The sequence below is a fragment of the Streptomyces sp. NPDC059866 genome (genome assembly GCF_042731325.1).
In the GTDB taxonomy this organism is placed as follows: Bacteria; Actinomycetota; Actinomycetes; order Streptomycetales; family Streptomycetaceae; genus Streptomyces; species Streptomyces flavusporus.
In genome coordinates this window covers 1-44917 of sequence record NZ_JBHWJT010000048.1, presented here as the reverse complement: position 1 = coordinate 44917, position 44917 = coordinate 1, and the positions used below count along the sequence as shown (strand labels likewise).

Here is a 44917-nt window from a genome sequence, read left to right as displayed (position 1 = left end):
GTACGTGCCACGGGACGTAATCCGGAAACGGTGCGCGTTGTATATGAAGCGCGGGAAACCGGCGTTTCGCGGGGCGCTGATACACGATCAGGACTTCTCGATCGTAGCGAAGTACCAAGCGGAATACCGGGGACTCGTCCAGTACTACCTTCTGGCCCAAGACGTGGGACGTCTGGGCATACTGCACTGGGTCATGGAGACCTCCATGCTCAGGACTCTGGCCAGAAAGCATCAGTCCACCTTCTCCCGGATGGCTCGCCGCCACAGGGCAACCATCCAAACGCCCGACGGGCCACGGACGTGCATGCAAGTCATAGTCCAACGCAGTGACGGAAGGAAGCCGCTGGTCGCTCGCTTCGGCGGAATTCCCCTGAAGCGGCAACGCTTTGCTGACCTGGTCGACAAGGCGCCGTCAACGAGATACACCGGAAGCAACGAGCTGATCCACCGGCTCTTGGCGGAGCAGTGCGAGATCTGCGGATCGCGGAATGGTCTGCAAGTCCACCACATCCGCAAAATGGCGGATCTCAACCGGCCAGGTCGGCCCGAACCCTCTCCCTGGATAAGGCTCATGGCACAGCGGAGGCGTAAGACCCTCGTGGTCTGTCACGACTGCCATTGGGACATTCACCGAGGGCGGGCCACGGTCTCAACCCGGAGATGACGTCACTGGAGAGCGGTATGCGTTGAAAGGCGCCCGTACCGTTCGGGAAGGGGCCGTCGGAAAAGGACTCCAGCCAGGGGCACCTCGTCGGCGGCCTACTTCACCGGTGAACGCCTCGTCGGAGGCGATGGCGACGCTGTTCTTCTCCTCGCATTCGGTCAGCACCTGAAAGAGCATCTCGGCGCCGCGGCGGTCGAGTTCCATGTAGCCGAGCTCGTCGGCGAGCGCCCGGCGGCGGGCAGTGACGAAGTCGCGCACCGTGGTGTACGGAGGCGTGACCCCGAACTCCTCCTCCGGCCGCGTGCCGATCCGCTTCGCGGTGTGCCGCTGCTTGCGCGGCGCCTCCAAGCTCGTCGGAGCCGCCGTCCCGGCGAGCGAGGAGCGGACGAGCGCGCTCCAGGGCACGCGGACAGGCATTGAGATCGCCCGCGAGTGCGTGCCCTTGCGCTTCGCGCTGTGCGGCTGGCCCGCGGATCCGTGGTGGCAGCGTGCTGCTCTGCGCGCGGCGGGCCAGGGCGATGGTCTGCTCGGCGTCGTCCCGGTACAACGTGACCAGAGCCCTGCGGACCAGTGCGTAGCCGGCCAGTGCCTGGTCACCGCCGGCTGCTGCCGGCTCGACCGCGCGCTGCGTCCACCGCAGTGCCGCACGTTCGTCGCCGGTCTCCTGCACCAGCCAGCCGACATATTCGGCGTACCGGGAGCCGAGGGCCGGCAACTGCCGACGGGCCGTGCGGGCCATGTGGAGCAGAACCGACGCTATTGGGACGACGAGGCGGCTGCGTGGCACGAGTCGCTCGCCCGCGATCACTGGGCACAGGCGGAACCGCGTTGGGGATTGTGGGCCACCCCTGAGTCAGAGGGCTCCGTACTTCCCGACGGCATAGGCGGGATGCGCACCATTGAGCTGGGCTGCGGTACTGCCTACGTTTCCGCTTGGCCGGCCAGAGCAGGGGCCCACCCGGTCGGGATCGACCTGTCGGAGAAGCAGCTCGCCACTGCTCGCGCGATGCAGGCGGAGTTCGGCATCGACTTCCCCCTCGTCCTGGGCAAGGCTGAGAAGGTGCCCTACGACGACAGCGCGTTCGATTTGGTGATCAGCGAGTATGGCGCCTCGTTCCTCCGGCTTCGTCGTTGACGACCTGATCGAGGTCCAGGCACCCCGGCCCGCACACCGGGACTACGCAGAAGTTCCCGCTGACTGGGCCCAGCAATGGCCCAGCGAGGAGATGTGGAAAGCTCGGCCGGCAGGCTGACGGGCCGTCGAGGTCACCGCGCCGGACAGGTCCGGCGTTCGGCTTCCGCCGCCCGACAGCGGAAAGGCTCAGTGCTGTTGGCGCTCGTGGTCAGTCCGCGAGGAGGACCTGACGATGCAGGAGGTCGAAGTCAGCCCGGATGATTACGGCGAGAGCCGCGGGCAATCGGCTTTCCGGTAGGTCGTGCGGCTCCGGACCAGAGGATCTTCGACTTCCGCCCCGCCTTGCAGAAGCCGGCGCGACACCGTGAGACCCGAGTGAAGGGGTCGTGGTCCACCCTGGCCATGCGCTGGGCACAGGGGTCCGCAACCGGGATGATGAGCGAGCTGGCTGTGCCGATCTCCCAAGGAGAGTGACAGCGGATGAGGGCGTGTGTTGTCGGGGCCGGCCCCGGGGGAATCGTCACCGCCAAGGTGCTGTTGGAGAACGGCTTCGACGTCACGGTCTTCGACAAGTACCAGCAGGTCGGCGGAATTTGGTCATCAGGAGGCTGCTACGACGGGCTGGCCAACCAGTCCGCGCTCCGCATCTTCGAGTTCGCGGACCTGCCCAACCGCTTGCACTTCGCCGGCGCGGCGGACACGCAACGCTACCTGGAGAACTACGCCGAGACCTTCGGCGTGCTGGAGCGCGTCCGATCCGGCACCGAGGTGATCTCCATCCGGCCGGTGGACGGTCCCGGGCGGGTGGGCGCCTCCGGCTGGTCGATCGACTCCCGGCCCGCCGGGGACGAGGCGGCGGAGGTTCAACGCGAAACATTCGACTACGTCGTTGTCGCCACCGGGGCTCATCATCATGCCCACCTGCCCGAGCTGCCCGGGCGTGAGTCGTTCCGCGGGACCGTGCTGCACTCCAACGAGGTGCGGGCCGGGACGTTCGCCGGCCGGCGCGTGGTCGTCGTGGGCGGCGGCAAGTCCGCGTTGGACCTGGTCACCCGCGCCGCAGGCGAGGCGGCCTCGGCCACCCTCGTGCAGCGCAAGGTGAACTGGATGGTCCCCGAGCGGTTCCTGCTCGGTCTGGTCGGCTACAAGTGGATCCTGTTCACCCGGCTCGGCGAGGCGCTCCTGCCCCGCTACCACGATCCGGCCTGCGTCCGTCCGATCGACCGTATCGACGAGCGGGTCAAGCGAGCACTGTGGTGGCTCATCACCCGCGACACGCTGTTGTCCACCGGGCTGTACCGGCTGCCGAAGCAGCTTCGGCCCGATCGAGCGCTTCCCTTCCACCTGGCCCACGCGGGCGTGATGCCACGCGGCTACGTGCGGGCCGTCCGCCGCGGCCTGATCGCCGCCAAGGTCTGTGCTGTCGAGGCGTACACCGACAAAGGGCTGCGACTGGCGACCGGCGAGGAAGCGGCCGCGGACGTCATCGTGTTCGCCACGGGGCACCACAAAGTCTTCCCGTTCCTGGATTCAAGCGTGCGCGTGCACGATTCCGCCGGGCGCCTGCGGCTCTACCGAGGCATCGTGCCGGCCGACGCCGACCGGCTGGGGTTCGTCGGATTCCGGCAGGTCTTCAACAACATCATGGGCATGGAACTCACCGCCCACTGGCTGACCCGCCATTTCCGGGCGACGCTGCGCACCACCCCGTGCGAGCGGGAGATGCGGGAGGCCATCGACGCTCGCCTGGCCTGGCAGGAGCAGGTGCTGCCGGGCTCGGGCGGCTACGACTTCGGCCCCTACGACATCCACTGCGCGGACGAGCTCCTGCACGACATGGGGTTGCCGTCCCGCCGCGCAGGCAACCTGCTGGCTGAGTACCTGCTTCCCGGCGGACTCGCACACCGCTATGCGGGCCTGACTCGATCGAGTTCGGCGAAATGAACGCGGGGCATGAGCGGCCCCGCTGGCGTGCGGCATGTGACGTGATTCCGATGACGCATCACGTGGAGATTCCGCCTTGGAGTGCGACGGCTGTCGCGCGTGAACGCTGCCACGTCTCCGTCTGAGCGCCGGCGGGAGGATGTTCTCGCCGCTGCCAGGGCGGTCGGCGGCCACATCATCGGCTGGGCCGATGACTGGAAGACTCAATCGACTGAAGCGAGGGAACAGGGTTTACCGCCCCAAGTCGAGGGTCAGGCACGAGTAGTGCTTCCAGGAGACTCCGCCACCTGTCAAAAAGGTGACGGAGTGTCTGGCGGCCATCCCATGGCATCGGCCTCGAGGATGGCGTCGGTGAACGCCTTGGGTTGCTCCTGGGGGAGGTTGTGGCCGGCGTTCGGGACGACGTGGTGTTCCAGGGGCCGGAGAAATGCACTGCGTAGGAGCTTCCGTCGGTCGGCGGGACGACGCCGTCGGTCTGTCCGTCCGGCGTGACGGTGGGCACGGTGATCTTCGGCTGGTCCAGCAGTTGCCGCAGCGCTCCGGCCACAGGGCCGCGGCGGCGTCGCCGGCCCGCCCCCCCCAGTCGTATCCGGCGAACAGGGCCCGGGGGGCGCGCAGTGCGTCCATGAAGGCGACCAGGTCCGCGCCGAGCGCCGCCTGCTGACCGGACCGGAAGGTGTCCGCGTGGAGGAAGCGAGTGGCGGCCGCCCTCGCATCGGGGGAAGGTGCGAGGACGGCCGCCCGTTCCTGCGGCAGGCCCAGCCGGAGACACCTGACCGCAGGGGCTCTTCTCCAGGACAAGGGAGCCAGAACCGCGGCGGGTTCACGGACGGGACGAGAAATTCGCACGGGAAACCACGCCGGACACACTCCGCTTGCCGCGTCGCCGCGGTCGCGAAACGACTGTTGACTGGTCCGGCGTCCTTGATCCCTTGAAGACCGGAGCGCCGGATGACGAACGACCCGACAGCGGCTCGCAGGCGGGGACCACTCGCCGATGCCGCGCTCCTGCGGCGGCACGTGGAGTACCTCGCCGCCGAGCCACGCAGCCGGCGCCGGGCACCCCGGGCGATGGAGCGTGCCGAGGCGTACGTCCGTGACGAACTGGTGGCCGCGGGCTGGCTGGTGGAACGGCGGCCGTTCCACGCGCGCTGGCAGATCGGCTCGACGGACCGGCACGGTCACCGGACGCTCGCTCTCAAACCGCGGCTTCACCGGCGCCTGTCCGGGGCGAATCTCCTCGCTTCACTGGCGGGTTCCGGTCACGGGCCGGTCGTGGTGGTCGGTGCTCACCTGGACAGCGTCAGCGGCAGTCCGGGCGCGGACGACAACGCCTCAGGCGTGGCGGTGGTGCTGGAAACGGCACGTCTGCTGGCTGCGATGCCCACCGCCCCGCGCGTTGTCCTCGCCGTATTCGACATGGAGGAACTCGGACTCATCGGCGCGCGCCAGGCCGCCCGTGAACTGGGCCGGGACGGCGGGGTACGCGGGATGATCTGCCTGGAATCGGTCGGCTACTTCGCCGACGAGCCGGGCACGCAGCGGCTCCCCGTCGGCTTCGAACGGGTCTTCCCCGAGGCATCGGCCGTGACCCGCGCCGACGGGTATCGGGGTGACTTCACCCTCGTGGTGCACCGCCGCTCCTCGGCCGCCGCGGCCGAGGTGTGGAAGCGGGCTGCCGCGGCGGCATCCCCGGCCGTCCCGGGTCTGCTGCTGCGGGACCCGCGGCCCGACGGGCTGCTCGGGCTGCTCATCGGACTGGCCGTGCCGCCCGCCAACCACCTGGGGCGCAGCGATCACGCACCGTTCTGGAACCGTGGGATCCCGGCGCTCATGCTCACGGACACCGCGAACTTCCGCAATCCGCACTACCACCGGTCGACGGACCTGCCGGGAACGCTGGACTACGAGCGGCTGGCCGCTGTGACCGAGGCGACCGCGACAACCGCCGTCTCATGGCCTGATGCCGGACAGCGGGGGTGAAGCTCCGGGCCGGCCGTGCTCGCCCGGGCCGCGTCGAACGGATGGCGAACGTCCCGCGCGGTCAGTCGGACCGTGTTCCGTGAGCGGGGAGCAGGTCCGCGGTGGCGGCGTCCCAGTCGACCCCGGCCAGCTCACTGCCCGCGGGGACGAGCTCATAGGTGTACTCCAGCCACTCCGCCGGCGGTGACACGGGCAGCTCGAACAGAGCCGCCATGTCACCCGAGGCCAGCTGCAGCCACGCGGTCGCCCGCTCCTGCGGGTTCGACGGCCACATCCGAACGTCACCGAGGCCGCTCGTCGAGTACAGCCCCTGCTTCAGGACGTCCCGCCCGATACGCCACCGGACACGCGGGCCGCCTTCGACGGCGAACTCCACGCACACGACGAAGGGGGAATCCGGGGCGGCCCAGGACCAGCCAGCTCCAGGGGTTGGACTCGTACGTGTGCGGAGTGTGCAGCCCCACATTGAACTGGTAGACCCCGTACTCGTAGTGCCAAAGGCTGCGCAGCGGGGCGGGAATCCACGGCCAGGTGCCCCCGGCGGCCGTCGGCCCAGTGGCGTCCGTAGCCGCCGTCGGACAGGAACCAGCCGGTCCATGCCGCCAGATACGTCGCCCCGGCGACCGGCACCAGGGACAGCACCGACCAGCCGAAGTCCTTGCGCAGCACGGCCCGGTACGGGCGGCGAGCACCGGCGACACGGCGGGCGCCGACGTCCCACAGCACTGTCAGGGTCACGAAGAAGGCCAGGACATACAGGCCGTTCCACTTGGTGGAAGCCGCCAGTCCCAGGAGGAGGCCGGCTGCGATCCGCCAGGGACGCACGCCCGTCCCGGCACGGTCACCGGTGCGCGCGTCCGGGCGCACATGGCCGTCCGCTCCGGCCGGCAGGGCCGCCGCGAGCCGGGCTCGGGCGTGGTCCCGGTCGATCAGCAGGCATCCGAACGCCGCCAGGACGAAGAACATGACGACGAGGTCCGGCAGCGCGGTACGGCTCATCACGACGTGCAGACCGTCCACCGCCATCAGCGCTCCGGCCAGGCAGCCCAGCAGTGTCGAGCGGAACAGGCGGCGCCCTGTGCGGCACAGCATGAGCACCGACAGGGTGCCCAGGGCCGCCGTCATGAAGCGCCAGCCGAACGGGGTCAGGCCGAACATCCACTCACCGACGGCGATGACCCACTTGCCCGTCGGCGGATGCGCGACGAAGGCCCCGGTGTCGGAGAGCGGGATCACCTGCGGGTCGGCGAGGATCTGCGGGTCGGCGGTCTTGCGGTCCGGTCAGCTGCCCTCGTAGCCGAGCCGCAGCAGGGACCAGGCGTCCTTGGCGTAGTCTCGTCGAAGACGAGGTTCCGCGGCCGGCCGAGGTGCCGGAAGCGGATCGCCCCGGCCAATGCGGCGACGAGTACCGGGCCCAGCCAGTCCATCGCCTTCGCGACGCGGTACGCCCGTGCCGGATCGATACGTGTGAGTGCCCGCAGACGCGCCGTCGGCTTCGGAAAGGGCGGAACAAGACGCTGGCGGACGTCCGTCACCGGGCGGGCAACGTGTCCGAACCGCCGAAGTCGTTCCTGCCAGTCCTTGGGCGACGTTGCCGGACGGGTGTCGTCGAGGACAGGGGAACGGGTGGTGTTGGTACTCGTGTTGGTACTCGTCACTGGATGACCTTAGAACGACGTTTCCGTCGGTGGGTCGTCGGTGGCTGAAAGACGGCCACCCACCGCTGGGTGTGCGGGAGCCGAGCCGTCGTCCTCCGGTGCGGAGGCGGGCCGGTCCGGAACTCACCTCCCTGGCCGGGGCGTTGCGGCCGTCAGTCCTCGTCCTGTCGGCGCAGTGCGTCCCGCAGCGCCACCCGGGACGCGATGCCGAGCTTCGGATAGATCTGGTAGAGGTGGGCGCCGACGGTGCGGTGCGAGATGAACAGCCGCTCGGCGATCTGCTTGTTGGTCAATCCGGTCGCGGCGAGTTCCGCGATCTCGCGTTCCTGCGCGGTGAGCGACGCCCCGGTCCGGCCCTCGGCGTGCGGTACGACCCGGCCGGCCGCCCGAAGCTCCTTGCGCGCCCGTTCGGCCCAGGCCGAGGATTCCAGCTGCTGGAAGGCGATCAGGGCGGCCGTCAGCGGAGCCTTGGATTCGGACAGCGCCCGGGACCGGCGCAGCCGCTCTCCCTGGGCCAGACGCACGCGTGCCAGGGTGAACGGCCACCGGTCCGCGTCCGGGGTGGCCAGCGCCCCTCGGAACAGGCGGGCGGCCTCGGCGTCGTCCTCGGTGACGAGTGCCTCGGCGGCGTCGGCCAACAGGGCGAGCCGGGGCGAGAGCCCGGGGACGTTCGTCTCGCGCAGGGCGCGCACGTGTGCGGAAGCCTGCGCGCGCCGGTCGGTGCGTACCGCGGCCTCCACCAGTTCGAAGAACACCCACGACGCGTGCGCGACATACGGAGGGAAACTGCCGGCCGGGCTGATGGCGGTCACGCGGCCGAACGCCGCGTCGAAGTCGCCGTCGGCGATGTCCGCGAGGGCGTGCACGTGCTGGGCGCAGTGCACGGCTTCCCGGATACCGCGCGGCGCAGCCCAGTTCGTCATGGCGTCGGCGAGCGCGTGCGCCGTGTCGGTATCACCCCGGGACGCGGTCACCAGGCCCTTGGTGTACTGGAAGAACCAGGTGCAGACGGTGTACCCGGACTCCGCGCACTGCGTCAGCCCCTCCTCGGACAACTCCAGGACCGTGTTCCACTCTCCGCGGTGGTAGTCCTCCAGGCACAGATGCAGCAGGGCGCCGATGTGCCGGCGCACCGCGCCGCCGTCGCGTCCCTGCCGGACCAGCCGCCATGCCGCCTCGCGCACCGCCGCCAGCCGGTCCGGGTACACCGCGGCGGTCCCCACCCGGACGACCCGGGCGGGGTCGGTCTCCTTGGTCGTGCCGTCGATGATCTCGTCGAGCGCACGCAGCGTCGCCGCGTCGGCATGTGCCGGGTCGCCCCAGGTGCGGGCGGCCACCAGCAGCAGCGGCGGGGGAGCGGGACGCAGCCGGGAGACGGCCGCGTAGTAGGGCTCCCACAGCTCCTCGCGCGCCCCGTAGTTGCACAGCAGCAGCAGGAAGTGCAGCGCGTCGATGAGTGCCGGGTCCTCGGCGTCGAAGCCGTGGTCGCCCTCCTCGATGGCGCCGACCAGCAGGCGATGGGCCGTCGCCAGGTCTCCGTCGCTGTTCAGCACGAGCTGGACCGCGGCGGTCGCCGAACGCAGCGACGCACCGTGCTGGGGATCCGCCCGCCAGGCGTCCTCCAGCAGCGCCGACGCACTGCTCAGCGCGCCGATCGCCTCGGCGCCCACATAGGCGGCCTCCGACAGCCGGCGCGCGCGGTCGGTGTCCAGCGGGCTGAGGTCCGCGGCCCGGGTGAGCGCGGCGATCGCGGCCACGGCGTCCCCGCGGTCCTGGATGTGCCGCGCCGTTCGCTCCAGAAGGAGGGCCACTTCCTCGTCGGGCTGGAGCGTGGCCTCTCCCAGGTGCCAGGCCCGTCGCTCCGGCTTGTCGGCCAGCACCTGCGCCAGGGCACGGTGCGCCACGCGCCTGGCGCTGCTGGTGGCCTCCTCGACGACGGCCGACTTGATCAGCGGGTGCCGGAAGACCAGGCGGCGCGGGGACTCCTCGATGCGCACCAGCCCGTCCCGTTCGGCGGCATCCAGGTCGCGCAGGTCCGCGTCCCCGTCCGTCGCCCGCGCGGCGGCCGACAGCACGCCGAGGTCGCCGGTGTCGTCCAGGGTGGCGAGCAGGAGCAGCGTGCGGGTCGCGGCTGGCAGGGACCGGATGCGGGTGACGAACAGGGACTGCAGACGCTCGCCCAGCGGCAGGACCGCCGGCAGGGCCTCCCGCGCCCGCCGCTGGCCCGCGCGCAGGGCGTCGGGGAGTTCGAGCAGGGCCAGCGGATTTCCCTGCGCGGCCTCCAGCAGGCGCCGCCGCACCGGACGCGCCAGGTCGGGGAAGCGCAGGTCGACGAGGCGGGCGGCGGATTCCGTGTCCAGGGCGGGCAGCTCGTACGACGGCAGTCCGCTGCCGTCGAAGAAGCTGCCCACACCCGTGCGGGAGGCGGCGAGGAACCGGATCGGGTCACCGGACAGCCGTCGGGCGATGAAGCCGAAGACGGCGGCGCTCGCCCGGTCCACCCAGGGCAGGTCGTCCACGACGAGCAGAACGGGGCCGTCCTCGGAGGCCGACCGGAGCAGGGCCAGCGCGGCGTTGCAGACGACCAGTCGCTTCGGCGCGGGTCCGGCGCCGAAGCCCAGGGCGACGTTCAGGGCCTCCCTGCCGGGGGCGTCGAGCCGGTCGAGGATGCCGTGCAGCGGGAGCAGGACCTGGTTCAGCGCCGAATAGCTGACGTCCGCCTCGAACTGGGCACCGGCCGCGCGCAGCACGCGGGTGCCGTCCTGAGCGGCAGCTCCGGCCAGCGCGTCCAGCACCGCGGACTTTCCGACGCCGGGCTCCCCGGACAGCAGCAGGGTGCCGCCCGCACTGCGCTCGAACAATCCGAGGATGCGGTCCAGGTCGCGCTCGCGTCCCACCAGGAGATCGGTGGCGCCGGCCCGCACCGGATCAGTGAACACCACGGGCCACCACTCTCCCCGGCCCCGGCCCGGCTGCGGTCGATGGGCGCGACTCGGGGGGCGCGGCAGCGGATGCCGCAGATCCGCGCGGGGTGCTGAGCGGCACCTGGGCGGATCCGTACCGCGACGCGAGCGTCGTCCGCCTCCTGCAACCACGTGCCATCTGCGTTCCTCCACCGGTGACCAGCCATTGTAGGAGCGCACGGGTCCGCGCCGGACAACGTCTCCTCCGGAGGCACGGCGCGGTTGCGGGCAGTGACCGACCCGTTCGCCGTGCGCGGCGGCACCCCCTGGACCGGCGGTGCGTCACAGTGACCTCCCTGCTGTCCGGCTCCGTTCGCCTTCCCCGGCCGCCCGGCACCTCTCCTTCGGCCACGGCATCCACCACTGACATCGAGACCGGGTGCACCCGAACGCGCCGGACATCGACAACAACAAGGCGGGAGAACGGCCTTCGGGACTGTGTCACGGCATGCGCCGGGCCCCCGCGACGATCGCCTCGCGGATGCGGTTGTAAGTACCGCAGCGGCAGATGTTGCGGATCTCGTCCAGGTCGGCGTCGTCGATCTCCCGTCCCTCCTCCCGCGCCCGGCGCACCTGCGCGACCGCCGTCATGATCTGACCGGGCTGGCAGTAGCCGCACTGGGCGACGTCGAGGTCGAGCCAGGCATCCTGCAGGGGGTGCAGGTCCCTGCCGACGGTGGCGGGGAGGCCTTCGATGGTGGTGATCTCGTCGGTGGGCGCGATGTCCTTGACCGGGACGATGCAGGGGGTGAACGTCCTGCCGTTGATGTGGCTGGTGCAGGCCCGGCAGACGCCGACCCCGCAGCCGTACTTCGGCCCGGTGACATCGAGGACGTCCCGGAGCACCCACAGCAGCCGGACGTCGTCCTCGACCTCAGCCGTGACGGCCCTGCCGTTGAGGATGAAGGTGTGCTGCGGCACAGGGACTCCTGTCTGGAAGGCGCGGTCGAGACCGTCGGTCGGCGAGGCGGGGACCGGCGGGGTGGTGGGCGGCGGCTCGAAGCCGAGCGGTTCGGCGTGGTTGACGGGGAAGGTCGTCGGCATGGTGCCGGTGGCGCGTCCGTAGGCGCAGGCGACGGCGGCCATCGCGCCCGCGACAGCCAGCTCCCCCGCGCCACCCGGTCGGCCGGTGGTCGTCGGCATGACGACGACCTCCAGCTCGGGCGGGGTGTTCCACTGCCGGGTGTAGAAGTAGTTGTCCCAGCTCCCCTCCAGGAAGTGCCCGTCGCGCAGGTGGAGGCCGGAGGTGAGGGTGAGAGCGATGCCGTCGATGATCCCGCCCATCATCTGGGCTTCCAGGCCGAGTGGGTTGACGGCCAGTCCGACGTCGACGGCGCAGACGACCTTGGCGACCCGGGGGCCGGTGTACGCGTCGGGAATCTTCCGCCCGGTGGTCTCGGGCCGGCAGTCGATCTCGGCGAGCACGGCGACGAAGGAGTGGTACTCGGGGTGGACCGCGATGCCCTGGGCGGTGCCGGCGGGCATGGCCCGGCCCCAGCTGCCGAGCTCCGCGACCTTGTCGAGGACTGCCCTGGCCCGCTCGTCCTTGAGGAACCGGCGGCGGAAGGCATACGGGTCCTGGTCGCCCATCCGCCTCGCGAGCTCGTCGACGACCAGTTCCTGTGCGCAGCGCACGTTGGGCGAGTAGATGTTCCGCATCGCGCCCGTGTTGAAGCCCTTGTCGGTCTCGTTGAGCAGCATGGTGGTGGCGCCGAAGTGGTACGGGCTCTGCTGCGTGAGCTGGAAGAGCGTCTGGGAGAAGGTGAGATCGGCGACCGGCAGTCGGGCGGCCTCGGCGGTGATGACCTCGCCGAATCCGTGCCCGTAGTCGGTGGCGACCGAGGTGTGGCGCTGCGCGTAGGTGAGGACCTCGCCGGGCGTGTAGGTGGCCCGGACCCGCGAGGTCGACATGGGGTGCGTGCGCCCCTGACGGAAGTCGTCGGCGCGGTGCCACATCAGCTTCACGGGCTTGCTCATGGCCTTCGAGATCTCGGCGGCCTCGCTGGCGGCGTCGTAGAACAACTTGCGTCCGAACGAGCCGCCGCCTTCGGTGACATGGACCCTGACGGCGCCGACCGGCAGACCGAGCCGGCGGGCGATCTGCTCCTGGGCGGCGATCGGCGACTTGAGGCCGGCCCAGATCTCGGCCGAGTCGGCGCGTACGTCGGCGATGGCGCAGTTGGTCTCCAGGGCGCTGTTGCTGGCGAAGTGGAAGGTGAAGCGGGCGTCGACGGCCTTGGTGAGGAGCGGCAACGGTGGTACGACGAGAGGCGGTTCGGCGGCCTTCAGCTTGCGCAGGACGGTCTCGTCGGATGCGCCGTCGGCAGTGCCGGGTCCCCAGGTGACCTTCAGGGCGCGGACGGCGTCGATGCACTGGCCGAAGGTGCGGCCGCGGACGGCGACGCCGGTGGAGATCCGTACGACGTCGGTGATCCCGGGCATGGTGCGCACCGCGTCGAGGTTCGCGACCGAACGGACGGTGCCGTTGATGGTCGGGGGCCGGCACACCATGGTGGGCAGCGCGTCGGGCACCTGTACGTCCACGGCGAACTTCTTGCGGCCGGTGACCGCCTCCAGGGCGTCGATCCGCCGCTGCGGGGTTCCGATGACGGTGAACCGGGACCGGTCCTTGAGGGTCACCTCGACCGCGGTGTCGCTGAGGGCGGCCGCCTTCGCGGCCAGCTCGCCGTAGGTGAGGCTGCGCCCGGTCGGGGAGACGACGGCTCCGGCGCGGGCGGTGAGCGAGCCGACCACCTCGCCGAGTTCGAGGGCGGCGGCGCGCAGCAGCCGGCCCCGGGCGACGGCGGCGGCGACGCGGATCGGGGTGAAGGTGGAGATGGCGGTGTTGGAGCCGCCGGTGAGCTGATTGAAGAGCAGCTCGGGCCGGGCGTCGGCGAGTGTGACCCGTACCTTGTCGAGCGGCAGGTCGAGTTCCTCGGCGATCAGCATCGCGCTGGAGGTGGTGATGCCCTGTCCCACCTCGGCCCGGGGCAGAGCGAAGGCGGCCGTGCCGTCGGCGTCGATCCGGATGGTGATGAGGTTCGCCGTGGGCAGCGTGGCATGCGTGAGCATGACGTTGAGGTCGTAGATCTCGGACGGGCCGGGCAGGGAGGGGACCACGGACGCGGCCTGTGCCGCGGCCTGCCGGGGAGCGAGTGCCGCCTCGCCGAGCTGGGCGGCGACGGTCAGGGTCGGTGCCGCCAGTACGTATCCGAGGAATCTGCGCCGTCCGGTGCCGCGCCGGGCCGCCGCCTCCTCGCCCTGCCACGCATCGTCCCGCGCTCCCATCGGCTGCCCCTTCAACGCGTTCCGTGGGTCTCTGGTGGTGGATCTGTGTAACTTGCAGGCACCATGGCGCACTTCGTGCGGTGGCGGAAGCCGGTTTGTCGCACGCTTCACCCGTGCGGCACGAATCCCTCACCGAGGGTCAGGTCTACCGCTGGCTTCGCGTTTGCTGCCGGGATCACGGGATTCACCCCGCGTGGTCCCTACGGCCGGGCCAAGAGGCGCATCGTCAGGGCCAGTCGGAGCCGGAACCGGCCCTGCGGGGTGCGTACCGGCTGGCCGAGCAGGGTCTCGGCGTGGGCCAACCGGTCCTGGAGCGTGGAGTGGTGGACGCTGATCTCGGCGGCCGCCGCCCGCAGACTCGTCGTCGAGGCGACGGCGTGCAGGGTGGCCAGCACCCAGGGGACGCGGACCGGCGCGACCTGCGGCCCGCATCCCCGAGGCACGTCGTCCGTCTGGCGTCAGGCCGGCTCGTGCGCACGGTCCCGTGCGGAGGGTGAGGCGGGGCTGCCTTCGGCGTCTCCACCGTGGTCGGCCAGGCGGTGGAAGAGCCTGCCCGGCCACCAGAACCAGCGGCCCAGGTCCAGGGCGAGAGCGGGGACCAGGACCGTGCGGACCAGGAAGGTGTCCAGGAGGACGCCGATGCCGACGAGCACGCCCATCTGGGCCATGGTCACCAGCGGCAGGCCGGCGAAGACCGCGAAGGTGGCGGCGAGGACGATGCCGGCGGAGGTGATGACGCCGCCGGTGCTGGTCAGGCCCTCCAGGACGCCGCGGGAGTGGCCGAGGCGGGCGGCCTCCTCCTTCACGCGATGCATGAGGAAGATGTTGTAGTCGATGCCGAGGGCGACCAGGAAGACGAAGCCCATGAGCGGGATCGACCAGTCGACGCCGGCGAAGCCCAGGACGTGCTCGAAGAGCAGGTTCGAGGCACCGAGGGCGGCGAAGTACGACAACACCACGGTGGCCAACAACAGCAGCGGGGCGACGAGGGCCCGCAGCAGCCAGATCAGGACGCCGAGGACGACCAGGAGCACGATCGGGATGACCGTGGTCAGATCGCGGTCGGCGGCCCGCTGGGTGTCGAGGGTCTGTGCGGTGGTGCCGCCGACGAGGGCGCCCGAGCCACTGACCTCGTGCACGGCGTCGCGGAGCTCGTCGATCGTGTCCTTGGCGGCCTGACTGTCCGGGGCGTCCGCCAACACCACGGAGAGTGTGGTGAGTGCGCCGTCCGGGGTGCGGTCGGCGGCCTTCTCGACACGGGCGACGCCGTCGACCGTGGCCGCGGCGGCCCGGACCTCGGCTGCCTGGCTGGTGCTGGTGACGATCTTCGCGGGGTCCGAGGCGCCCGACGGATAATGCGCCGAGATCCTCTCCTGGGCGACGACCGACTCGGGCTTGTCCTGGAACGTCTCGGCCTGCGACAGGCCCATGGAGATGCCGGTCGCGCTGAGCGCGAGGATGCCGGTGGCGGTGACGGACATCATCCACGACCAGCGGGGTCGCCGGGCCACGGCTGTGCCGATGCGGGACCAGACGGTGCGCGCCTTGCGGGCGGGCGTGCCGTGGCGGGGTACGAACGGCCAGAACACCCAGCGGCCGGTGATGACGAGCAGCGCCGGAAGCACGGTGACCATCGCCAGCAAGCCGCAGACGACGCCGATCGCGCCGACCAGTCCCAGCGAGCGCGAGGAGTTGATGTCGGCGAAGGCGAGGCAGGCCAGGCCGACGGCGATGGTGCCGGCCGAGGCGAGGATCGCCGGGCCGGAGCGGCCGAGCGCGATGCGCATCGCCTCGTGGCGGTCGGTGCGGCGGTGCAGTTCCTCGCGGTAGCGGGCGATGAGCAGCAGCGCGTAGTCGGTACCGACACCGAAGACGAGCACCATCAGCACGCCCGCGCTCTGCGGGTCCACCGGCAGTCCGGCGTGCTTGGCCAGCAGGTAGGTGGTGACCTGGGTGAGGACGGCCGCGAAGCCGACGGAGAGCAGGGGGAGCAGCCACAGGATCGGGCTGCGGTAGGTGATCAGGAGCAGTACTGCGACGACCAGGGCGGTGGCGACCAGCAGGGTCGAGTCGAGGCCGTCGAAGACCGCGACCTGGTCGGTGAGGGAGCCGGCGGGCCCGCCGACCTCGATGTCCACACCGGGCGGGGCATCGGCTCCGGCGATCTCGCGCAGTTCGTCGATCCTGCCGGTGATGTCGTCCTCGGTGTCCAGCGGGACGACGGTCATCAGGGCCTTGCCGTCATCGGACGGGACAGGGCGCGAGATCTCCTCCCCAGCAGGGACGAACTGTGCGAAGGCCGTCCGGTCGGCGGCCGCCTTCGCCTCCGCGGCCTCGCCGGTGTAGACGACGACGGCGGGCATGACCGTGTCCGTACGGAACTTCTCCAGCTCGGTGTTGACCCGCGCGGACTCGGCGCCGCGGGGCAGGAAGGCGTTGGCGCTCGTGTCCTCGACGTCGCCGAGCTTTCCGGCCAGCGGGCCGAGCGCGACGGCCACGATCAGCCAGGCCGCAAGGATCAGCCATTTGCCGCGCCGCCCGCCGGGCGCACGGGTGACGCGCTTGAGCAGCGCACGCATGAGTAGTCTCCTTCGTGGGAGCGCGCCGCCGGTAACCTGCGCGGCGACCGGCACGGGGCGCACGGGATCGGCACCACGGCGCATGAGGTGTGACGACCTGCCGTGGCGTACGGGATGTGTGTCCGGGACGTGTGCTTCCTCGGTACGGCCGGGAGTTGGCGCTCCCGGCCGTACGTCTGCGGCCGCTGTTACTCGATCTCGCGCATCATCTTCTCCATCGAGCCGACCGCCAGCCGGGTCTGCGTCAGTTCGTCGAGGGTCTGGCGCTGTTCCTCGACGGTGCGGCGCTGCAACTCCACGGTGTCTTCGAGGAGTTGCGCGTACTTTGCCGCGAGTTCCTTGTACTGCTCCTCGCGTGCCGCCAGCATGCGGGCCCGCCAGGTGGCGGCGAGCTGCCAGACGATCACGATGAGCAGGGAGAAGACTCCGGCCGCGCCGACCGCGCCGACGAGGGCCTCCAGGTCGGATCCGTCGGCGGCGAGCGTCACCAGTTCCTCGTTCACTTCGCTTCCTCTTTCGGGGTCCGGTCGGTCCGGTCAGCGGTCTCGGTGATCGTCGCGGCCGCCCGGGCGATGACATGGGGTGTCAACTCGTAGAAGAACGGGGCGACTTCGAAGTACTTCATCGCCTTGCCGTCCTGAGCGAGTTCGAGCGTGCCGACGACCAGTCCGGCGGCCTCCAGCCGCTGCAGGTGCATGTGCAGCAGCGGTCGGCCCATACCGATCTCGCGAGCCAGCGCGCTGACGTAGTTCCGGCTCTCCATGAGCGCCGCGATGATCCGCATGCGGTGCGGATTGCCGAGCGCGGAGAGCACCTTCAGCAGCTCGTCGCCCGTCGGTGCCGGAGGCGGGACTTCGGGCATCGCGGCCCCTTTCCCTCGTACCTGTCAGAAAAGGCTGACAGCCCCTTCGGGTACCTGTCAAAGATTCCTGACACATCTCGGGGGTAGATGGGGGATCCCTCAGGGTCGGCTCGGGGGCGGAGGGCGGATGCCGGCGGGCGGTTACGGGATCGGTGGGCCGATCAGGAGAAATAGGATTCGAGCGCGCCGCGACGCCGGACATCGAGCGTCGCGCAGTGGAACGATCCGCCGAACGGCGCGTAGTGCAGCAGATCGCACGGGATCGGTTCAAATCCCCACTTCTCGAGCGCGCGGAGCATGTCGGTGTGGTGCCGCTCCGCGATCACCCGTTTCTCGTCGATCATGAGAACGTTCATGCTGAGCCACTTGCCGCACATCGAGGTGACCCTGAGGATGCGCTCGTCGATCGGGTCGGGCTCGGGGGCGATCAGGATGTCCCACGAGCTCAGCACGTCGGGCAGGCGGTCGACGTCGATGTATTCGGGATTGACCAGCGCCTTGCCGGGCGAGAGCAGGACGAACGTCGTGTCGATGTGCATGGGCGTACGGCAGCGGCTCTCGATCTCGTGGACGCGATAGCCGGGCCCGAGATGGCGGCGCAACCAGTCGATGCCCATCTGGTTGGTCACGTTGCTCCGCGTCACGAACAGATCCCGTCCCGCGCGCACGAAATCCGCCGCATCGAACACCGGCTCGAACTCGGTGAGGATGTAGCGCATGGGCTCGCCGGCCTCGGGCGTACGGAAATCCGCCTCGAACAGTGCGTCGGTGAGCTGCGGCTTCGGCGCCGCCGTCCAGCGCGCGCCGCGCCGGAAGTAGTCCTTGAGGATTGAGCGATAGGAGTGAGTCTCGAAGTACCGGCAGGGCCAGGCCATCGGGGTCTCGATGATCTCGTCGCCGATCACGAGCATGCTGTCGCGCGGACAGGTGTTGCAGAAACCGCGCGACGACCAGTCGGGGGTGCCGAACTGTCTCCTGTGATCGACCGCGTCCGGGCGCCGGACCGTGACGCCGAGGGACTCCAGGAGGGTGATGAACTGGTCGAGCTCGTCCTGCGCCCGCTCGATCAGCATGCGCGGATATCTGAAGCCGGAGGCGAGGCCCTGCAGCCGGGCCGCCCAGGGTGGGATGTTGCAGGCCACGACCGGGTGCTTGGAGGGGATCGCCGCGCCGTCGAGACGACCGACGATGATTTCCTCCAGCGGATCCCACTCGTTGTGTGAGCTGACCGGCGAAACGACGGATTCCTCGGTGTCGCCGGTCGTGAACGATGGCGCCGCCATGCTCAACCGCTTTCGATCACGGAAATGAGTAATTCGCTGCACTCACTACGTTACTCAACGTGGCATGGCGGGGCTCTCCGGCCTCCGCCGTGACCGGCGCGATGGGCGCCGGCCTCGGCTTCGGAGGGGCAGGCCGGCCGCTCAGGACGACTGGGCGGTCTGGTACAGGTTCTGCGCGTCCGCGCCGAAGTACGGGCCGTACATGGCGGTCGGCAGGAAGTTGTACTTGAAGCTGTTCACCGACGACTGCAGCCCGGTGCCGGTGGATTCGTCGAACTGGGTGAACCAGGGGCCTCCACTGGAGCCGCCGGTCATGTCGCAGGTCAGACCGTGGTCGCCGGACAGCAGGAAGTCCCGGTAGGTGGTACCGCTGCAGTAGATGAACTTCTCGCCGTCGTACGGTGCGGCGGCCGGGAAGCCGAAGGCGTACATGGCCTTGTTGTAGCCGGTGTTGAAGGCCAGGCCCTGGCCGCCGACGACGTCGGTCAGCTTCTTGCCGTCCAGCGGGGCGACCACGGCCGCGCCGATGTCGTAGTTGATGTCCTCACTGTCCGTCCACTGCGGTGTGGACAGGGTCTTGGCCGCCGCCCACCTTCCGTACGGGGCCTGTCCGTCGTGGTAGCCCGGCACGAACACCCAGTTGGTGTGCCAGGAGCCCTCCAGCTTCACGCAGTGGCCGGCGGTGACCACGGTGCTCTTGTTGGCGCTGGTGACGGCGTTGCCCGAGCACGAGGCGGTGCGGCCCTGGTAGGTGAAGAACACCCGCCCCGCGGTCTTCACCACGGCCCCGCCGCCGGTCCAGGCGCCGCCGCTGTGGGGGAACGCCAGGGGCCCGACGGGGGACGCCGGGGCGCTGGGCGCGATGATCGCCTTCTTGCCCTTGCGAGGCGCCGGTGCTCCGACGTCCGAGCGGTCGACGGACAGTACGTCGAGCGGAGTGGCCTGACGCATCCGTTCCGGCGTCCAGAAGCCACGGGCGCGTTCCTGCGCCGAGAGCGGCACCACTGCCGGTTTCGTGTCGGCGGCGCCTGCCGGTGTGGCGGTGACACCGGTGGCCAGCAAGGCGGCGACGCCGGCCAGAGCGCCGAGAACGGTGCGGCGAACGCGGGTGCCGCCGGATGTGCCGAACCTGCGGAGGCTGCCTATCACGCGGTCTCCTTCTGCGGTGGGGGCCGGGCGGTGGGGACCATCCGCCCGGGCAGGAAGGGGTGTTGCTGCGCGCAGTGAGAAAGGCAGCGTGCCATCAGTAAGCACGGTTTGGACAGGTGCACGTCATGACGATGACCGAAAAAGCACAGACTCTCTTCGTCGACAGCACGAGGGGGCATGCCCTCGGCAAGCGCTGTCGGTCAGGCCCGGGGCCGGGGAAACGTCTCCAGGGCCCTGGCGAGGCCGGCGGCATCGGTGCCCACCTTGCGGTAGACGGAGGAGAGCAACTGCGTCACCCCTTGCTCGGTGAGGTGCAGATCCTTCGCGACGACACCCACCGGGTGCCCCACGGCCACCATCTCGGCAGCCTTGCGCTCGGGAGCGGTGAGCGTGTCGGTCTGGGCGTAGCGCAGGGGCAACGGCCGCAGTCCGGCCGCGGACAACTCGTCCCTGGCCCGGGCGGCGAGGGCCTCGGCACCACAGTGGACGGCACCTTCCAGGCCCTGGTACAGCCGGTGGGCAGCCTCCTGCAGCCGGCCGTTCCGGGACAGCGCGGCCCCGTGGCCGACCTGGGCGCGGGCCAGTTCGTACGCGGCCGGCGACCGCTGCAGATGCTCGACGGCCTCCGCGTGCAGCTTCAGAGCGGCCGGACCGCCGGTCGCCTCGGCCTCGGCGTGCAGCGCCTGACCGATCGCGGAGGCCGCACCGAAGTCCCGGGCCCGCTTCACCGCATCCCGGGCGAGACGCACCGCCCGGTCGGGCGTGGTGGGGGCGAGCGCGGCCGACAGGTTCAGCTGCCACGGGCACCAGGCGGGGTTGCGCCAGGCGCGTGCCTCCAGCCGGTCTCCGACGGCGGTCAACAGCCCCTCCGCCTCGGCGATCCGGCCCTCGGCCAGCAGCAGTTCGGCGTACACCGTGCGGGGATCCGGGTAGATGACCGCGTTCGGGACGACCTCGCCATAGCGGTAGGAGTCCGCGAGCCGGCGTGCGTCCTCGGTTCGCCCGCGGGCGAGCAGGATCTGGATGAGGATGCCGATGGCGAACCACTGGGCGGGGACGGCGCCTTCTACTCGTTCGGCGGTGCGCAGGCCCTCGTTCACCAACTCCTCCGCTTCGGCCAGACAGCCGCGCCGGTAGCGGATGTAGCCGAAGAGGGTGTGGCCGAGGGCCAGGTGGGAGCCGCGCCAGCCCTTGGCCTCGCACTCGGCGATGCCCTTGGTGAACAGCTCCTCCGCCCGCCGAGGCTGATCGCAGTACAGGAACACCAGGGCGACCGACACCGGGACCTCGAAGCCGTGGTTCTTGTCGGTCCAGCTCAGACCACCGCGCAGGGCTTCCTCGGCATTCGCGAGCACGACCTGCCGCGGCTCGCCGCGCACGAGGGCATCCCAGGCTCGCAGGCCCAGGATGTAGCGCTCCTCCAGACCACGACCGGGCAGCCGGGCGGCCAGCCGGGCCAGCCGGCGGGAGCGGGCGGGGGAGTCGGGCTCGTCGGTGCGGAAGGCGCTCCACACGAAGTGATAGGCCTGCATCCGCAGTCGTGTCCGCGCGTCTACGGCCTGTCGCACCTCCTCCTCGGCCACGGCCGCGGCCTCCGCCACCTGATCGGTGTGGGCGAGCGCCTGGGTGAGCCGGTAGACGATGGAGGCACGCAGCTCGGGGTCGACTCCCGGCTCCGCCAGCGCCTCCCGGAGGTGACTGATGGTGGCTGCGGGATCGATGAGGAAGGTCGAGGACGCGAGTTCGTGGAGGAGCGCGGCACGGTCTTCCGGAAGGGGCGGCTCCTGAAGCGCTCGGGCCAGGACCCGCCGTGCGGCCTCCGGGGCGCCGGCACGGAGGTACTCACGGGCGGCCTCCCGCAGGCACGCCACCGCCTCGCTCCTGCCCTCGCAGGGCACTTCCAGCAGATGCCGGGCGGCGGCCGCGGGGCCGAGCCCGGCCGCTCGGACGGCTTCCGCCGCCGCATTGTGCAGACCGGGCCGCAGGCTCGTGGGAATACCTCGGTAGACCGTCGTCGCGATCAGGGGGTGGACGAACTCCAGGCCGCCGCCCGGCCCCGACGTGTGCGCCAGGATCCTGGCGGCGCGCAGCCGCTCGGTCGCCTCGGCGGCGTCCTCGCTGCCGACCACCGCGATGGTGGCGGCGAGGTCCGGCGAGATGGACGTGCCCAGTACGGCGGCAGCCCACGCGAAGCGGACGGTGGTCGTCCCGAGGCGCTGCAGACGGTCGAGCAGGCCTGGACCCTTTACCGCGGAGGCGAGGTTCCGCATGGTGGGCAACTCGTCCCGGACACCCCTCAGTCGGCGTTCGCCGAGCCGGATGGCCAGTTCGACCGCTTCGAAGGGGCTTCCGCCGGTGACCGCCCAGCATTCGTCGCAGAACCCGTCCTCGGCCCCCTCACCGAGTTCATGCCGGACGATCTGCGCAACGGCGGCGGCGGTGAGCGGCGCCAGAACATGGGGACGGTTTCCTCGGCCCTCGAAGTGCGAGCGGAACGCGGTTGCCTCGTCCGGCAGTTCGTCGGGGCGGTACGCGACGACGATCAGCAACGGAAGGTCCGCGACCCTGGGGGCGAACGAGGCGAGCCAGTTCAGGGACTCGGCATCGGCCCAGTGCATGTCGTCCAGCAGCAGGACGAGGGGACCCTTCAGCACGGTCAGGCGCGTCATGACCCAGTCCAGGCCGTCGCGCACGCCCGTCGGGTCGGGTACTCGGGTGGTGCCCGTCGCTTCGAGCCCCAGCGCGGCCGAGACGATGTCGTACCAACTCCCCAGGAAGTCCCGTCGCTCCCTTTCGTCCATCGCCGCCAGGGCGGGCTGCATGAGCTGGCGCACTACACGGAAGGCCAGCTCCTGTTCGGTCTCGCCGCCCTGGCCCGAGAACACCGTGAACCCGCGTGCTGCGGCCTGCTCGCGCGCCTGCCTGATGAGCGTCGTCTTTCCCAGCCCCGCCGAACCGGTGAAGGCGAGCAGTCCGCCCCGCCGTGGCTGTGGCACGCCGTCGGCACTGTCGCAGAGGTCGGCCAACGCGGCGTCGAGCGCGGACAGTTCATGGCGACGTTCGAGCAATGGCTGATGACCGGTGATCGGTTGCCGCGGCCCCATCGACATGTGCCGTACCCGCTTCCAGTCGTCGGCCCTCGGAAGACAGCGCCGAGAGTACGCCCTCGCAGCGGCGCAGGAGCCGGACTGGCGAACCAGAACGACAGAGACGGGTGAATCATCCGCCGTGGCGGCGTGGACGTCACTTCTTCCGGGTAACGTAGCTCGAATCGGCCATGGTCGGGAGGTGACGGCCTCAGGGGAGCGCGGAGGCAGCCGCCGTGTCCGCGTAGCGCGGCACGGTGCAGGACCAGTAGTAGCAACCGCGGATCCAGCCCACCATGCCGTCCACGTAGCTGACGCCTGCTGCGCTCAACTGCGGTTCGATCTCCCCGTAGAGCCTCTCGAACTCGCCGATCGTGCTGTTGATCTGCCGGATGGCCAGGGTGACCGCTTGCGGCAGGGAACAGCGGTACGTGCTCTGGTGGGCCAGGGCCAGATTGATCACTCCGCCCGCGCGCTGCTCCTTCACCGCGGAGAACAAGTCGGGTATCCACACCGCCGCGTCTGCCGACAGCCGGCCCAGTCGCCGCATGACGGGGTGATGCAGCTCCTCGGGGTTCAACTCGTGCGGACCTGCAGCCTCGCACAGCGGGTAGAAGGGCTCGACACCCGCAGTGAGCGCGCGTATCGAGCTGTTGAGTCCGATCCGCAGGGGAAGCGAGTGGGTCTGGGCCACCGCTTCGTACAACAGCCCGTGCACGTACTCCCGGCTGTTCCATGCCCATCGCGCTGCCTGCGCGGGCGTGCACCGTTCCTGAACCCGGCGGTAGAGGTCGGCCAGGGCCGCCCCGAGCGTGGTGCTGGGCGCCTCGTCGTCCCGCAGGATCCTGATGCTTTCGCACAGCATGGGCAGCAGCCGGCTGGGCTGCTGTCGGCCGACCTCCTCCGCCCGGTCGTCGAAGATGAACTGGTAGGCGATCTGATCGGCCACGAGTTGGAGGACCTCGACGTCCATCGTCGGGCTGTTGTAGGACGCGAGTTCGGCCGGGCGGGTGCGGGCGATCATCTCCGCCACAGAGGGATCGTCGGTCAGCCCCCAGGCGCGCAACCATGTGTCGACGCCGGCTGCGGCTTCGGACTGATGGGGATTGCTCAGAAACGGGAAAGGCATGTAGAGGGTGGCCTCGATCAGTTCCTTGAGGTTTCCTGTCGGAATTCCGCTGTAGGGCGCGGTGGGAGTTCCCTCATACGTTGTGGACACCGTTGTCACCTGCCGTTCGGGAGTCCTGTCACGTGCGTCTGACGCGATGCGCAGATCATCATCAGCGACCTCGGTCCCAATGTCACCGCGGGGCGCGGTGGTTCGATGTGCCTCGACAGCGGGCGCAAACGCCATCGGCCGGCAATGGTCGCGAGGGCCACGGTGGCCTCCGCCATGGCGAAGGTGTCGCCGATGCATTTGCGGTTTCCCGCGGCGAAAGGCAGCATCGCGCCCTTCGGTACGGACGTGGCCCGCTCGGGAAACCAGCGTTCGGGAAGGAACTGTTCGGGCTCGGGAAAGGACGCCGGGTCGTGGTGCAGGAGGTACGGGCTGTACAGGACGGTGGCTCCGCGGGGCAGCCGGCGGCCCGCGAACCGGGTTTCCCCGGTGGTGACCCGGGTGAACAGCCAGCCGGGTGGATGGACGCGCAGCGTCTCGGTGACCACGCACCTGGCGTAGGCGAGACGCGCCAACTCGTCCGGTCCCGGAGCGCGCTGATCGTCGAGGACCGTGTCGACCTCGCGGTGGAGGCGGCGTTCCGCCTCGGGATTCGCCGCCAGGAGGCCGAAGGCCGAGGACAGGCACATCGCCGTGGTCTCGACCCCGGTGAGCAGGAGCGTGATGAGCTGGTCGTGGATCTCCTGCTCGGTGAGCCCGTCCGTTCCTTCGCCGCCGCGCTCGGCCTTCAGCAGGGTTCCCAGCAGATCGTTGCGGGGCGTGCCCTGCCGGCGTTCGGCGATGAGGGAGTCGACGAGCGTGTGCAGGCGTACGAGTGCGTCCCGGTAACGGCGGTTGGCGGGCGTCGGGACACGGAACAGGGTGTCCATCGGCACCACTGTGCGGACGAAGAGGCCCCGCACGACGGCGGCAAGGCTCTCGCGTACGGCTCTCGCCCGCTCCGCGTCCAGCGAATCGGAGAACAGCACCCGGCTCGTCACCCGCGTCGTCAGTCCCATCATCGCCGCGGTGACATCGACCCTCTCTCCCGGCCGCCATGCGCGGCACAGCGCGTCGGCCTCCTCGCCCATCAGCTGCGTGTACGAGGCGACGCGGGACGGGCGGAAGCCGGGCTGCAGGAGTGTGCGTTGCCGGCGATGTGCATTCTGGCGGCATGTGACGAGGCCGTCGCCCATCAGCGCGCCGAGGCGGTCGTACAGTGGACCGCCCTTGTCGAAGGTGTGCGGGTCCATCAGCATCTGGTGGACCAGTTCGGGATCACACGCCACCCAGGCGCGCATGGGGCCCAGGCGTATCTCGACCAGATCTCCCTGCGCGGGAAGGGAATTCAGGAAGTCCAGCGGGCGCCGGAACAAGGCGATAGCATGACTGACGAACGGGAATATGCCCGGCGCAGTACCCACGGTCCATATCCGCCCCGGTTCGGTCACGGTACCGCTCATCGAATACCCCCTGCCTCAGTCGACCCATGGAAATCGGTGACCGCTCACCGACCTGGCGCCTGAACCTTTGTTCTGCCCAGTCCAACCGGCCGTCGGCCCTTGAATCCTCTTTCCGTGGGGGCGCACGGGTGCGCAAAGGAGCACGGGGGAACGGTTGTTGATACGGGCTACACGGAATGACTGTTGACTTCGCAGAGGGTGTGGAGAAGGTGTGCAAAGGCGTGCGGAGGCACATGTGGCGCGCATGGCACTACCGCGCCGGGATCCGCGTCACCGCCCGGATGCTCCCGCGCGCAGTCCGTCCATGACGAGGTCCAGAAGCCGGGTGGCCCGGGGCTGCCAGTCGCCGTGGGGGTCGATCTGCCAGAGACCGGAGATGGCGAGGAGGAAAACGTCCGCGGTGACTCCGGGGCGGACGGTGCCCGCCTCCTCGTTGGCGCGGAGCAGGAGTTCGGCCGCGGCGATCACCGGGGTGGGGCCGGGTTTGTGGAGGGTCCCCGGCGGGTTGGCCGCCTTGCGGAAGGCGTCCGCCAGGCCGGCCTTGGTCATGGCGAACTGGGCGAGGCGGTCCATCCACTCCCGTAGCGCACGGTCCGGTTCCCGGGTCTCGAGCAGCTCGGCCGCGGAGTCGGCGACCTGCTGCATCTCGTGGCGGTAGATCTCCAGTACGAGCGACTCGCGGTTGGGGAAGTGGCGGTAGAACGTGCCCTGACCGACGCACGCCTTCTTGGCGATCGCGCTCAACGGCGTGTCCGCGGAGCGGGTCAGCTCGACCAGGGCCACCTTCAGGATGCGCTCGCGGTTTCGCTGCGCGTCCGAGCGCAGAGGTGCGTGCTTCTTCTCCTGCACTCGTCCTCCTGGCCGGAATCCCGCCTTGCTAACCGGACAGCTGTCCGGTACGTTTTTCTGTAGTGGACAGCTGTCCGCTTGGGTTCACCATACCTACGGACGAGCCGATCTCGCCATATGCGGCGCCATCTCCCTGCCTCTCGACTCTTCTGATACGTCCATCGATCTCGCGATACGTCCAGATTCATCTGCTTGCCGGGTCGTCCCCCGACGTGCTCCGGATATGCGAAAGAAGGCTGATCATGGCCCCAGCCCCCTCCTCGACGTCCAGCGCCATCACCCTGACCATCAATGGCGAGAAATATCCGCTGTCCGTCGACCATCGCACCACCCTGCTCGACGCACTACGTGAACGTCTCGATCTGACCGGCACCAAGAAGGGCTGTGACCAGGGGCAGTGCGGTGCATGCACGGTTCTGGTCGACGGGCGACGGGCCGTGGCCTGTCTGCAACTGGCGGTGGCCGCCGAAGGGCGTGAGATCACCACCATCGAGGGCGTGGCCGACGGTGAGCGGCTGCATCCGGTGCAGCAGGCGTTCCTCGACCTCGACGGCTTCCAGTGCGGTTACTGCACGCCCGGCCAGATCTGTTCGGCCGTCGCGATGATCGAGGAGCACGCGGCGGGCTGGCCGAGCGCCGTCACCGACGACGTCCGGCCCGAAGCGGGGCCGCCACCGCTGACCGCGGAGGAGATCCGGGAGCGGATGAGCGGCAACCTGTGCCGCTGCGGTGCGTACGTGTCGATCGTCCAGGCCGTTGCCCAGGCGGCGGCGGTGGACGAGGAGGCGGCGGCATGAGGGACTTCGGCTATCAGCGGGCCCATGACGTCGCCGGCGCGGTCGCGCTGCTCGGCGCCGATCCGGACGCGCGTTTCCTCGGCGGCGGCACCAACCTCGTCGACCTGATGAAGACCGGCGTCGAGCGGCCCGCCCGGCTCGTCGACGTACGCGAACTGCCCCTCGACCGGATCGAGGTGACCGAGGAGGGCGGCCTGCGCATCGGCGCGACCGTCACCAACAGCGACCTCGCCGCCCACCCCGAAGTCCGCCGCCGTTACCCGGCGTTGACGCAGGCGGTCCTGGCCGGCGCCTCCGGACAACTGCGCAACATGGCCACCGTCGGCGGAAACCTGCTCCAGCGCACCCGCTGCGGCTACTTCGCCGATGTGACCAAGCCCTGCAACAAGCGCGTACCCGGCAGCGGTTGCCCCGCCGTCGAGGGCGAGCACCGCAACCACGCCGTCCTGGGCGCATCCGAGCACTGCGTGGCCACCCACCCCTCGGACATGGCGGTCGCCCTCACCGCCTTCGACGCCGTCGTCTCGTACGAAACGGCAGAGGGGCCCGGCGAGTTGCCGCTCACCGAGTTCTATCTGCCGGTGGGCGACACGCCCCACCTGGAGACCGCGCTGCCGGCGGGCGCGCTGATCACCGGCGTCACCCTGCCGCCCGCCCCCGTCACCGCCCACTCGCGCTACCGCAAGGTCCGCGAGCGCGCCTCCTACGCCTTCGCGATCGGCTCCCTCGCCGCCGCGATGGACGTCCGGGACGGCGTCGTACGGGACGTACGCCTCGCCCTCGGCGCCGTCGCGTCCCGGCCCTGGCGGGCCCGCGAGGCCGAACGCCTCCTGACCGGGGGACCGGCGGACGCCGAGGCCTTCGCCGCCGCCGCGGACGCCGAACTGGCCGCCGCCCGACCACTGCCCGACAACCGATACAAGGTGACCCTGATGCGCAACCTCGTCGTGGCCGTGCTGACCGAACTCGCCGAGGAGGCCGCCCGATGACCACGGCCACCCGCCTGACGCCCTCCGTCGGCACCGCCCACTCCCGCGTGGAGGGCGTGGACAAGGTCACCGGAGCCGCCCGCTACGCCGGAGAGATCCCCTTCGCCGAACTCGCCCACGGCTGGCTCGCGTTGTCCACCGTGGCCCGCGGCCGCATCCGCTCGGTGGAGGCCGACGGCGTCCTCGGCATGCCCGGCGTCCTCGCCGTCCTGCACCACGGCAACGCCCCCCGCGTCGACACCGACCACGTCGGCCTGCTGGGAGTGAAGCCGGAGCCGACCACCGCCCTCTTCCAGCACGACCGCGTGCCGCACATGGGCTGGCCGGTGGCGCTGGTCGTCGCGGAGACGTCCGAGCAGGCCCGGGAGGCCGCCGAGGCGCTGGTCGTGCACTACGAGCAGGAGCCGCACGACGTCGCGTTCTCGGCCGGACGCCCGGACGCCTACTCGGTGGACTCCCACATGCCGGGGGTGACGGAGAAGGGGGACCTGGAGTCCGAACTCGCCGCGTCCGCCGTCGTGGTGGACGCCGAGTACACCACGCCCGAGGAGCACCACAACCCCATGGAGCCGCATGCGGCGACGGCTCACTGGGACGGCGGCCGGCTGGAGGTCGTCGACTCCAACCAGGGCAGCACCTGGGTCGCGCAGGAGCTGGCGGCGCTGTTCTCCCTCGAACCGTCCGCCGTGCGCGTGCGGTCCGAACACATCGGCGGCGGTTTCGGGTCCAAGGGCGTCCGCGCACACCAGGTGGCCGCCGTGATGGCCGCGACCGCCCTCCAGCGCCCGGTCCGGGTCGTCCTCACCCGCCGCCAGATGTTCTCGCTCGCCGGCTACCGCAGCCCGACCGCCCAGCGCGTCCGGCTCGGGGCGGACGCCGACGGACGGCTGCGCGCCCTGGAGCACCGCTCACTGAGCGTGACGTCGACCGTGCACGAGTTCGTCGAGCCGAGCTCCGGGCCGGCCCGCGTGATGTACGACGCCGACGCCCATCACACCGCCAACGAGGTCGTACGACTCGATGTGCCGACCCCGACCTGGATGCGGGCGCCGGGCGAGGCACCCGGCTCGTTCGCGCTGGAGTCGGCGCTCGACGAACTCGCCGAGAAGTGCGGCCTCGACCCGATCGAACTGCGCACCCGCAACGAACCCGAGGCGGGCCCCGTTTCCGGGCTGCCGTTCAGCAGCCGCAACCTGCTCGCCTGCTTCCAGGAGGGCGCCCGCCGGTTCGGCTGGGCGGACCGCGACCCGCGCCCCGGACTGCGCCGGGACGGACGCTGGCTGCTCGGCACCGGCACGGCGGCGGCCTCCTTCGGCGCCGGGGCCGCGCCCTCGACGGCGGCCCTGACGGCGGAGGCGGACGGCACCTTCACCGTGCGGATCACCGCGTCCGACATCGGGACCGGGGCGCGCACCGCGCTCACCCTGATCGCCGCCGACGCACTCGAGGTCGCGCCGGACCGCGTCCGCGTCCGCATCGGGGACAGCGACTTCGGCTTCGCGATGATCGCCGGCGGCTCGATGGGCACCCGCTCCTGGGGCTGGGCGATCATGGCCGCCGCGCAGGAGCTGCGGGAGCGACTCGCCCTGGGCGGCGGTGTTCCGCCCGAGGGCATCACGGTCCGCTCGGACACCTCCGCGGCCGTGGGTGCCCTCGCACAGAAGGAACGGCACTCCTTCGGAGCGCAGTTCGCCGAGGTCGCCGTGGACGTCACCACCGGTGAGGTGCGCGTCCGGCGCATGCTGGGCATGTTCGCGGCCGGGCGGATCGTCAACCCGCTGACGGCGCGCAGCCAGTTCATCGGCGGGATGGTCTGGGGCATCTCCATGGCCCTGCACGAGGAGGCGGTCCGCGACCGGACTTCGGGCGGTCACGTCGGCGCCGACCTGGCCGGCTATCACGTCGCCGCGCATGCCGACGTGCCGCACATCGAGGCGGACTGGGTGGACGACCCCGACCCCGACGACCCGGTCGGCATCAAGGGGATCGGCGAGATCGGGATCGTCGGTGCGGCGGCGGCGATCGCCAACGCCGTCTGGCACGCGACCGGCGTACGCCACCGGAACCTGCCGATCCGGCCCGACCGCGTCCTGCTGGCCGCAGCCGCGGGCACCGGAGCCCGGGATGCTTGACATCGCCGAGGAGCTGAGCCGCTGGGTGGCCGAGGGCCGGGACTTCGCGGTCGCCACCGTCGTCGCCGTCGGCGGCAGCGCGCCGCGCGATCCCGGCGCCGCCCTCGCCGTCGACCGGGACGGCACGGCCATCGGCTCGGTCTCCGGCGGTTGTGTCGAAGGGGCGGTGTACGACCTGTGCGTCCAGGCGCTGCAGGACGGCGAGACGGTGCGCGAGCGGTTCGGGTACAGCGACGAGGACGCCTTCGCGGTCGGGCTGACCTGCGGCGGGGCCATCGACGTACTGGTCACGCCGATCGCGTCCGGCGACCGGGTGTTCGCGGCGGCGCTGTCGGCCGCCGCGCAGGGCGAGCCGGCCGCGGTGGCCCGGGTCGCCCGCGGGCCGGCCGGACTCCTCGGCGGCGCCCTGTTCGTACGCCCCGACGGAACGACCGAGGGCGGTCTCGGCGGTCACCCGGAGCTGGACCGGACGGCGGCCGCGGAGGCCCGCGCCCTGCTGGACGCCGGCCGCACCGGCACGGTCGAGCTGTCGGAGGACGGCTCGCACTGCCCCGGCGGCCTCACGCTGTTCGTCGAGTCCAGCGTGCCGCCGCCACGCATGATCGTCTTCGGCGCGATCGACTTCGCCGCGGCGCTCGTGCGCGCGGGCAAGTTCCTCGGCTATCACGTCACCGTGTGCGACGCCCGTCCCGTCTTCGCCACGCGGGTCCGCTTCCCCGACGCGGACGACATCGTCGTGGACTGGCCGCACCGCTATCTGCGGGGTACGGCGACCGATGCGCGCACGGTGCTGTGCGTGCTCACCCACGACGCCAAGTTCGACGTACCGCTCCTGCAGGAGGCCCTGCGGATGCCGGTCGCGTTCGTCGGCGCGATGGGCTCGCGGCGCACCCACGCCGACCGCAACCGGAGACTGCGGGAGGCAGGCGTGAGCGAGCGGGAGCTGGCCAGGCTCAGGTCCCCCATCGGCCTCGACCTGGGCGCCCGTACGCCCGAGGAGACCGCCCTGTCCATCGCGGCGGAGATCGTCGCGACCCGGCGGGGCGGCACGGGCGTCCCGCTGACCGGTTCGGGCACGCCCATTCACCGGGACGGGGCGGAGCGCGGCGCTCGGGAAGCCGCCTGAGACCGCCGGTCCACCCCCATGCGTGAGGGCCCCGGTCCGCAAACGGGGCCCTCACCTGCGTGCACGATCCCGGGGGCGGAACTCCGTGTCAGTGAGCGCCCTGCTCGGCGCTGCGCGCCTTGAGCCGGGCCGCTTCCTTGCGGACCTCCGCCTGGGTGGCGCGCTCCTTCTCCAGCCACTCCGGCCGCTCCGCCTTCAGCGCCTCGATCTGCTCGCTGGTGAGCGGCTCCGTCACCCCGCCGCGTGCGAGCCCCGCGATGGAGACGCCCAGCTTCGCGGCGACCACCGGCCGCGGGTGCGGGCCGTTGCGTCGCAGCTCCCGCAGCCACTCGGGCGGATCGGCCTGGAGCTCGTTCAGTTCGGCGCGCGAGACGACTCCCTGCTGGAACTCGGCGGGGGTGGCGGGGAGGTACACACCCAGCTTCTTCGCCGCGGTCGCGGGCTTCATCGTCTGGGTGGTCTGGTGCGACTTCATGCTGTCCAGACTATCGGCCGGATACGAGACCCCCGACCACAGCCGGTAACCTGGCGGGGTGACAGGCTCGGAAGCACACCCTTCGTTCCGGCTCGCGTACGTCCCTGGGGCGACCCCCGGCAAGTGGGTGCGGATCTGGAACGAGCGCCTGCCCGACGTCCCCCTGAACCTCGTCTCCGTCACGGCCGCCGAGGCATCCGATGTGTTGCGGGACGGCGCGGCGGACGCGGGGATCGTACGGCTGCCGGTCGACCGTACGGTCTTCAGCGCGATCCCCCTCTACACCGAGACGACGGTCGTCGTGGTCCCCAAGGACCACCTCCTGACCGCGGCGGACGAGGCGACCCTCGAGGACCTCGCCGAGGAGGTCGTCCTCCATCCCCTCGACGACGTCCTCGGCTGGGAGCAGCCCCCCGGAGAGCCCGCCTTCGAACGCCCCGCCACCACCGCCGACGCGATCGAACTCGTCGCGGCGGGCATCGGCGTCCTCGCCGTCCCCCAGTCCCTGGCCCGCCTGTACCACCGCAGGGACCTGACCTACCGGACGCTCGTGGACGCCCCGCAGTCAGGCGTCGCCCTGAGCTGGCCGGAGGACGCGCACACCGACCTGGTCGAGGACTTCATCGGCATCGTCCGCGGCCGCACCGTGAACAGCACGCGGGGTCGCAGCCGGCAGGCGGCGCAGCCCGAGGAGAAGCGCCGCGACGAGGCCGCCGCACGGCGGAAGCCGGCGGCCGGAAAGAACCCTCGGTCCGGCACGCCCAGGAGCGGCCGCCGCGGCAAGCCTCGCCGCCGTTCCTAGTGCCGCGGCACTCGCCCCGGAGTCAGCGGACGGACGAAGCCTGCTCCGCTGTACGCACGACCCGGTCGGTGGGTTCAGGGTGTCGGAGTCGTGCGCACGAGCCAGTCGTACGCCGCCCTCGCCGTGAACTCCGCCTGGCCGCCCCGCAGCAGGAGGTCGGCGGTGGCGAACTCCGGCGCGTCGGCCTGGGCGGCCACATAGGGGAGCGCGATGCAGCGCATGCCGGCCGCGTGGGCGGCGGCCGCGCCGGGAGCCGCGTCCTCGACGACCACACAGCCGGCGAGGTCCGCGCCGAGCCGGCGGGCGGCCTCCAGGAAGACGTCGGGGGCGGGCTTGCCGTGCGCGACCTCGTCCGCCGAGACGACCGTTCGCAGCTGGGCGTCCAGGCCCGTGACAGCCAGGATCGCTGCGATGGCCCCGGGCGACGACCCCGAGGCCACGGCCATCGGGACGCCCTCGGCGGCCAGTAGCTCGACGAACTTGCGCATCTCGGGGTACGCGCGCGTGGAGGTGCGGGCGAGCTCCAGATAGCGGCGGTTCTTGGCGGCGGTCAGGTCCTCGACGGAGGCGCGCAGCCCGTAGCGCTGCTTCCAGTGCGCGACCGTCTCCTGGGTGCTGATGCCGACGTACTGCTCGTGGTCGGCCCAGGTGAAGTCCGGTACGCCGTGCTCGGCGAGGATCTGCCGGCCCGCCTCGTAGTAGTTCGGCTCGCTGTCCACGAGCGTTCCGTCGAGATCGAAGATGACCGAGATGCCGCCGAGATCGCTCATGCGGGTCATGATGCCAAGGGCGTCCGTGCCGTGATCACTGCGTGGCCGCCCGGCCGATCGACTCGACGAGCGGCAGCAGCCGGTGCGGCACACGTTCGCGCAGGGCCACCTCGGTGCGGGTGCGGACGACCCCGGGCAGGCTGATCAGCTTCTGGATCACGTCCTCGAGGTGGGCGTTGTCACGCGCCACGACCCGGGTGAGCAGATCACCGCCGCCCGTGATCGAGAACGCCTCGACGATCTCCGGTACGGCGGCCAGTGCGTCGCCCACGTCGTCGAGGTGGCCCTGGGTGACCTCGATGTGCACGAACGCGAGCACCGGGTGGCCGAGTGCGGCGGGGGAGAGCACCGGGCCGGTGCCGGTGATCACGCCGTCCCGTTCCAGGCGGTCGAGGCGGGCCTGGAGCGTGCCGCGGGCCACCCCGAGGAGACGGGCGTACTCACGCACACTCGTACGCGGCTGCTCCAGCAGCAGCCGCAGGATGCGGGTGTCCAGCTCGTCCACGGCCATGGCGCCCTGCCTCCCTTCCGCCGAAGATCACGGCCGACTGTACCAATGGCCCAGTGGGACACAGCCGGGCTGGGCCGTCCGACGTCGTCCGTTGGCCTGGTGAAGAGCCACGAGAAGTCCTTGTCGCTGCGCCAATGGCCCAGTGAACTCGGAGCCACTTGAGCCAGTGGCGGAAGTGATGCTGTCATGGAGGCGTCGATGGCGCTGCGGATCCCGCGGCGCCTTTTTCATGCCGGTCGTATGCAAGGGGTGGGAAGTGCTGAAGAGGGTGTTCGTGGCTCCGGACCCGGGGCGGACGCGGCTGCGCTTCGCCGCGCGTGCCGTCCTCGGCATCGGCCTCGCGGTCGTCGTCTGCGGCCTCGCCGGGCACTCCCTCGCCGGTGCCGTCACCGGTGGGCTGGCCGCGCTCCTCGCCCTGTTCACGGTCACGGACACGACCGTCCGCGGGCAGGCCGTGACCACCGCGCTGCTGCCGGCCGTCGGTCTGCCCGTGCTGGCCGCCGCAGCCGAACTGCACGACCACCCCGTCGCCCGCGACCTCACCTTCCTCGCCGTGGTCGGCGCGGGCGTCTACGCCCGCCGCTGGGGGCCACGCGGACACAGCCTCGGCGTGTTCGCGTTCATGACCTTCTTCGTCGCGCAGTTCCTGCAGGCGACCCCCGGGCAGTTGCCCGAGCTGTACGCCGCCGTCCTGCTGTCCGTGCTCGCGGCGGCCGCGGTGCGCTTCGGACTGTGGTGCTACGAGCGCCGCCTGACCCCGGCCCCCGCGGTCGCGCCACCGGGCGGGACGGGCCTCGCCCGGATCACCACGCGCCAGGCGGTCCAGGCGACCGTCGGCGCGGGCTTCGCCCTGGTCGTGGGGCAGCTGGTGTCCGGGGAGCGCTGGTACTGGGCCGTCGGCGCCACCTGGTGGATCTTCGTGAACACCACCTCGCGCGGCGAGACCCTGGTCCGCGGCTTCCGCCGGCTCCTCGGCACGGTGACCGGCATCGGCCTCGGACTGCTCGTCGCCGTCCCGCTGCACGGCGCCGCGGTGCCCTCCGCCCTGCTCGCCGCCGTGTGCGTGTTCGGCATCTTCTACACGGCAGCCGTGTCCTACACCTGGATGATGCTCTGCGTGACCCTGCTCGCCGAGCTGCTCTACGGCCTCCTGGGGGTGCTCGAGCCCGCGCTCCTCGCGCTGCGCCTCGTCGAGACCGGCATCGGGGCGGTGGGTGCCGTACTGGCCGTCCTGTTCGTCCTGCCCGTCACCACCCACACCGTCACCGACGCCTGGATCCAGCGCGCCCTGCGCTGCGTCCATGCGTGCACCGCCGAGGCCGCGGCACGCCTCGCCGGAGCCGACGACGCCGACCCGGCCCTGCGGGTGGCGGAACTGGAACTGCTCCTCGGCCGGGTACGCCTCGCCGTCGCCCCGCTGGTGCACCCCCTCAACCCCGTGCTCGGCCGCAAGCGGCGCGCCCGCCGGGTGCTGGCCCTGCTCGACGACTGCGCCCGTGAGATCCGCGGCCTGGTCGCCGTGGCCGCCGACCCGGAGGCCTCCCACGACGCCCGCCTGGCCGCCGCCTGCCGGCGCGTGCAGGGCGCGGTGGAGGCGCTCACGGGCGATGCGGTGGGCGGCGCCCCCGGTCTCGCCCCTCAGCAGCGCGCGGTCGAACCGGCCGCCCTCGCCCATCTGCACGGCCTGGAGCACGCCCTGGCCGAACTGGTCACACCCCTGCGCACGCCGTCCGAATCGCCACACTTGGTCTAGGCCTGGCCTGCATCTGCAGGGCGAAGGGCCCGCTCCGTACGTGCGGAGCGGGCCCTCGTCGTACGACTGGGGGTGACGGCCGGTTCAGCGGACCGGCGCGCCCTGCGGCTGCTGCGGGGCGATACCGAGCGCCGTCGTGTACTTGGCCAGGGCGAGCTTGCCGATGGCCGGGTAGGCGCCGAGCGGCTCGGCGGCCGAGCAGCCCGCCTCCTTCGCGGCTTCCGCGACCAGGCCCGGGTCGATCTCGGGGCCGATCAGGTACGGCGCCAGCGCCAGCTGCTGCGAGCCCGAGGAGCGCAGCTGCTCCGCGACGGACGCGATCGAACCCTCCTGGTCCAGCGCCGCCGCCATCACCGGCACGGCGAGCCGCGCGGCGAGCAGCATGCCGGTGATCCCGGCCGCCTGCACGGCCTCCTCGCCGCCCACCGAGGCCAGGATGATGCCGTCCGCGGCGGTGGCCACGGTGAACAGCCGGGCGCGGTCGGCGCGGGCCAGGCCCGCCTCCGACAGGCGCACGTGCAGGGCCTCGGCGAGCAGCGGGTGCGGGCCGAGCACATCGGTCAGCTCGGCCGCGACGCGGCTGTCCATCACGGCCTGGCGGACCTGACGCAGCAGCGCACTGTCCGGACCGGCGAGCAGCGGCACCACAACGGCGACCGGGCCGTCGGGCTCCTTGACCTCCACACCGGCCGCGCGCGCCTGCTCATAGCGGGCGGTGCGCTCGTCGGCGGCGTACGCCAGCACCGACTGGAGCGTGGGGAACTCCGCGTCATCACCCTCGACGTAGCCGATCCGGGCGTCGAGGCCGGGCAGCTCGGAGCGGGCGATGCTCACGACCTCCTCGGCGAGGCTGCGCGCGGCCACGCTGGGCGTGCCCGGAACCGCGAGGACGAGCGCGGGCGCGCCCTCGGGAGCCGCCAGGGGCTCGGGTCGGCGGTGCCGCCCGGGCTGGCGGGGGCGCGGCATTCGTACTGGCAGGCCGGACGCGGGCCCAGTGGGGGAGCTCATGGCGCCGCATGTTACTGGCTTCCTGGGCTCCCTTGTTCGGGGAGGGTGCAGGTGAGCGGTATCCGTCCGGATTTGTCTGATGAGTTACGTACGGATCATAAGTGATCAGCGCGTTTGTGTGAGATGACTGATGAACTGCGCGACCTCAAGTGCTACATATCGGATATGCGCCGTGCCGGGATCAGTCGCCCCGGGCGGCCACCACGTACAGCAGTTTGTCGTCACCCGGCAGGGTGAGCGCCCCGGCCGTCAGGTCGGCCGCGATACGGACCGCCCCCTGCAGCGGATCGCCCTCGGCCGCCACCCGGCGGGCGTGGGGCAGCCGCTTCGTCAGTTCCTCGTCCAGTGGTACGAGGAGAGCGGCGCCCATCTTGAACAGGCCCCCGGTGAGGGCGACCTGGGGCTCGCCCCTCGTGGGGCACACGGCGGCCGCCGAACCGGCCATGTGCCGGGCGGCTGCGCGCAGGACGTGCACCGCGACGGGGTCGCCGTCGTCGGCGCAGGCCGCCACGCTGGGGGCGAAGGAGGCGAGGACGGCGGGACGGTCCGAGCGCGGGTACACCTGGGCGGGCAGCCCCGGCATCGGGCCGAACATCTCCTCGGCGCACTCCAGCAGCGGGGCCGAACCGCCCTCCCGCCCGTCGTGGGCGCGCAGTGCGGCCTCCAGACCGGCCCGGCCGATCCAGGCTCCGCTGCCGCAGTCGCCCAGCAGATGGCCCCAGCCGTCCGCGCGACGCCATCGCGTCAGGTCCGTGCCGATCGCGATGAGTCCGGTACCGGCGGCGATCACGGCGCCGGGCCTGGGGCCCAGGGCGCCTGTGTAGGCGGTGACGGCGTCGGCGGCGAGGGCGACGGTCCGGATCCCGCATTCCCGGTGCAGGGCCGCGGGAAGTCCGGCACGCAGATCGTCGCCGAGCGTGCTGAAGCCCGCCGCGCCGACGACAGCCGTGTCCAGCGCGGTGACCCCGGCCTCGGCCGTCAACGCCCGGATCAGGGGGACGAGTTGCTGCATGAAGTGCCCGGCGTCGATCCCCCGCGCCCCGGTGCGGACCGGCTCCGCCGACTCCCGCAGGGCGAGCGGCCCTCGCGCGACGGTGCCCACGACGGCCCGCAGGCCGGAGCCTCCCGAGTCGACGGCGAGGAACGCGGATTCCCCAGCGGCTGCCGGCCCGTCGAGCCGGCCCACCTCATGCGAGAGCCCCGGGGCGGAGGTCGCAGCCGCCCGGGAAGCCGACGGGGCTTGCTTGACCACTGGACGCGACAAGCTCCCCTCCTTCCCGGCGACCGGCTGTGCGATCTGCTCGACCGGCTTCGAAGATCTCAGCGAGCTCAGCGATCTCGGCGATCTCAGTGATCTCAGTGATCTCGACGAGGAGGAAGAGTAGCGCCCGGAGCGGCGGCCGTGGGCGGGGCTTGTCTGCTTGTGCGGGGGTCCGGTGCGTACCAGTAGAGTGACGAGCCGTGGCACCACGACCCTTGGATGAACTCGTTGAAGCAGGCTGGGCGAAGGCTCTCGAACCTGTGGCCGACCGCATCGCTGCCATGGGGGACTTCCTCCGGGCCGAGATAGCGGCCGGCCGGACCTACCTACCAGCCGGGCAGAACGTCCTGCGGGCTTTCCAGCAGCCCTTCGACGATGTTCGGGTCCTGATCGTCGGGCAGGATCCCTACCCCACGCCGGGGATGGCCATCGGGTTGAGTTTCGCCGTCTCGCCCGAGGTGCGTTCCCTGCCGGGCAGTCTGGAGAACATCTTCCGGGAGATGCACTCCGACTTGGGACTGCCCAGGCCGTCCAACGGCGATCTGACGCCGTGGACCCAGCAGGGGGTGCTGTTGCTCAACAGAGCGTTGACGACGGCCCCGCGCAAGCCGGCGGCGCACCGGGGCAAGGGGTGGGAGGAGGTCACGGACCAGGCCATCCGAGCGCTGGTTGCGCGCGGAAAGCCGCTGGTGTCCATCCTGTGGGGGCGTGACGCCCGCAATCTCCGCCCCCTGCTCGGGGATCTTCCGGCGATCGAGTCCGCTCATCCCTCGCCGATGTCGGCGGACCGGGGCTTCTTCGGCTCGCGTCCGTTCAGCAGGGCCAACGATCTGCTCCTGCGGCAGAGTGCGCAGCCGGTGGACTGGCGACTGCCTTAGGGCCTGTCCGGCGGATCAGGTCGGAGGAAAACGGCGGCACCTCGTCAGCGCAGGTGAGCGGGGGCTGGGGCGTCCAGCTGCAAGGCGGAGGAGGGAGTCGACGCGATGGGGGTCCCCCCGCGCGAGCGAAGCCGAGCGTGGGGGAGTCGGCGACCGACGACAACGCCGCAGATGGGCGTGCCAGCCCCCGCGTCTCCGGCATGATCCGCCGGACAGGCCCTAGGCGCCCGGCAGTCCCTCCCGCCTCAGGGGGCGGGCCCTGACCCTTCGTGAATTCGTGCACAAGGTCCCAAGTAGCATGGCCCGGTGCTGAATTCGCTGAATCCGCTTGAGCTGATCGCCCGTCGCTGGCAGCCCTCCGTGCAGACGGTGAGACGTGCCGCGCTGGCCTCGGTGATGACGGCCGTCCTCATCGTGGTGACCGGTGGCGCGGTGCGGCTCACCCAATCCGGGCTGGGCTGCGAGACCTGGCCGAAGTGCACCGACGACAGCCTGACCCCGACCGCCGACATGGGCATCCACGGTGTCATCGAGTTCGGCAACCGAATGATGATCTACCTGATGTGCGCCGTGGCCGGTCTGGTGATCCTGACCGCCCGGTCGCGTACGCCGGTGCGTCGTGATCTCACCCGGCTCGGCTGGGCACAGTTCTGGATCATCATGGGCAATGCCGTGGTCGGCGGCATCACCGTGCTGACCGGCCTCAACCCGTACATCGTCAGCTCCCACTTCCTGCTGTCCACGGCGCTGCTCACGGTGGCCGTGCTGACCTGGCAGCGCGCCCGGGAAGGGGATGCCCCGGCGCGTGACCTGGTGTCCCGGCCGCTGCGGCAGCTGACCGGGCTGCTGGTCGCGGCCACCGCGGCACTGATCGTGATCGGCACCGTGGTGACCGGCGCCGGACCGCACGCGGGCGACGCGCGCAAGGTGCAGCGCATCCCGCTGGACTGGCAGGAGATCACCCAACTGCACGTGGACTTCGTCTACATCGTGGTGGGCCTGACCGTGGCGCTCTGGTTCGCGCTGCGCGCCGTGTCGGCGCCGTCCGCCGTCCGCCGCCGGGTGCTGGAGCTCCTGGCGGTGTTGCTCGGACAGGGCGTGATCGGATACGTGCAGTACTTCACGCATCTGCCTGAGCTGGTCGTCGGCGTCCATATGTTCGGCTCGTGCCTGGTGTGGATCGCAGTGCTGCGGGTCTTCCTCGCGCAGCGCGAGCGTGCCGAACTGCCCGACGCAGCTGCACCGGGAGACAGCGCGGAGTCGGCTGGGAGCGAGCCGTTCGAGGAGACCGGGGAGGCGGCCCGGCCTGCCGGAGCACATGCCGGTCGCTGACCGGGGCTCGCGGCACAGTGGAGGTGCTTCGTCGACCGCATCCCCGGGAACCGATCAAGGAGTTACCGTGGTCGATGCAGTTGTCTGTGCCGTGAGGAGTGTGCAATGACCCTGCTGATCACGTGGCCGGAATCCGGCCCCGGCACCGTCGTACGCCGTACCACCGATCCCGGTGAGATTGCCGCTGTGCTGGCACCCGCCGGAGTCCGATACGAACAGTGGTCGCTGCGTGACGAGGTGCCCGAAGATCCCGAGCCCGGGGCGGTGTTAAGCGCGTATCGGGACGAAGTGGATCGGTTGGTTGCCGCTGAGGGGTTTGCCACCGTTGATGTCGTCGGGTTGCGGCCGCGGAAGGATCTCGGGTGGCGGTTGACCGCCAAGGCCGAGCGGAAGAAGTTCCTCAGCGAGCACACGCACGATGATGACGACGAGGTGCGGTTCTTCGTCGCCGGGGCCGGAGCCTTCTATCTGCACGTCGACCGTGAAGTGCACGCCGTGCTGTGCGAGGCCGGGGATTTGCTGGGGGTGCCGCGGGGGACCAGGCACTGGTTCGACATGGGGGCCTCGCCGTCATTCACCGTCATCCGCTTCTTTCATGAAGAGGACGGGTGGGTCGGGAACTTCACCGGCAGTGACATTGCCCTGAAATTCCCGGACTTCGATGCGCTCCTGGCGGCGCGGGTGGCTGCGTGAGCCCAGCGGGGAGACAGAGGCACTGAGAGCGCTGTCCCCCCGCAGAACTGCATCGGGTGTCAAGAGGACGACGGCAGTGACAACTCGAGGTAGTCGGGGTAGCCGTGCTGCAGGCCGGGGGCCATCTCCAGCACCTGTGCGGGGCCCTCGGCCGCGGTCTTCTTGAAGCCTGCCAGACGGTAGACGGTGTACATCGGCCTGTTGACGTCGGTGGGCTTGAAGTCCGCCGTCAGACGCGCCTGTTCGGCCTCGGCGGACTGGGCCAGGTAGCGCAGGATCGCGCCGCCGACGTTGCGGCCCATCACGCGGCAGGACATCAGGAACAGCCGGATCCGCCACTCCTGGGCCGTTCTGCCGACCAGGGTGAGGCCGATCGTGCCGTATACGCCGAAGCGGTCCTCGAGCCGGGCGACCAGAAGCGTCTGGTCCGGCCGGTCCATCAGTTCGCGCAGCTCCGCCTTGGAGAACGTCAGACCGGTCGTGTTGAGCTGGTGCGTGCGCTCGGTCAGCTCGGCGGCGCGTTCCAGGTCCGCGGGGGTCGCCACCGCGACGGTGAGGCGCATCTGCAGCGATCGGAGGAACTCGATCTGCGGACCGGCGAACGACTTCTCGTACTCGCTGCGCTCCTCCGCCTGCAGGTACATCGTCCGGCGGGTGCGTCCGTCCTCGGTCACCGGCCGGGACAACTCCGGCCGGTCGAGCAGGTCCGCGATCTCGGCGGCGTCCACGCACCGCACCTGCGGGTGCGCAAACTCGACCTCGGCCCGCTCGAAGGCGGAGTCGTCTATGAACATCACCGTGTCGAGCCCGATGTTGAGCCGTTGTGCGATGTCCTGGACCAGCTCGGACTTCGGCTGCCACGAGACATGCGGGACGAGGAAGTAGTGGCGGATGCCCAGCCGTTCCAGCTCGGCGAGCGCTGCCTTCTCGTCGTTCTTGCTGACGATCGACTGCAGGATGCCGCGCTGGTCGAGCGCGTCGATCAACGCACGGACGCCGGGCCGCAGCTCCACTCCGGACCCTTCGGACAGGACGCCGTCCCACACGGTGTCGTCCAGGTCCCAGACGACACACTTGACCAGCTCACTCGACACGATCAGCTCCCTGTGCGAACGGATACCGCGGGTGGCGGCGGCGTACCCGGAAACGCTGGAGGCTCTCCTCCGCCAGCAGATGCTGCAGCAGCTGCGTGCTGCCCTCGATGACCTGCATGACGCGTGCGTCGCGCACCCAGCGGTCCACCGGGCCCCCGTCCACCAGGCCCGCCGCGCCATGCAGTTGGGCCGCCGCCGCGGCCGCCGTGTCCGCCGCGCGGGACGCCGCCAGCTTGGCGGTCAGTACATGGTGGATCAGCCAGTCGTCCTGGGCGTCCATGGCCCGCGCCGCCTGCTCGCACAGCAGCCGCGCCGCCTCGGTGTCGAGCACGGCGTCGCTGACCAGACCCCGGACGAGCTGCAGATCGATCAGCCGCCCGCCGAACTGCTTGCGGCTGCTGGTGTGGCCGAGCATCGCGTCGCAGCATGCCTCGGCGAGCCCCAGGGAGCCGTACGCGACACAGAGCCGCCCCAACGACAGGGCACCGCTTGCGACCTGAGCCACGCCGAAGCCGGGGCGGCCGACCATGCGGTCGGCGGGGACACGGCAGCCGTCCAGGTGCAGGTCGGCCAGCATGGCGCTGCGGAAGCCACTGGTGCGACGGCTCGGGACCACCGTCACCCCCGGGTCGTCCCGCCGGACGAGGAAGCCCACGCTGCGGTCGCCGTGCTTGGCGAAGACCAGGAAGCAGTGCGCGACCTGGCCGAAGGACAGCCAGCGCTTCACACCGTCCAGGCGCCACACGGCATCCGCCGCACCGGCGCCGGCCGGGTTGTCCGGCGTCGCCGTTGTCTCGATGGCCTGGGCGTCGCTGCCCGCACTGTCCTCGGTGAGGCCGAACGCCCCGAGGAGCTCACCGGAGGCAAGGCGCGGCAGCAGCCGCTGCCGGGTGCGCTCCGGCGCCCAGCGGCTCAGGCTCGCGCACACCATCCCGTGCACGGTCAGCAGGCTCTGCAGCGACGCCGAGGTGCGGGCCACCGCCCGGTTCAGCTCGCCGTACTCCTGGTGGCTCAGCGGCCGTCCACCGTACTCCGCGGGCACCATCGCGGCCAGCGCACCGGACCGGGCGACCGTCTCCAGGACCTTCTCGGGCACCGCCTTCGCGGCCTCGATCTCGTCGGCCAGCGGCAGCAGCAGCCGTCCCAGCTCGTCCGTGGTCGGCGGCGGCTGACTCATACCTGCTTCCCCTGCACGAACTGCACGATGCTGTCCAGCGTGTCGAAGTTCTCGATCTCCAGATCGTCGTCGTCCACCTCGATGCCGAACTCCTTCTCAAGGTGACTGACGAGCGCAACGGTGGCCAGCGAGCTGAGAACCCCGCCGGTGATCAGCTGCATGCCTTCCAGCTCGGCCGGGTCGTCCACATACCGCAACAGGAATTCAAGAACACGGGATCGGACGGCCTCGTCCTCATAGACGGCAGTCACTGCGACATCACACTCCAACTCTCATGATCAAACAGGGCGGTGGCGGGAACGCGCGCAAGGGCGTCACCGCTTCGAACGCCACTTCTTCTCAAGCCGGCTGATCTGGTTCTGGCTGAGGCTGACGAGGGAGAGGTCCGACGGCGTCCGGCCGACCGCGTCGGGGCCGTCGGCGTGCGCGGCCAGCGCCTCGAGGTGCTTCACCCAGCCCTCGCCGAGCCGCTCCACGTCCCCGCGTGCCAGCACGTCACACGGCCATGACCAGGTCGCCGACAGTTCCGGCCCCGACGGGCCGTCCGTCGCCGCCGCGTTCACCATCAGCGCATGCGTCAGACGCATCCGGGGGTCGAGGCCGCCGGTGGCCGGATTGCCGTCCACCTGTTGCCAGTCGCCCGCGGAGTGGGTACGGCCCCCACCGATCCGCCCGAAGTAGTTGAACGCCACCTGCGCTCCGGGGAGCGCGGAGAGCACCGGCGCGGTCTCCGGGTTGAGATAGCGCAGCAGGCCATAGGTGGTCCGCAGCTCGGACGCCTTTCGAAGCTGCTCCTTGATCCGCTGCAGAGCCCGCCCCGCGGCCGGCCCGCCGCGCCCGACCTCGCCCCAGGACACCCTGCCGGGATCGAGCCGCACCGGGGCCATGGCGGTGAACCACCCCACCGTCCGCGAGGTGTCGGCGCCCGCGAACAGGTCCTCCCGGCCGTGCCCTTCGACATCGACCAGGACGGAGGTGGCACCGGAGGCGCCCGGCACGCCGCGCGCGGTCCGCCAGTGGGCCAGCGCGAGCACGAACGCCGTCAGGAGTACGTCCTCGACCCCGGCGTGCAGCGCGGTCGGCACCCGCGTCAGCAGTGCCTCCGACAACCCCACCGGCACCGTGACGCGCAGTGTGTCGAGCTGCTCCGCCGTATCGTCACGCGGACTCAACTCCCTGACCCCGAGGGGTGGTTCGGAGACGGACAGGGTCTCGGTCCAGTGCTGCAGGGAGGCAGTGCTGCGCTGCTCACCGGCGAGGGTGCTCAGCTGCTCCGCCCAGCGCTTGAAGGAGGTCGGCACCGGCGCCAGTTCCGGTGCGTTCCCGGCGAGTACGGCCGCGCCTGCGGCGGCGAGGTCGGGCAGGAGGATCCGCCAGGAGACGCCGTCCACCACCAGGTGGTGGATCGTCAGCAGCAGTCGGCCCGGCTCCTCGGAGCCGTTGTCGAACCAGACGGCCTGCAGCATGACTCCGTCGCGCGGCGCCAGACGGCTGGGTGCCTGCCGGGCCTGTCCGGCAAGCAGCTGTTCACGCTCGGCCGCGGTCGCGCCGGTGCAGTCCACCCGGGTCAGGGCCTCGTCGGCCGTGCGGGCCTGCGGGCTCCGTGCCGGCGGGATGCGCAGGGCCCAGTCGCCCTGGTCGCCGTCCCGCGCCAGACGGGCCCGCAGCACGTCATGACGGTCGATGAGGGACTGCAGGATGTCGACCAGCCGGTCGCGGCCGATACCTGCAGGGACCTGGACCAGCCGCGACTGGAAGAACGCCTCGTATGTGTGCTCGGGCTCGACGAGCCACCGCATGATGGGTGTGAGCGGCACCAGGCCGGTGCCGTCGTCCGCCTCCGATGCGCTGGCGCCGTCCGCCAACGGGCGGGTGGCATGAGCCAGTTGTTTGGGTGTCTGGTGCTGGAAGATGTCGCGGGGGGAGAGGTCGAGGCCGTGTTCGCGGGCGCGGCTGACCAGCACGATGGAGCTGATGCTGTCGCCGCCGAGGGCGAAGAAGCCGTCGTCCACGCCGACCTGGGCGGGGTCCAGGCCGAGGACGTCGGCGAAGAGGGT

Annotated in this window: 35 protein-coding genes and 4 pseudogenes; 14 read left to right on the top strand and 25 right to left on the bottom strand. The window is 71.0% G+C overall.

Annotation, left to right across the window (positions count from 1 at the left end; genetic code table 11):
• The first annotated feature begins 43 nt into the window (after positions 1–43).
• Positions 44–664 (top strand): group II intron reverse transcriptase/maturase, encoded by a 621-nt coding sequence (locus ACFV7R_RS41395; protein WP_385274179.1) that lies wholly within the window; start codon positions 44–46, stop codon positions 662–664.
• A 102-nt stretch (positions 665–766) separates the two neighbouring features.
• On the opposite strand, the pseudogene ACFV7R_RS41390 reads toward ACFV7R_RS41395, so the two are convergent.
• Positions 767–883, bottom strand: a pseudogene (locus ACFV7R_RS41390) (ATP-binding protein); the annotation flags it as partial.
• Between the two features lie 55 nt (positions 884–938).
• Here ACFV7R_RS41390 and ACFV7R_RS41385 point away from each other — a divergent pair.
• The 3 genes from ACFV7R_RS41385 to ACFV7R_RS41375 all read left to right on the top strand — a co-directional run bounded on the left by ACFV7R_RS41385 (position 939) and on the right by ACFV7R_RS41375 (position 5726).
• Positions 939–1799: a class I SAM-dependent methyltransferase gene (locus ACFV7R_RS41385; protein ID WP_385274167.1), complete on the top strand. Its 861-nt coding sequence runs from the start codon at positions 939–941 to the stop codon at positions 1797–1799.
• Positions 1800–2279: 480 nt separating this feature from the next.
• A complete protein-coding gene (locus tag ACFV7R_RS41380) occupies positions 2280–3743 on the top strand; it encodes a flavin-containing monooxygenase (RefSeq protein ID WP_385274164.1) in 1464 nt (487 codons plus the stop codon).
• Positions 3744–4694: 951 nt separating this feature from the next.
• Positions 4695–5726 (top strand): M28 family peptidase, encoded by a 1032-nt coding sequence (locus ACFV7R_RS41375; protein WP_385274161.1) that lies wholly within the window; start codon positions 4695–4697, stop codon positions 5724–5726.
• Between the two features lie 61 nt (positions 5727–5787).
• Here ACFV7R_RS41375 and ACFV7R_RS41370 read toward each other — a convergent pair whose 3' ends face one another.
• The 15 genes and pseudogenes from ACFV7R_RS41370 to ACFV7R_RS41300 form a co-directional block, all read right to left on the bottom strand.
• A complete protein-coding gene (locus ACFV7R_RS41370) occupies positions 5788–6192 on the bottom strand; it encodes an SsgA family sporulation/cell division regulator (protein WP_385274158.1) in 405 nt (134 codons plus the stop codon).
• Positions 6125–7153 (bottom strand): annotated as a pseudogene (locus ACFV7R_RS41365) (dolichyl-phosphate-mannose--protein mannosyltransferase); the annotation flags it as partial. The gene ACFV7R_RS41370 and the pseudogene ACFV7R_RS41365, both read right to left, overlap by 68 nt.
• A gap of 383 nt (positions 7154–7536) precedes the next feature.
• Positions 7537–10323 (bottom strand): ATP-binding protein, encoded by a 2787-nt coding sequence (locus ACFV7R_RS41360; protein WP_385274176.1) that lies wholly within the window; start codon positions 10321–10323, stop codon positions 7537–7539.
• 465 nt (positions 10324–10788) lie between these two features.
• On the bottom strand, positions 10789–11268 hold the full coding sequence (locus ACFV7R_RS41355; protein WP_385274173.1) for a (2Fe-2S)-binding protein: 480 nt from the start codon (positions 11266–11268) through the stop codon (positions 10789–10791).
• Positions 11269–11283: 15 nt separating this feature from the next.
• Positions 11284–13635 (bottom strand): annotated as a pseudogene (locus ACFV7R_RS41350) (molybdopterin cofactor-binding domain-containing protein); the annotation flags it as partial.
• A 200-nt stretch (positions 13636–13835) separates the two neighbouring features.
• A pseudogene (locus ACFV7R_RS41345) lies at positions 13836–14036 on the bottom strand (helix-turn-helix domain-containing protein); the annotation flags it as partial.
• Between the two features lie 57 nt (positions 14037–14093).
• The gene (locus ACFV7R_RS41340; protein ID WP_385274155.1) at positions 14094–16214 is read right to left on the bottom strand and encodes an MMPL family transporter; all 2121 of its coding nucleotides are present in this window, start codon (positions 16212–16214) and stop codon (positions 14094–14096) included.
• Between the two features lie 188 nt (positions 16215–16402).
• Positions 16403–16717 (bottom strand): hypothetical protein, encoded by a 315-nt coding sequence (locus ACFV7R_RS41335; RefSeq protein WP_385274152.1) that lies wholly within the window; start codon positions 16715–16717, stop codon positions 16403–16405.
• Positions 16714–17076, bottom strand: coding sequence for a winged helix-turn-helix domain-containing protein (locus ACFV7R_RS41330; RefSeq protein ID WP_224734917.1), 363 nt, complete (start codon positions 17074–17076; stop codon positions 16714–16716). The genes ACFV7R_RS41335 and ACFV7R_RS41330 overlap by 4 nt, the downstream gene beginning before the upstream one ends.
• A gap of 161 nt (positions 17077–17237) precedes the next feature.
• Positions 17238–18359, bottom strand: a complete 1122-nt coding sequence (locus ACFV7R_RS41325) for an amidinotransferase (protein WP_385274149.1) — start codon at positions 18357–18359, stop codon at positions 17238–17240.
• A gap of 141 nt (positions 18360–18500) precedes the next feature.
• Entirely contained in the window at positions 18501–19508 is a 1008-nt protein-coding gene (locus tag ACFV7R_RS41320) for a trypsin-like serine peptidase (RefSeq protein WP_385274146.1), read from the bottom strand.
• 200 nt (positions 19509–19708) lie between these two features.
• Positions 19709–22618 (bottom strand): ATP-binding protein, encoded by a 2910-nt coding sequence (locus tag ACFV7R_RS41315; RefSeq protein WP_385274143.1) that lies wholly within the window; start codon positions 22616–22618, stop codon positions 19709–19711.
• 187 nt (positions 22619–22805) lie between these two features.
• A complete protein-coding gene (locus ACFV7R_RS41310; protein WP_385274140.1) occupies positions 22806–23813 on the bottom strand; it encodes a (-)-alpha-amorphene synthase in 1008 nt (335 codons plus the stop codon).
• 5 nt (positions 23814–23818) lie between these two features.
• On the bottom strand, positions 23819–25126 hold the full coding sequence (locus tag ACFV7R_RS41305; RefSeq protein WP_385274135.1) for a cytochrome P450: 1308 nt from the start codon (positions 25124–25126) through the stop codon (positions 23819–23821).
• Between the two features lie 357 nt (positions 25127–25483).
• Positions 25484–26062, bottom strand: a complete 579-nt coding sequence (locus tag ACFV7R_RS41300; RefSeq protein ID WP_385274132.1) for a TetR/AcrR family transcriptional regulator — start codon at positions 26060–26062, stop codon at positions 25484–25486.
• Positions 26063–26304: 242 nt separating this feature from the next.
• Here ACFV7R_RS41300 and ACFV7R_RS41295 point away from each other — a divergent pair, with 242 nt between their 5' ends.
• The 4 genes from ACFV7R_RS41295 to ACFV7R_RS41280 are packed head-to-tail and all read left to right on the top strand — an operon-like array spanning position 26305 to position 31106.
• Positions 26305–26859 carry a 2Fe-2S iron-sulfur cluster-binding protein gene (locus ACFV7R_RS41295; protein WP_129796537.1) on the top strand — a complete coding sequence of 185 codons (555 nt, stop codon included), beginning with the start codon at positions 26305–26307 and terminating at the stop codon, positions 26857–26859.
• Positions 26856–27848: an FAD binding domain-containing protein gene (locus ACFV7R_RS41290; RefSeq protein ID WP_385274128.1), complete on the top strand. Its 993-nt coding sequence runs from the start codon at positions 26856–26858 to the stop codon at positions 27846–27848. Before ACFV7R_RS41295 ends, ACFV7R_RS41290 begins: the two co-directional genes overlap by 4 nt.
• Positions 27845–29980, top strand: coding sequence for a xanthine dehydrogenase family protein molybdopterin-binding subunit (locus tag ACFV7R_RS41285; protein WP_385274125.1), 2136 nt, complete (start codon positions 27845–27847; stop codon positions 29978–29980). Before ACFV7R_RS41290 ends, ACFV7R_RS41285 begins: the two co-directional genes overlap by 4 nt.
• Positions 29973–31106, top strand: a complete 1134-nt coding sequence (locus tag ACFV7R_RS41280; protein WP_385274122.1) for an XdhC family protein — start codon at positions 29973–29975, stop codon at positions 31104–31106. The genes ACFV7R_RS41285 and ACFV7R_RS41280 overlap by 8 nt, the downstream gene beginning before the upstream one ends.
• 88 nt (positions 31107–31194) lie before the next feature.
• Here the strand turns inward: ACFV7R_RS41280 and ACFV7R_RS41275 are convergent, their stop codons facing one another.
• Positions 31195–31581 (bottom strand): DUF5997 family protein, encoded by a 387-nt coding sequence (locus tag ACFV7R_RS41275; RefSeq protein ID WP_385274119.1) that lies wholly within the window; start codon positions 31579–31581, stop codon positions 31195–31197.
• A gap of 58 nt (positions 31582–31639) precedes the next feature.
• Between ACFV7R_RS41275 and ACFV7R_RS41270 the strand changes: the two genes are divergently transcribed.
• Entirely contained in the window at positions 31640–32383 is a 744-nt protein-coding gene (locus tag ACFV7R_RS41270; protein WP_385274116.1) for a LysR family substrate-binding domain-containing protein, read from the top strand.
• Between the two features lie 74 nt (positions 32384–32457).
• Here the strand turns inward: ACFV7R_RS41270 and ACFV7R_RS41265 are convergent, their stop codons facing one another.
• On the bottom strand, positions 32458–33153 hold the full coding sequence (locus ACFV7R_RS41265; RefSeq protein WP_385274113.1) for an HAD family hydrolase: 696 nt from the start codon (positions 33151–33153) through the stop codon (positions 32458–32460).
• A gap of 34 nt (positions 33154–33187) precedes the next feature.
• Positions 33188–33664 (bottom strand): Lrp/AsnC family transcriptional regulator, encoded by a 477-nt coding sequence (locus tag ACFV7R_RS41260; RefSeq protein ID WP_129796530.1) that lies wholly within the window; start codon positions 33662–33664, stop codon positions 33188–33190.
• A gap of 256 nt (positions 33665–33920) precedes the next feature.
• Between ACFV7R_RS41260 and ACFV7R_RS41255 the strand changes: the two genes are divergently transcribed.
• Positions 33921–35417 carry an FUSC family protein gene (locus tag ACFV7R_RS41255; protein ID WP_385274110.1) on the top strand — a complete coding sequence of 499 codons (1497 nt, stop codon included), beginning with the start codon at positions 33921–33923 and terminating at the stop codon, positions 35415–35417.
• A gap of 84 nt (positions 35418–35501) precedes the next feature.
• Here the strand turns inward: ACFV7R_RS41255 and ACFV7R_RS41250 are convergent, their stop codons facing one another.
• Both ACFV7R_RS41250 and ACFV7R_RS41245 read right to left on the bottom strand, forming a co-directional pair.
• Positions 35502–36425 carry a sirohydrochlorin chelatase gene (locus ACFV7R_RS41250; protein ID WP_385274107.1) on the bottom strand — a complete coding sequence of 308 codons (924 nt, stop codon included), beginning with the start codon at positions 36423–36425 and terminating at the stop codon, positions 35502–35504.
• 181 nt (positions 36426–36606) lie between these two features.
• Positions 36607–37611, bottom strand: coding sequence for an N-acetylglucosamine kinase (locus tag ACFV7R_RS41245; RefSeq protein WP_385274170.1), 1005 nt, complete (start codon positions 37609–37611; stop codon positions 36607–36609).
• Positions 37612–37669: 58 nt separating this feature from the next.
• On the opposite strand from ACFV7R_RS41245, the gene ACFV7R_RS41240 reads away from it, so the two are divergent.
• From ACFV7R_RS41240 to ACFV7R_RS41225, 4 genes are all read left to right on the top strand, one after another.
• A complete protein-coding gene (locus tag ACFV7R_RS41240; RefSeq protein ID WP_385274104.1) occupies positions 37670–37810 on the top strand; it encodes a hypothetical protein in 141 nt (46 codons plus the stop codon).
• Between the two features lie 76 nt (positions 37811–37886).
• A complete protein-coding gene (locus ACFV7R_RS41235) occupies positions 37887–38564 on the top strand; it encodes a uracil-DNA glycosylase (protein WP_385274101.1) in 678 nt (225 codons plus the stop codon).
• Between the two features lie 306 nt (positions 38565–38870).
• A complete protein-coding gene (locus ACFV7R_RS41230; protein WP_385274097.1) occupies positions 38871–39896 on the top strand; it encodes a heme A synthase in 1026 nt (341 codons plus the stop codon).
• A gap of 105 nt (positions 39897–40001) precedes the next feature.
• A complete protein-coding gene (locus ACFV7R_RS41225; RefSeq protein ID WP_385274094.1) occupies positions 40002–40589 on the top strand; it encodes an acireductone dioxygenase in 588 nt (195 codons plus the stop codon).
• A 59-nt stretch (positions 40590–40648) separates the two neighbouring features.
• Here the strand turns inward: ACFV7R_RS41225 and ACFV7R_RS41220 are convergent, their stop codons facing one another.
• The 4 genes from ACFV7R_RS41220 to ACFV7R_RS41205 form a co-directional block, all read right to left on the bottom strand.
• A complete protein-coding gene (locus ACFV7R_RS41220) occupies positions 40649–41683 on the bottom strand; it encodes an HAD-IIIC family phosphatase (protein WP_385274091.1) in 1035 nt (344 codons plus the stop codon).
• A complete protein-coding gene (locus ACFV7R_RS41215) occupies positions 41673–42860 on the bottom strand; it encodes an acyl-CoA dehydrogenase family protein (protein WP_385274088.1) in 1188 nt (395 codons plus the stop codon). The genes ACFV7R_RS41220 and ACFV7R_RS41215 overlap by 11 nt, the downstream gene beginning before the upstream one ends.
• Positions 42857–43111, bottom strand: coding sequence for an acyl carrier protein (locus ACFV7R_RS41210; protein ID WP_129796522.1), 255 nt, complete (start codon positions 43109–43111; stop codon positions 42857–42859). Before ACFV7R_RS41210 ends, ACFV7R_RS41215 begins: the two co-directional genes overlap by 4 nt.
• A gap of 63 nt (positions 43112–43174) precedes the next feature.
• Positions 43175–44917 (bottom strand): condensation domain-containing protein (locus ACFV7R_RS41205; RefSeq protein WP_385274085.1); only part of this gene is annotated, 1743 nt, incomplete at its 5' end.

What these genes read in the sequence shown, in the direction of transcription:
- ACFV7R_RS41395 (WP_385274179.1), top strand. Translation starts at nt 44, where the DNA reads ATGAAGCGCGGGAAACCGGCGTTTCGCGGGGCGCTGATACACGATCAG.
- ACFV7R_RS41380 (WP_385274164.1), top strand. Translation starts at nt 2,280, where the DNA reads ATGAGGGCGTGTGTTGTCGGGGCCGGCCCCGGGGGAATCGTCACCGCC.
- ACFV7R_RS41375 (WP_385274161.1), top strand. Translation starts at nt 4,695, where the DNA reads ATGACGAACGACCCGACAGCGGCTCGCAGGCGGGGACCACTCGCCGAT.
- ACFV7R_RS41370 (WP_385274158.1), bottom strand. Translation starts at nt 6,192, where the DNA reads ATGTGGGGCTGCACACTCCGCACACGTACGAGTCCAACCCCTGGAGCT.
- ACFV7R_RS41340 (WP_385274155.1), bottom strand. Translation starts at nt 16,214, where the DNA reads ATGCGTGCGCTGCTCAAGCGCGTCACCCGTGCGCCCGGCGGGCGGCGC.
- ACFV7R_RS41330 (WP_224734917.1), bottom strand. Translation starts at nt 17,076, where the DNA reads ATGCCCGAAGTCCCGCCTCCGGCACCGACGGGCGACGAGCTGCTGAAG.
- ACFV7R_RS41325 (WP_385274149.1), bottom strand. Translation starts at nt 18,359, where the DNA reads ATGGCGGCGCCATCGTTCACGACCGGCGACACCGAGGAATCCGTCGTT.
- ACFV7R_RS41315 (WP_385274143.1), bottom strand. Translation starts at nt 22,618, where the DNA reads ATGTCGATGGGGCCGCGGCAACCGATCACCGGTCATCAGCCATTGCTC.
- ACFV7R_RS41295 (WP_129796537.1), top strand. Translation starts at nt 26,305, where the DNA reads ATGGCCCCAGCCCCCTCCTCGACGTCCAGCGCCATCACCCTGACCATC.
- ACFV7R_RS41290 (WP_385274128.1), top strand. Translation starts at nt 26,856, where the DNA reads ATGAGGGACTTCGGCTATCAGCGGGCCCATGACGTCGCCGGCGCGGTC.
- ACFV7R_RS41285 (WP_385274125.1), top strand. Translation starts at nt 27,845, where the DNA reads ATGACCACGGCCACCCGCCTGACGCCCTCCGTCGGCACCGCCCACTCC.
- ACFV7R_RS41280 (WP_385274122.1), top strand. Translation starts at nt 29,973, where the DNA reads ATGCTTGACATCGCCGAGGAGCTGAGCCGCTGGGTGGCCGAGGGCCGG.
- ACFV7R_RS41275 (WP_385274119.1), bottom strand. Translation starts at nt 31,581, where the DNA reads ATGAAGTCGCACCAGACCACCCAGACGATGAAGCCCGCGACCGCGGCG.
- ACFV7R_RS41265 (WP_385274113.1), bottom strand. Translation starts at nt 33,153, where the DNA reads ATGAGCGATCTCGGCGGCATCTCGGTCATCTTCGATCTCGACGGAACG.
- ACFV7R_RS41260 (WP_129796530.1), bottom strand. Translation starts at nt 33,664, where the DNA reads ATGGCCGTGGACGAGCTGGACACCCGCATCCTGCGGCTGCTGCTGGAG.
- ACFV7R_RS41250 (WP_385274107.1), bottom strand. Translation starts at nt 36,425, where the DNA reads ATGAGCTCCCCCACTGGGCCCGCGTCCGGCCTGCCAGTACGAATGCCG.
- ACFV7R_RS41225 (WP_385274094.1), top strand. Translation starts at nt 40,002, where the DNA reads ATGACCCTGCTGATCACGTGGCCGGAATCCGGCCCCGGCACCGTCGTA.
- ACFV7R_RS41215 (WP_385274088.1), bottom strand. Translation starts at nt 42,860, where the DNA reads ATGAGTCAGCCGCCGCCGACCACGGACGAGCTGGGACGGCTGCTGCTG.